Annotated in this window: 54 protein-coding genes (2 of these 54 running past the window's edge); 33 read left to right on the top strand and 21 right to left on the bottom strand. The window is 70.2% G+C overall.

From position 1 onward, the window contains the following. Both dapB and NZH93_RS16225 read left to right on the top strand, forming a co-directional pair. Window positions 1-548 carry the 3' portion of a 4-hydroxy-tetrahydrodipicolinate reductase gene (gene dapB / locus NZH93_RS16230; RefSeq protein WP_259623897.1) on the top strand. It extends 223 nt beyond the left edge of the window, so the window shows 548 of its 771 coding nt (coding positions 224-771); the start codon falls outside the window, past its left edge; its stop codon occupies window positions 546-548. Window positions 549-572: 24 nt separating this feature from the next. Then, window positions 573-1,010 carry a tetratricopeptide repeat protein gene (locus tag NZH93_RS16225; RefSeq protein WP_259623896.1) on the top strand — a complete coding sequence of 146 codons (438 nt, stop codon included), beginning with the start codon at window positions 573-575 and terminating at the stop codon, window positions 1,008-1,010. 413 nt (window positions 1,011-1,423) lie between these two features. Here NZH93_RS16225 and NZH93_RS16220 read toward each other — a convergent pair whose 3' ends face one another. From NZH93_RS16220 to NZH93_RS16200, 5 genes are all read right to left on the bottom strand, one after another. Then, a complete protein-coding gene (locus NZH93_RS16220; protein ID WP_259623895.1) occupies window positions 1,424-2,317 on the bottom strand; it encodes a helix-turn-helix domain-containing protein in 894 nt (297 codons plus the stop codon). A gap of 103 nt (window positions 2,318-2,420) precedes the next feature. After that, on the bottom strand, window positions 2,421-2,921 hold the full coding sequence (locus NZH93_RS16215) for a YqaA family protein (RefSeq protein ID WP_259623894.1): 501 nt from the start codon (window positions 2,919-2,921) through the stop codon (window positions 2,421-2,423). A 21-nt stretch (window positions 2,922-2,942) separates the two neighbouring features. Continuing rightward, window positions 2,943-3,497 (bottom strand): GNAT family N-acetyltransferase, encoded by a 555-nt coding sequence (locus NZH93_RS16210; protein WP_259623893.1) that lies wholly within the window; start codon window positions 3,495-3,497, stop codon window positions 2,943-2,945. A 77-nt stretch (window positions 3,498-3,574) separates the two neighbouring features. Beyond that, window positions 3,575-4,240, bottom strand: a complete 666-nt coding sequence (locus NZH93_RS16205; protein WP_259623892.1) for a response regulator — start codon at window positions 4,238-4,240, stop codon at window positions 3,575-3,577. Further along, a complete protein-coding gene (locus NZH93_RS16200; protein WP_259623891.1) occupies window positions 4,237-5,160 on the bottom strand; it encodes a sensor histidine kinase in 924 nt (307 codons plus the stop codon). The genes NZH93_RS16205 and NZH93_RS16200 overlap by 4 nt, the downstream gene beginning before the upstream one ends. A 148-nt stretch (window positions 5,161-5,308) precedes the next feature. Between NZH93_RS16200 and NZH93_RS16195 the strand changes: the two genes are divergently transcribed. Beyond that, window positions 5,309-6,511, top strand: a complete 1,203-nt coding sequence (locus tag NZH93_RS16195; protein ID WP_259623890.1) for a winged helix-turn-helix domain-containing protein — start codon at window positions 5,309-5,311, stop codon at window positions 6,509-6,511. A gap of 456 nt (window positions 6,512-6,967) precedes the next feature. Here NZH93_RS16195 and NZH93_RS16190 read toward each other — a convergent pair whose 3' ends face one another. Then, the gene (locus NZH93_RS16190) at window positions 6,968-7,858 is read right to left on the bottom strand and encodes a DUF4097 family beta strand repeat-containing protein (RefSeq protein WP_259623889.1); all 891 of its coding nucleotides are present in this window, start codon (window positions 7,856-7,858) and stop codon (window positions 6,968-6,970) included. Between the two features lie 17 nt (window positions 7,859-7,875). Continuing rightward, a complete protein-coding gene (locus NZH93_RS16185) occupies window positions 7,876-8,463 on the bottom strand; it encodes a toxin-antitoxin system HicB family antitoxin (protein WP_259623888.1) in 588 nt (195 codons plus the stop codon). 197 nt (window positions 8,464-8,660) lie between these two features. Here NZH93_RS16185 and thyX point away from each other — a divergent pair, with 197 nt between their 5' ends. From thyX to NZH93_RS16155, 6 genes are all read left to right on the top strand, one after another. Next, complete coding sequence (gene thyX / locus NZH93_RS16180; protein ID WP_259623887.1) at window positions 8,661-9,413, top strand: FAD-dependent thymidylate synthase; 753 nt, start codon at window positions 8,661-8,663, stop codon at window positions 9,411-9,413. 7 nt (window positions 9,414-9,420) lie between these two features. Continuing rightward, the gene (locus NZH93_RS16175; RefSeq protein ID WP_259623886.1) at window positions 9,421-9,810 is read left to right on the top strand and encodes an ACT domain-containing protein; all 390 of its coding nucleotides are present in this window, start codon (window positions 9,421-9,423) and stop codon (window positions 9,808-9,810) included. 120 nt (window positions 9,811-9,930) lie between these two features. Continuing rightward, window positions 9,931-11,382: a serine/threonine-protein kinase gene (locus NZH93_RS16170; RefSeq protein ID WP_259623885.1), complete on the top strand. Its 1,452-nt coding sequence runs from the start codon at window positions 9,931-9,933 to the stop codon at window positions 11,380-11,382. A 27-nt stretch (window positions 11,383-11,409) separates the two neighbouring features. Continuing rightward, window positions 11,410-12,030 (top strand): TIGR03085 family metal-binding protein, encoded by a 621-nt coding sequence (locus NZH93_RS16165; RefSeq protein ID WP_259623884.1) that lies wholly within the window; start codon window positions 11,410-11,412, stop codon window positions 12,028-12,030. Window positions 12,031-12,124: 94 nt separating this feature from the next. Then, entirely contained in the window at window positions 12,125-13,042 is a 918-nt protein-coding gene (gene dapA / locus NZH93_RS16160; RefSeq protein ID WP_372506645.1) for a 4-hydroxy-tetrahydrodipicolinate synthase, read from the top strand. Beyond that, window positions 13,039-14,718, top strand: a complete 1,680-nt coding sequence (locus NZH93_RS16155; protein WP_372506643.1) for a ribonuclease J — start codon at window positions 13,039-13,041, stop codon at window positions 14,716-14,718. Before dapA ends, NZH93_RS16155 begins: the two co-directional genes overlap by 4 nt. A gap of 298 nt (window positions 14,719-15,016) precedes the next feature. Here NZH93_RS16155 and NZH93_RS16150 read toward each other — a convergent pair whose 3' ends face one another. Then, the gene (locus NZH93_RS16150) at window positions 15,017-15,691 is read right to left on the bottom strand and encodes a hypothetical protein (protein WP_259623882.1); all 675 of its coding nucleotides are present in this window, start codon (window positions 15,689-15,691) and stop codon (window positions 15,017-15,019) included. 133 nt (window positions 15,692-15,824) lie between these two features. Further along, complete coding sequence (locus tag NZH93_RS16145; RefSeq protein ID WP_259623881.1) at window positions 15,825-16,277, bottom strand: MarR family winged helix-turn-helix transcriptional regulator; 453 nt, start codon at window positions 16,275-16,277, stop codon at window positions 15,825-15,827. Between the two features lie 92 nt (window positions 16,278-16,369). Between NZH93_RS16145 and NZH93_RS16140 the strand changes: the two genes are divergently transcribed. After that, window positions 16,370-19,435, top strand: a complete 3,066-nt coding sequence (locus NZH93_RS16140; protein WP_259623880.1) for an efflux RND transporter permease subunit — start codon at window positions 16,370-16,372, stop codon at window positions 19,433-19,435. 111 nt (window positions 19,436-19,546) lie between these two features. Here the strand turns inward: NZH93_RS16140 and NZH93_RS16135 are convergent, their stop codons facing one another. Next, entirely contained in the window at window positions 19,547-20,401 is an 855-nt protein-coding gene (locus NZH93_RS16135; RefSeq protein WP_276023450.1) for a lysophospholipid acyltransferase family protein, read from the bottom strand. A gap of 97 nt (window positions 20,402-20,498) precedes the next feature. Here NZH93_RS16135 and NZH93_RS16130 point away from each other — a divergent pair, with 97 nt between their 5' ends. Further along, on the top strand, window positions 20,499-22,925 hold the full coding sequence (locus NZH93_RS16130) for a DNA translocase FtsK (protein WP_259623878.1): 2,427 nt from the start codon (window positions 20,499-20,501) through the stop codon (window positions 22,923-22,925). A gap of 45 nt (window positions 22,926-22,970) precedes the next feature. Here the strand turns inward: NZH93_RS16130 and NZH93_RS16125 are convergent, their stop codons facing one another. The 3 genes from NZH93_RS16125 to NZH93_RS16115 all read right to left on the bottom strand — a co-directional run bounded on the left by NZH93_RS16125 (window position 22,971) and on the right by NZH93_RS16115 (window position 25,209). Beyond that, the gene (locus NZH93_RS16125) at window positions 22,971-23,351 is read right to left on the bottom strand and encodes a phospholipase (protein WP_259623927.1); all 381 of its coding nucleotides are present in this window, start codon (window positions 23,349-23,351) and stop codon (window positions 22,971-22,973) included. A gap of 424 nt (window positions 23,352-23,775) precedes the next feature. Continuing rightward, entirely contained in the window at window positions 23,776-24,645 is an 870-nt protein-coding gene (locus NZH93_RS16120; protein WP_259623877.1) for a MerR family transcriptional regulator, read from the bottom strand. Between the two features lie 63 nt (window positions 24,646-24,708). Next, window positions 24,709-25,209, bottom strand: coding sequence for an amino-acid N-acetyltransferase (locus tag NZH93_RS16115; protein ID WP_259623876.1), 501 nt, complete (start codon window positions 25,207-25,209; stop codon window positions 24,709-24,711). 140 nt (window positions 25,210-25,349) lie between these two features. Here NZH93_RS16115 and rimO point away from each other — a divergent pair, with 140 nt between their 5' ends. The 7 genes from rimO (at window position 25,350) to NZH93_RS16080 (ending at window position 32,422) form a co-directional block, all read left to right on the top strand. After that, window positions 25,350-26,765: a 30S ribosomal protein S12 methylthiotransferase RimO gene (gene rimO / locus NZH93_RS16110; protein WP_259623926.1), complete on the top strand. Its 1,416-nt coding sequence runs from the start codon at window positions 25,350-25,352 to the stop codon at window positions 26,763-26,765. Next, the gene (gene pgsA / locus NZH93_RS16105) at window positions 26,762-27,367 is read left to right on the top strand and encodes a CDP-diacylglycerol--glycerol-3-phosphate 3-phosphatidyltransferase (protein WP_259623875.1); all 606 of its coding nucleotides are present in this window, start codon (window positions 26,762-26,764) and stop codon (window positions 27,365-27,367) included. The genes rimO and pgsA overlap by 4 nt, the downstream gene beginning before the upstream one ends. Then, entirely contained in the window at window positions 27,364-27,840 is a 477-nt protein-coding gene (locus NZH93_RS16100; RefSeq protein WP_259623874.1) for a CinA family protein, read from the top strand. Before pgsA ends, NZH93_RS16100 begins: the two co-directional genes overlap by 4 nt. A gap of 155 nt (window positions 27,841-27,995) precedes the next feature. Further along, window positions 27,996-28,424, top strand: coding sequence for a helix-turn-helix domain-containing protein (locus NZH93_RS16095; protein WP_259623873.1), 429 nt, complete (start codon window positions 27,996-27,998; stop codon window positions 28,422-28,424). Window positions 28,425-28,713: 289 nt separating this feature from the next. Continuing rightward, a complete protein-coding gene (locus NZH93_RS16090; protein ID WP_259623872.1) occupies window positions 28,714-29,580 on the top strand; it encodes a PspA/IM30 family protein in 867 nt (288 codons plus the stop codon). A 13-nt stretch (window positions 29,581-29,593) separates the two neighbouring features. Next, on the top strand, window positions 29,594-30,391 hold the full coding sequence (gene pspM / locus NZH93_RS16085; RefSeq protein WP_259623871.1) for a phage shock envelope stress response protein PspM: 798 nt from the start codon (window positions 29,594-29,596) through the stop codon (window positions 30,389-30,391). 822 nt (window positions 30,392-31,213) lie between these two features. Then, entirely contained in the window at window positions 31,214-32,422 is a 1,209-nt protein-coding gene (locus NZH93_RS16080; protein ID WP_308214208.1) for a uracil-xanthine permease family protein, read from the top strand. A 3-nt stretch (window positions 32,423-32,425) separates the two neighbouring features. On the opposite strand, the gene NZH93_RS16075 is transcribed toward NZH93_RS16080, so the two are convergent. The 4 genes from NZH93_RS16075 to NZH93_RS16060 are packed head-to-tail and all read right to left on the bottom strand — an operon-like array spanning window position 32,426 to window position 35,731. Further along, on the bottom strand, window positions 32,426-33,451 hold the full coding sequence (locus NZH93_RS16075) for a quinone-dependent dihydroorotate dehydrogenase (RefSeq protein ID WP_259623869.1): 1,026 nt from the start codon (window positions 33,449-33,451) through the stop codon (window positions 32,426-32,428). A gap of 33 nt (window positions 33,452-33,484) precedes the next feature. Continuing rightward, window positions 33,485-34,270 (bottom strand): DNA-formamidopyrimidine glycosylase family protein, encoded by a 786-nt coding sequence (locus NZH93_RS16070; RefSeq protein WP_259623868.1) that lies wholly within the window; start codon window positions 34,268-34,270, stop codon window positions 33,485-33,487. Continuing rightward, a complete protein-coding gene (locus NZH93_RS16065) occupies window positions 34,257-34,892 on the bottom strand; it encodes a LysE family translocator (RefSeq protein ID WP_259623867.1) in 636 nt (211 codons plus the stop codon). Before NZH93_RS16065 ends, NZH93_RS16070 begins: the two co-directional genes overlap by 14 nt. Then, window positions 34,889-35,731, bottom strand: coding sequence for a ParA family protein (locus tag NZH93_RS16060; RefSeq protein WP_259623866.1), 843 nt, complete (start codon window positions 35,729-35,731; stop codon window positions 34,889-34,891). Before NZH93_RS16060 ends, NZH93_RS16065 begins: the two co-directional genes overlap by 4 nt. 99 nt (window positions 35,732-35,830) lie before the next feature. On the opposite strand from NZH93_RS16060, the gene NZH93_RS16055 reads away from it, so the two are divergent. The 5 genes from NZH93_RS16055 to NZH93_RS16035 all read left to right on the top strand — a co-directional run bounded on the left by NZH93_RS16055 (window position 35,831) and on the right by NZH93_RS16035 (window position 40,155). After that, window positions 35,831-36,562: a class I SAM-dependent methyltransferase gene (locus NZH93_RS16055; RefSeq protein ID WP_259623865.1), complete on the top strand. Its 732-nt coding sequence runs from the start codon at window positions 35,831-35,833 to the stop codon at window positions 36,560-36,562. A 96-nt stretch (window positions 36,563-36,658) separates the two neighbouring features. Beyond that, window positions 36,659-37,417, top strand: a complete 759-nt coding sequence (locus NZH93_RS16050; RefSeq protein WP_259623864.1) for an RNA polymerase sigma factor — start codon at window positions 36,659-36,661, stop codon at window positions 37,415-37,417. A gap of 200 nt (window positions 37,418-37,617) precedes the next feature. Then, window positions 37,618-38,199 (top strand): sigma-70 family RNA polymerase sigma factor, encoded by a 582-nt coding sequence (locus NZH93_RS16045; protein WP_259623925.1) that lies wholly within the window; start codon window positions 37,618-37,620, stop codon window positions 38,197-38,199. Between the two features lie 605 nt (window positions 38,200-38,804). Beyond that, window positions 38,805-39,413, top strand: a complete 609-nt coding sequence (locus NZH93_RS16040) for a sigma-70 family RNA polymerase sigma factor (protein WP_259623863.1) — start codon at window positions 38,805-38,807, stop codon at window positions 39,411-39,413. A 10-nt stretch (window positions 39,414-39,423) separates the two neighbouring features. Further along, window positions 39,424-40,155, top strand: coding sequence for a class I SAM-dependent methyltransferase (locus NZH93_RS16035; protein ID WP_259623862.1), 732 nt, complete (start codon window positions 39,424-39,426; stop codon window positions 40,153-40,155). Here NZH93_RS16035 and NZH93_RS16030 read toward each other — a convergent pair. Next, a complete protein-coding gene (locus tag NZH93_RS16030; RefSeq protein WP_259623861.1) occupies window positions 40,136-41,410 on the bottom strand; it encodes a glutamine synthetase family protein in 1,275 nt (424 codons plus the stop codon). The two genes, NZH93_RS16035 and NZH93_RS16030, sit on opposite strands and share 20 nt — an antisense overlap. A gap of 26 nt (window positions 41,411-41,436) precedes the next feature. Between NZH93_RS16030 and NZH93_RS16025 the strand changes: the two genes are divergently transcribed. The 6 genes from NZH93_RS16025 to NZH93_RS16000 all read left to right on the top strand — a co-directional run bounded on the left by NZH93_RS16025 (window position 41,437) and on the right by NZH93_RS16000 (window position 47,747). Continuing rightward, window positions 41,437-42,540 (top strand): amidohydrolase family protein, encoded by a 1,104-nt coding sequence (locus tag NZH93_RS16025; RefSeq protein ID WP_259623860.1) that lies wholly within the window; start codon window positions 41,437-41,439, stop codon window positions 42,538-42,540. Window positions 42,541-42,577: 37 nt separating this feature from the next. Further along, window positions 42,578-43,855, top strand: coding sequence for a DNA polymerase IV (locus tag NZH93_RS16020; RefSeq protein WP_259623859.1), 1,278 nt, complete (start codon window positions 42,578-42,580; stop codon window positions 43,853-43,855). A 600-nt stretch (window positions 43,856-44,455) separates the two neighbouring features. Then, window positions 44,456-45,109 (top strand): Crp/Fnr family transcriptional regulator, encoded by a 654-nt coding sequence (locus NZH93_RS16015; RefSeq protein WP_259623858.1) that lies wholly within the window; start codon window positions 44,456-44,458, stop codon window positions 45,107-45,109. An 87-nt stretch (window positions 45,110-45,196) separates the two neighbouring features. Then, the gene (locus NZH93_RS16010) at window positions 45,197-45,424 is read left to right on the top strand and encodes a hypothetical protein (RefSeq protein WP_259623857.1); all 228 of its coding nucleotides are present in this window, start codon (window positions 45,197-45,199) and stop codon (window positions 45,422-45,424) included. Window positions 45,425-45,511: 87 nt separating this feature from the next. After that, on the top strand, window positions 45,512-46,366 hold the full coding sequence (locus NZH93_RS16005) for a hypothetical protein (protein WP_259623856.1): 855 nt from the start codon (window positions 45,512-45,514) through the stop codon (window positions 46,364-46,366). Window positions 46,367-47,357: 991 nt separating this feature from the next. Beyond that, window positions 47,358-47,747 carry an SCO2097 family morphological protein gene (locus NZH93_RS16000; protein ID WP_259623855.1) on the top strand — a complete coding sequence of 130 codons (390 nt, stop codon included), beginning with the start codon at window positions 47,358-47,360 and terminating at the stop codon, window positions 47,745-47,747. A 527-nt stretch (window positions 47,748-48,274) separates the two neighbouring features. Here the strand turns inward: NZH93_RS16000 and NZH93_RS15995 are convergent. From NZH93_RS15995 to NZH93_RS15985, 3 genes are all read right to left on the bottom strand, one after another. Continuing rightward, window positions 48,275-50,755, bottom strand: coding sequence for a transglutaminase TgpA family protein (locus NZH93_RS15995; RefSeq protein ID WP_259623854.1), 2,481 nt, complete (start codon window positions 50,753-50,755; stop codon window positions 48,275-48,277). A 337-nt stretch (window positions 50,756-51,092) separates the two neighbouring features. Further along, on the bottom strand, window positions 51,093-52,358 hold the full coding sequence (locus tag NZH93_RS15990; RefSeq protein ID WP_259623853.1) for a DUF58 domain-containing protein: 1,266 nt from the start codon (window positions 52,356-52,358) through the stop codon (window positions 51,093-51,095). A 1-nt stretch (window position 52,359) separates the two neighbouring features. Next, window positions 52,360-53,466, bottom strand: a complete 1,107-nt coding sequence (locus tag NZH93_RS15985; RefSeq protein WP_372506640.1) for an AAA family ATPase — start codon at window positions 53,464-53,466, stop codon at window positions 52,360-52,362. 455 nt (window positions 53,467-53,921) lie between these two features. On the opposite strand from NZH93_RS15985, the gene mraZ reads away from it, so the two are divergent. The 4 genes from mraZ to NZH93_RS15965 form a co-directional block, all read left to right on the top strand. Next, window positions 53,922-54,353: a division/cell wall cluster transcriptional repressor MraZ gene (gene mraZ / locus NZH93_RS15980; protein ID WP_259623852.1), complete on the top strand. Its 432-nt coding sequence runs from the start codon at window positions 53,922-53,924 to the stop codon at window positions 54,351-54,353. 172 nt (window positions 54,354-54,525) lie between these two features. Next, complete coding sequence (rsmH, locus tag NZH93_RS15975) at window positions 54,526-55,482, top strand: 16S rRNA (cytosine(1402)-N(4))-methyltransferase RsmH (protein WP_259623851.1); 957 nt, start codon at window positions 54,526-54,528, stop codon at window positions 55,480-55,482. Further along, window positions 55,479-56,078: a cell division protein FtsL gene (gene ftsL, locus NZH93_RS15970; protein WP_259623850.1), complete on the top strand. Its 600-nt coding sequence runs from the start codon at window positions 55,479-55,481 to the stop codon at window positions 56,076-56,078. The genes rsmH and ftsL overlap by 4 nt, the downstream gene beginning before the upstream one ends. Before the next feature lie 63 nt (window positions 56,079-56,141). Then, window positions 56,142-56,436: the beginning of a peptidoglycan D,D-transpeptidase FtsI family protein gene (locus NZH93_RS15965; RefSeq protein ID WP_259623849.1), read on the top strand. It continues 1,604 nt past the right edge of the window; 295 of the gene's 1,899 nt are visible here — the first part of the coding sequence; it begins with the start codon at window positions 56,142-56,144; its stop codon lies beyond the right edge, outside the window.

Here is a 56,436-nt window from a genome sequence, read left to right as displayed (position 1 = left end):
GCGTGGACAACGACATCCAAGCCGTCGTCGGCACCTCCGGGTTCGACTCGGCGCGGTTGCAGACGCTGGCGGAGTGGCTGGAGGGCAAGCCGGAACTGGGCGTGCTCATCGCGCCGAACTTCGCCATCGGCGCCGTGCTGTCCATCCGCTTCGCCGAGATCGCCGCGAAGTACTACGACTCCGCCGAGGTGATCGAGCTGCACCACCCGCGCAAGGCGGACGCCCCGTCCGGCACCGCGGCGCACACGGCCCGGCTCATCACCCAGGCCCGCCAGGCCGCCGGGATGGCTCCGATGCTCGACGCCACCACCCAGGAGGCCGACGGAGCCCGTGGGAACCTCGTGGGGGACGTGCGGGTGCACTCGCTGCGCATCGCGGGCCTGATCGCCCACCAGGAGGTCGTGTTCGGCACCGAGGGCGAGACGCTGACGCTCCGGCACGACTCGCTGGACCGGAAGTCGTTCATGCCCGGCGTGCTGCTGGCCCTGCGGTCGATCCACGACCACCCCGGCCTGTCGGTGGGGCTCGACGAGTACATGGACCTGTGACCGGCTCGTGAGGACCTCGTCGCGATGAAGACCCGCACCGTCGCCCTGCTGCTGACCGCCGTGCTGGCGGTCTACTTCGCCATGCTGGGCGGCAAGGGCGTGTTGCTGATCGGCACCGGTGACCCGGTGGGCGTCGGGCTCGGCATCGGTGTGCTGATCCTGCCGCTGATCGGCGCGTGGATCGCCTGGACGAACCTGCGGTTCGGCCTGAAGACGGAGAAGATGGCCCGGCAGCTCGCCGACGAAGGCGGGCTGCCGGACACGAGTTCACTGCCCCGCAGGCCGTCCGGCCGCGTCGACCGCGACGCGGCCGACGCGTGGTTCGAGGACCGCCGCGTGGAGGCGGAGGCCGAGCCGGACGACTGGCGCTCGTGGTTCCGGCTCGCGCAGGCCTACGACCTCGCGGGAGATCGCGGCCGGGCCCGCGAAACGATGCGCAAGGCGATCACGCTGTACGGCTGATCGGATTTAGTTCCGTCTCAAGTCGAATTCCGCCACCGGCCTTTCCGGTGCTCGCCGGAGTCGGTGTGGACCAGTGGTCCCCACGCCCCCACCAGCCGGTCACGCAACGGGGGCGAGTCGTCACGTCGTGCTCCTGACCTGGCGGAAGAGGACCGGTCAGGTTCCGCACCGATATCGGGCAATCACGCTGCGTGTGGAATTCCGAAAGATCGCGCGGTGAAAAGCCAGGTGAATTCTTGTTCATCCGGCCTTCACTCGTTTGCGACTTGGATTGTCCGGTCGACAGTTCGTATCGTAACGGTGTTGGCTTTCGATGGAGGGGCACACCGTGGGTACCCGCGTGCGGCTGCTGGTCGCGTTCCTGGTCATCGCTGCGGCTTTCGGGGCGTCGATCGTGCTGACCTGACACCCCCTCAGCCCGAGGTCGCGCGCCCGCGGCCCTCCTCGTCGTCGTACACGTTCGCCCAGTGCGTGAAGACGTCGTGGGACTCCTCCTCGCTCAGCGCGAGCCCGTCCAGCACGGCGTGCTTGTCCCGGTAGAACGCGAGGGCTCCCTCCTCCTCCAGGAACACCGTCGTGAGGTCGGATTCCGCGTACGCCACCGGTTTCGCGTGGCGGGTGAACGTCATCAGCGCCGACGGGTAGCGCAGCGCCGGGTGGCCAGGCGCGGTGAACGGGACGACGCGCAGGGTCACGTGCGGCCACTTGCACATGAACGCCAGCCGCATCATCTGGTCGTGCATGGTCCGCGAACCGCCCACGACGAGCCGCAGGGCCGCCTCGTGGAGGTAGAACGTGGACCGGGCACCCTCCTGCGACCTCAGGTGCTCCTGGCGGTCCAGCCGCTCGCTCATCACGTCGTCGACGAAGTCGTGCGCGCCCGTCGTCTCCAGCAGCGCCCGCGCGTACCCCACGGACTGGAGCAGGCCGGGGATCACCATGGTGTCGTAGCTGGTGAGCGTCAGCGCCGACCGCTGGTGCATCACCATGCACAGCAGGCCGTCCGAGGTGATGCCGGTGTGCCGCCGGACGAAGTAGCCGATGTCCGGCTCCTGCGCGAGCCGCATGACGCGCTCGCGGGTCGCCTTGTCCGCGCCGCTCTTGCCGAGGAACGTGCCGATCTCCCAGTCGCTGGTGCCGCGCCAGCCCTTCTCCAGCTTGCTCAGCTTCGCCGTCGACCACTCCAGCTCGTCGCAGAACGCGGCGCCGCGCAAGCCACCGCGCTTGCGCGCTTGGCGCAGTTCCTGGCCGAGCTCCCGGCTCTGCGCGGTGGTGACGCGCGCGGGCGGCTTGTCTTCCGTCTCCATGACGCTCGACGGTAGTGCCCTCGGAGGGGTGGAACAGGCTGCCAGGCAAGGGATTCCGCCCCAAGGGAGTACCTCTGGGACCTTGTTGGCCGTGGGTCCGAGGTCAGTGCAGCCAGCCCGCCATCACCGCGGGGGACGCGGCCAGGACGGTGAACCGGGCGAAGCGACCCGCCGCCCCGGTCGCCACGAACAACGCCGTCGACATGCCCGCCAGGCCTGCGAGCACCGTGGTGAACATGAACGGCGGCAAGCCGACCACCGAGCTGACCGCGTGCGTGCCGAACATCCAGTGCGGGTGCCGGTGGCAGCGGACGCGGACGGTCTCCAGCCGCGCCCTCCACCTCAGCTTGAACTCCGAGGGCGGTTTCCCGATCTTCTCCTTGCGCCGCAAGAAGGCGGGCAGGTGCAGCGAGCCGCGCGCGGCGAAGAAGTACACCAGCTTGCCGAGCACCTGGCCGACCGCCACCGCGAGCCCGATCCACCAGCACGAGATGTGGGGTTGCTGGGTCACCAGGCCGATCACGAACAGCTCGATGCTGATCACCGGGAGGATCGCGGATCCCAGTGCTACACCGAACGTGAGGGACAACCAGGCGAGGACCACCCGGTCGAGGCTAGCAACAGTTCAGTGCCGCAGGAGTAGGGCCAGACCCCCGGTCACCCGGATTTCGCGCAATGGACGCCCGGCGGCGTCCAGCGTTCGCACGGTCCCGTCCGGGTCCCAGCCGACGCGCGCGTAGAACGACTTCGAGGCCGCGTCGGCCTCCGGGATCCACGCCACCGCACGGGTCGCGCCCTGCTCGCGCAACGCGTGCGCGGCCGTGGCGACGAGCCGTCCGCCGTGCCCGCGCCGACCCCAGCGCGGCTCCACGAGCAGGGTGCTGACCAGCGCGGTCGTCTCCGCGTCCGCGGGCAGCGAGCCGTCGGCGTTCTGGACCTCCTGGTCCGGGGCGGATCCCGCGACGACGAACCCGACGGTCCACTCGCCCTCGGTCGCGAGGAACACGTGCGCGTGCTCGACGGCGTCCGCCCACGCCCGTTCGGCCTCGGTGAAGTCGAACGCCTCGAACACCTCCGGCGGCAGCAGGCCGTCGTACGCCGTGCGCCAGGTGTCGAAGTGGATGCGGGTGATCACCGCGACGTCGTCGAACTGTGCGGGGCGCACCGCGGCATCGGCCATGGGGGAAATCTAGTGTGCCGATCCCGGCGCGTTCCGCTCGGTGCCCGGAGGGCCGGTGAGCGGCCTCGACGCCCGGCTCACCGGTCCGCCTCCCGGCTGATCAGGCCCGCCTCGTGCGCCAGGACGGCGGCCTGCACGCGGTTGCGCACGTCCAGGCGGTCCATCACCGACGTCATGTACGCCTTCACCGTGCCCTCCACCAGGTGCAGGCGGCGGCCGATCTCGGCGTTCGACAGGCCCGCGCCGACGAGCGCGAGGACGTCGCGCTCGCGGGCGGTGAGCGCGTCGACGCGGGCTCGGGCGGCGGTGGCACGGGTCAGGTGGCCGCCGTGGAGTTCGGCGATCACCCGCTGGGCGATGCGCGGCGACAGGTACGCGGCGCCGTCGGCGACGGCGTGGACGCCCGCCAGGAGTTCCCGCGGGTCGCCGGCCTTGAGCAGGAAGCCGCTGGCCCCGCCGCCCAGCGCGCGGGCGATGTACTCGTCCTCGCTGAACGTGGTGAGGATGACGACCCCGGTCTCCGGGACGAGCCGGTGGATCTCGTCGGCCGCGTCCAGGCCGTCGAGCACCGGCATCTGCACGTCCAGCAGCACCACGTCGGGGCGGTGCGCGACGGCCAGGTCGACCGCTTCACGGCCGTTCGCGGCCTCGGCGACGACCTCGACGTCCGCGTCGGTGCCCAGGATCGCCCGGATGCCCGCCCGCACCATGCCCTCGTCGTCGGCCAGCAGCACCCGGATCACTCGGCGTCCCTCCGCATCGTCGCCACCACGGCGAACCCGCCGTCCGGCCGGGGCGCCGCGTCCAGGGTGCCGTCCGCCGTCCGGACCCGTTCGGCCAGCCCGGTCAGGCCGTGGCCGCCCGTCGCCGCGCCGGGGGAGGACGACGGTCCGTTGACGACGCTCACGACCAGGGTCGTCGACGTGCGCCGGACGCGGACCTCGACCGGCGCGCCGGGTGCGTGCTTCGCGGCGTTCGTCAGCGACTCCTGCACGACCCGGTACGCGGTCCGCGAGTCCGTCGGCTCGCCCACGAGCCGGACGTCCATCCCGGACGCCACCGAGCGGCGCACCAGCGACGCCAGGTCCTCGGTGTCGTCGCGCAGCAGACCGATGATCTCGCGCAGCCGTTCCGTCGCGTCGGAGGTGCTGGCCCGCAGGTCGCCGATCGCCCGGCGGTGCGGTTCGGGGAGGTCCGGCGACAGTTCGAGGGCACCCGCGCGCAGGGCGATCAGCGTCAGCTCGTGGCCGAGCGAGTCGTGCATGTCCCTGGCGATGCGGGTGCGCTCCCGCTGCCGCGCCCGGCGGGCGTCCTGGCGGAGCCGTTCGGCCAGCGCGAGGTGCTGGCGGCGGTAGCGGCCGACGAACCACGGCAGCAGGACTGTGAACGCCAGCGCCACCGGTGCCTCGGCCCAGTTCCACGGGCTCCGCGCCAGCAGCGCCGTGGACACCGCGCCGACGACCGCCGCGCCGACGAGGAGCCGGGTGCCGTCGATCCAGCGGCCCACCAGGTAGCCCGGTGCGAGCAGGGCCAGGCCGAGCAGCGCCTGGCCGGGGGGAACGGCGCCGGACGACGTCATGGTGAGGGAGTTCCACACCGCCACCGGCACCGCGACCAGCAGCAGTACCACCGGGGCCGCGCGGCTCTTCACCAAGCCCGCCAAGTACTTCTCCGTCCTCGTGCGGGGGAGTCCCGTGCCCCCGAGGTTAGGGAGCGCGGGGCGGCGGCGCACCGGGCGAACGGGAAGGTCGGCTGCTGACCTTCGTCAGTTTTTGTCGGTGCTCGGTGGGAGTATCTGGATCGTGCAGACGATGAGAGCGGACGTGGCCCGTCGGATCGCGCTGGGGGCCCAGGGGTTCACCGATCCCCGGCCCGCCGCGCCGCCCGGACGCAGGCACCTCCAGCGCGCGTTGTCGCGGGTCCAGTTGCTCCAGCTCGACTCGGTGAACGTGGCCGTGCGCGCGCACTACATGCCGTTGTTCAGCAGGCTCGGGGCGTACGCGCCGGAGTTGGTGGACGACGCCGCGTGGTCGCACTCGGCCCGGAAACCCCGGCTGCTGGTGGAGAACTGGGCGCACGAGGCCAGCCTGATCCCGGTCGAGGACTGGCCGCTGCTGCACTCCGGGGCGAAGCGGGCCGGGTGGTGGAACAACTACCGGCCCATCGCCGAGCAGGCGCCCGAGCTGGTCGACGGGATCATGCGGGTGGTGAAGGAGCAGGGGCCGATCGGGGCCGGGGCCATCGAGCGGGAGCTGCTCGGGGAGGGGTCTCGGTCGACCGGGCCGTGGTGGGGGCGGTCGGAGGTCAAGCGGCTGTGCGAGTACCTGTTCGGGCTGGGGGAGTTGACGACCGGGTCCCGGAAGAGCTTCGAGCGGTTGTACGACCTGCCGGAGCGGGTCCTCCCGGCTTCGGTGCTGGCTCGGAGCGTGGATGCCGAGGAGGGGGCTCGGCTGTTGGTGGAGCGGTCTGCCGTGGCTTTGGGCGTGGCGACCGAGCCGGATTTGCGGGACTACTACCGGTTGGCGCCGCAGGCCAGTCAGCGGGCGGTGGCGGAGTTGGTGGAGGCCGGGGTGTTGGAGCCGGTGGCGGTGGAGGGGTGGGTGGCGCCCGCTTATCGGCACGTGTCGGCGAAGGTGCCGCGGAAGGTGGTGGGGAGGGCGCTGCTGTGCCCGTTCGACCCGTTGATCTGGGAGAGGGCTCGGACCGAGCGGATCTTCGGGTTCAGGTATCGGATCGAGATCTACGTGCCTGAGGAGAAGCGGGTGCACGGGTATTACGTGTTCCCGTTCTTGTTGGACGGGGAGTTGGTGGCTCGGGTGGATTTGAAGGCCGATCGGGGGGTGGGGGTGCTGCGGGTGCAGGGGGCGTTCGCGGAGCCTGGTCGGGATGGGGGGCGGGTGGCTGTGGAGTTGGCTGCCGAGTTGAGGGGGATGGCGGAGTGGTTGGGGTTGAGTGGGGTTGAGGTGATGCCTCGGGGGGATTTGGCTGGGGTGCTTCGGGCGGTGGTGGGGTAGGGGGTTGGGTTTGGGGCGGGTTGGGGGGCGGTTTTTGGGGAGGGTTTGAGGGTCCGGGTTTGAGGGGGCCGGGTCCGGGGGCTGGTGGGTTGAAGTGGGTGGGGTGGGGCTCCGCTTACCCCCGCTCGCGCAATTGTCTCCATCGTCGATCTTGGTTTGTCAAGGCGGGAAAGATGCCTTGACAAACCAAGATCGACGAGGAGGGCGCTTGGTATCGGGGGCGGGGAGGGTCTGTTCGGGAGCCCCTGGTTGCGTGCTTTCGTTGGGGGTGCGTGGTGGGGTGAGGTGCGTGCTTCCGCTGGGGGTGCGTGGTGGGTTTGGTTGGGTGCTTCCGCTGGGCGTGGTTGGTTGGTTGGTGGATTGGCGCTTTTGTTGAGTCGGTGCATTGCGTTCTGTGCATGAAGAAACGGCGTGCGCATCGGGGGTGCGCACGCCGTTGGTCATCTTTGTGTGTTGTCAGGTGGTGGCTGTGGTGACCAGTGCGTCGCCGCTGCCTGTCCTGCCGGTGATCACCAGGCTTGGTTCTTCTGCCGGCGGTTGGGTTGAGACGTCCAGTTCGCTCTTCGCCTTGCCGGAGCGGGAGGAGACGTCGATTTGGGCGTTGGTGCCCGCGCGGATGCCGATGCGGATTTCGCCTGATCCTGTGGCCAGGGTGATGCGTCCTGTTGCCGCGTCGGCGATGGTGACGTCGCCGCTGCCGGTGCGGATCTGCACGTCGTGTTGTACCGCGCCCAGCCAGACGTCGCCGGTGGCGGTGTAGAGGATCGTGTTGCCGCCGATGGAGGAGACCTCTACGTCGCCGCTGCCGGTCTTTGCCCTCAGGCCTGCCAGCATGGGGCCCAGGCGCAGGTCGCCGCTGCCGGAGTTGACCTCCGCTGCGGCGTCGGCGCGGTCGGCGGTGATGTCGCCGGTGCCGGTGGTGACGTCTAGCCTGCCTGCCGCGCCGGTGACGGACACGGTGGCGGAGCCGGTCTTGCTCGTGACGTGCGAGCCGGACGGGGCGCGGACGACGACTGCTAGCGGGATCGCGCGCAGTGGCAGTGCCTTTGAGGACTGGACCTTCAGGCGTTGGCCGACGAGGTCGATCCTGGCGTCGCGCACGGCTTCCGCCGGGCCCGCGGGTTGGGGCTTCTGGTTGTTGCCGAACTGGTCGTTCACCCAGCTCAGCAGGCCGCTGAGGCCCGCTGTCCACGACTCGCCCGCCGACGGGTCGTAGCGGAGTTCGACGTGCACGCCCGGCTCGTCGACCAGGTGCACCTGCACGCGGCCGGAGATCAGCGCGATGTCGATCTCCACGACGCCCTCGGCGTCGAAACTCTGTTGTCGGACCACATCTGACTCGGTCATGACCACTGCTCTCCCCTTCAGCCCTGTACCCAGCCGCGGACCTGCGACTTGCCGCCGCCGCCCTTGGTGTCGTCGCGGTCCTTGGTCGATTCCTGGTGGCCGCCCCACGGGCCGCCCTGGTGCCCCCACGGGCCCTTGCCGCGGCCGTGCCCGTGGCGCGACGAGTTCAGCGCGCCCGCGACGGCCTGCGAGACGAACGTGTTGAGCGAGACGCCCTGCGTCGACGCGGCCTGCTCGGCCTTCGTCTTCAGCTCGTCCAGCAGGCGCAGCGTGATGCGGCTGATGTCACCTGTGGCGTCACCGAAGGCGGTGCGCAGGGGAACTTCCTGCTGGCGCGGGTCGTCGTCGTGGTGTGAGTCGTCCGAGCCGCCGGTGACGACGACCTGCACGTCCCGACCGTCCAGCCGGACCTCGACCACGCGGTCGTCCAGCGAGGCCGTGACCTCGGCGGCGAGGTCGGACAGCGCGTTCATGATGGCCAGCCGAGCGGCGGGCTCCAGTGCGCCGGACAACGCGGCTGCCGTGCGTCGGGTGTTGTCGTCCCCGGCGGACGCGGCGGTCGCGAGGTCCTCGCGCAGCGATGCGATGTACGGCGAAAGATCCATGACACCACTATGACGTCACCGATGACGTCAGTCAAGGAATCCGTGACATCAAATTGGTGTCGGGTAGCTCTGGGTGAACGCATCTGGCGTTTTCGTACCCGGATGAGTGACAGCCCACGCTGTACGCTGTTGGGTTTGCCTCAGGTTGCGTAGATACTCTGCTCGGCGTAATCGAAGCTGGAGAGAGGCTCGTAGTTGTGACCGAGACGGTGTCGCCGAAAGTGCAGTTGATTGCTAAGACCGAGTTCATCCCGCCTGTGGATGTGCCGTGGTCGACCGACACCGACGGTGGTGAGGCGCTGGCCGAGTTCGCGGGTCGCGCGTGCTACCAGTCGTGGAAGAAGCCGAACCCGGCCACGGCCACGAACGAGGGCTACCTCCGGCACATCCTCGAGGTCGGCCACCTGTCCGTGCTGGAGCACGGGACGGTCACCTTCTACATCTCCGGCATCTCCCGGTCGCTCACCCACGAGCTGATCCGGCACCGGCACTTCTCCTACTCGCAGCTCTCGCAGCGGTACGTGCCCGAGCGCGACGCCGCGATGGTCGAGCCCGAGGTCATCGCCAACGACCCCGAGCTGCACGCCCGCTTCATGGCCGCCGCCGAGGCCAGCGTGTCCGCGTACAACGACCTGCTGAAGGGCCTGGAGGAGAAGTTCGCCGACGTGCCCAGCGCGACGCTGCGCCGCAAGCAGGCGCGGCAGGCGGCCCGGTCGGTGCTGCCCAACGCCACCGAGACCCGCATCGTCGTGACCGGCAACTACCGCGCGTGGCGCCACTTCGTCGCGATGCGGGCGTCCGAGCACGCCGACGTGGAGATCCGCGACCTGGCCGTCGAGTGCCTGCGCCAGTTGCAGAAGGCCGCGCCGAACGCGTTCGCCGACTTCGCCATCTCGTCCCTGCCCGACGGCAGCGAAGTGGCGTCCAGCCCGCTCGTCAGCGAAGGCTGAGGTCGCGGTGAGGCGGTTGGTCGTCGACGTCCGACCGGGTGACTACAGCGTCGTTCGGCTGGCGCCCGACGCACCCGTGCCCGCCGGCCTGCTGGACGCGCCCGGCCTGGTGTCGGTCACGCGGACGCCCGACGAGCTGTCGATCGTGTGCCCGACGGAGGTCGCGCCCGAGTCGGACACCGGCGAGCACGGCTGGCGGCTGCTCACGGTCCGCGGCCCGTTGGAGTTCACCCTGACGGGCATCATGGCGGCGCTGTCCGGCGAGCTGGCCGCGGCGGGCGTGAGCCTGTTCGCGCTGTCCACCTACGACACCGACCACCTGCTGGTGAAGGACGAGAACCTCGAACGGGCGGTGCGCGCGCTCAGCGAGGCGGGCCACGACGTGGTCCGCGACTGAGTCACACCGGACCCCCGGCCGCCGATAGAACCAACAAATCACGAATCCGTGAAACCCGGCGGCCTTCCGGACGGTCTCAGCTAGGGTCCGGCTGGTCCATTCGGTTGAGGAGTCGCGTCGGTGAACCCACAGCAAGGCGTGTCCGCGCAGCCCCGCGTGATCGCGGGCAGGTACACCCTGCTCGTGGAGCTCGGCCGCGGTGGCATGGGCGTCGTGTGGCGGGCGCAGGACAACGTCATCGGCAGGCACGTCGCCATCAAGGAGCTGCACCTCCCGGACGGCGTGCCCACCGAGGAGCGCCACGTCCTGGAGGAGCGCGTGCTCCGCGAGGCGCGCGCGGCCGGGCGGCTGAACGACCCGGCCGTGGTGACGGTGTTCGACGTGGTCGTCGAGAACCGGATGACCTACATCGTGATGGAGCTGGTCGAGGCGGCGACGCTGTCGACCCTCATCAACCGGCAGGGCCCGATGCCGCCCGAACGGGTGTCGTCCATGGCGCAGCAGTTGCTGTCCGCGCTGGAGGCCGCGCACGCGGCGGGCATCGTGCACCGCGACGTGAAGCCCGGCAACATCATGGTCCGCCCGGACGGCCGGGTGAAGCTGACGGACTTCGGCATCGCCCAGGCCGTGGACGACCCGCGCCTGACCACCAGCGGCAGCCTCATCGGCTCGCCCGCGTACATGGCGCCCGAGCGCATCCACGGCAACGAGGCCTCACCCGCGTCCGACCTGTGGGCCCTCGGCGCGACCCTCTGCTACGCCATCGAGGGATTCAGCCCGTACGAGCGCGCCTCCACGGCCTCCACGCTGCACGCCATCATGAACGAGACCCCCCGCCTGACCAGGGCGCACGGCGTGCTGGCCGCGGTCATCACGGGTCTGCTGATGGCCGACCCGAACGCCCGCCTCAACGGCCCCCAGGCGCGCGCCATGCTCGAACGGCACGCCGCCAACCCGACCCCGCCGCACGGCTTCACGCCCACCCAGGCGTCGACCGCGCAGTACCCGAACGCCCAGGCGAAGCCCAAGGCGAGCACCGCCCGCCGGGTCGCGTTCATCACGGCGGGTGTCGTCGCGGCCGCCGCGGTGTTCACCGGCGGCATCTACACCCACAAGTTCTTCGACACCGCGTCCGCGGGCGGGGCCGACGCGGCGCCGACGCTGACCTACGGCCTCACGGGCGACATCCCGGTGTTCGAGCTGTACGACAAGTACTGCTCGGACGGGAAGTTCGAGAAGGCCAACCAGTTCAAGAGCGGCAGCGCGGTGGAGTGCACGTCGTCGCACAACCTCCAGGTCTTCACGGACTCCGACACGCTCGGCTCCAAGAAGGACCTGGCCTACCCCGGCGTCGCGGCGCTGAGCGCGTACGCGGAGAACTACTGCTCGATGTTCTTCGCCTCGGGCCGGGTCTCCTACACCGACAAGTCCGAGCTGAAGTTCGGCGCGCTGGTGCCGACCGACAAGGCGTGGGACCCGGAGAAGGGCACCGGCGACCGCAAGGTCTTCTGCCTGGCCTGGCGGGCGGACGGCGGGAAGATCGACAAGTCGATCGTCGTCGAGGAGTCCTGAGCGGTACTCAGGAGTAGCGTTCACCCCATGGGTCTGGCACGCGATGAGCGCAAGCAGTTGAGCGATCTGTTCGAGCAGGTGGGGCCGGAAGCACCGACGCTGTGCTCGCCGTGGACGACCAAGGACCTGGCCGCCCACCTGGTCATCCGCGAACGGCGGCTGGACGCCGCGCCGGGCATCGCGCTGAAGCCCTTCTCGGGGTACACCCAGAAGGTGCAGGAGGGTTACGCCTCGAAGCCGTGGCCGGAGCTGGTCGACCTGGTCCGCAGTGGCCCGCCGTTCTTCTCGCCGTACAAGCTGGCCGACGAGCTGGTCAACGCGGGGGAGTACTTCATCCACCACGAGGACGTCCGGCGCGCCGGCGAGGGCTGGGAGCCTCGGTCGCCCGACCCGATCCGTGACGCGGCGTTGTGGAAGATGCTCAAGTTCACCGGGAAGTTCGCCTACCGGGGTAGCCCGGTCGGGCTCGTGTTCCGCCGCCCGAACGGCGACTCGGTCACCCTCAAGCAGGGCCCGACCCCCGTCGTGGTGACGGGTGAGCCCGGTGAGCTCGTGCTGCTCGCGTCCGGCCGCAAGGCCGTGCGGGTCGAGTTCGACGGCGACGAGTCGGCCGTGGCGGCCGTCCGGGGGCTCAACACCGGCCTGTGAGGCGGACGCCGCGGGTGAAGTCGATCACGCGGCGCGACCACCACGGTCTACCTCGGTGGTTACGGGCGGGCGCACTGGAGGTAGCGTTTGCCCCATGACCGGATGCCCGACCGCCTCACCCGGCCGCCCTTTCGGCCGCGTGCTCACCGCCATGGTGACCCCGTTCGACGCCCAGGGGGCAGTGGACCTGGCCAAGGCGCAGCAGCTCGCCGAGTACCTGGTCGAGCTGGGCAACGACGGTCTCGTGATCAACGGCACCACGGGCGAGAGCCCCACGACCAACGAGACCGAGAAGACGGACCTGATCCGCGCGGTCGTCGAGGCCGTGGGTGATCGCGCCACCGTCATCAGCGGCGCCGGGTCGTACGACACCGCGCACAGCGTCCAGGCCGCCAAGCGGGCCGAGGCGGCCGGTGCTCACGGTCTGCTCGTGGTCACGCCGTACTACTCGCGGCCCACGCAGCGCGGCCTCGTCGCGCACTTCTCCGCGGTCGCGGACGCCGTCGGCATCCCCGTGATGCTCTACGACATCCCGCCGCGCTCCATCGTGCCCATCGAGGTCGCCACCCTCCAGGAACTGGCGGAGCACCCGCGCATCGTCGCCGTGAAGGACGCCAAGGGCGACCTCCTCGCGGGGCAGCGCGTGCTGGCGACGACCGACCTGGCGTACTACTCCGGTGACGACCCGTTGAACCTGCCGTGGCTCTCGGTCGGTGCCGTCGGAGTGGTGAGCGTGATCGGCCACCTCGCCGCGGACCGCATTCGCACGATGATCGACGCTTTCGAAGCGGGCGACGTGGCGGGAGCGCGGGCGATCAGCCACGGCCTCCTGCCGTTGCTCCAGCCCTTCACCCGGATGCCCGGTGTCACCTACGCGAAGGCGGGGCTGCGGCTGCGCGGTGTCGACGTGGGCGACCCGAGGCTGCCGTTGGTGCCATCCACGCCGGACGAGACCAGCTCCATTTCCGCTGATCTCGCAGCGGCCGCCATTTCCCTTGGGGTTTCTGCATGAACGTGCCCACCACGACTCCGCCCGCGCTGCCCGAGGGCGGTCTTCGCATCGTCGCCCTCGGTGGCATCGGCGAGGTCGGCCGCAACATGACCGTGTTCGAGCACGCCGGACGGCTGCTCATCGTGGACTGCGGCGTGCTCTTCCCGGAAGACGACCAGCCCGGCGTCGACCTGATCCTCCCGGACTTCCGCGCCATCGAGGACCGGCTGGAGGACATCGACGCCCTCGTCCTCACCCACGGCCACGAGGACCACATCGGCGCCGTCCCGTTCCTCCTGAAGCTCCGCCCCGACCTCCCGGTCGTCGGCTCCCGCTTCACCCTCGCGCTGCTCACCGCGAAGTGCCGCGAACACCGCCAGGTCCCCAAGGTCGTCGAGGTCAAGGAGGGCGAACTCCGCTCGTACGGCCCGTTCGACCTGGAGTTCTTCGCGGTCAACCACTCCATCCCGGACGCGCTGGCAGTGGCCATCCGCACCCCCGCGGGCCTCGTCCTGCACACCGGTGACATCAAGCTGGACCAGCTCCCGCTGGACGGCAGGCTCACCGACCTCGCGGGCTTCTCCCGCCTGGGCGACGAGGGCGTCGACCTGTTCCTGGTCGACTCCACCAACGCCGAGGTCCCAGGCTTCGTCGTCCCGGAGCGCGAGATCGGCCCGGTGCTGGACAACGTCATCCGCAAGGCGAGCCAGCGGGTCATCGTCGCCTGCTTCGCCAGCCACGTGCACCGCGTCCAACAGGTGCTGGACGTCGCGGTGGCCCACGGCCGCCGAGTGGCGCTGGTGGGCCGCTCGATGGTCCGCAACATGGGCATCGCCGCCGAGTTGGGCCTGCTCAAGGTGCCCAACGGCCTGTTCGTGGACCTCGACGAGGCGATGCGCCTCCCGGAGAACCAGGTCCTCTTCGTCTCCACCGGCTCCCAGGGCGAGCCCCTGTCGGCGCTGTCCAGGATGGCCAGGGGCGAGCACCGCCAGATCTCCATCCAGGCGGGCGACACCATCGTCCTGGCCAGCTCCCTGATCCCCGGCAACGAGAACGCCGTCTTCGGCGTGGTCAACGGCCTGGCCAGGCTGGGCGCGACCGTCGTGCACCAGGGCAACGCCAAGGTCCACGTCTCCGGCCACTCCCCGGCTGGCGAACTGCTGTTCCTCTACAACGCGGTCCGCCCGAGCAACGTCATGCCGGTCCACGGCGAGTGGCGCCACCTCCGCGCCAACGCGGCACTGGCGGTCAGCACCGGCGTGGACGAGGAGCACGTGGTCATCGCCGAGGACGGCGTGGTCGTGGACCTGATCGACGGCAAGGCGGCGGTCTCCGGCCGCGTCGTGGTCGGCCACGTCTACGTGGACGGCCTCTCGGTGGGCGACGTGGGCGAATCGACCCTGTCGGACCGGCTCGTGCTGGGCGAGGGCGGCTTCATCTCGATCAGCGTCGCCATCGACACCAGCAACGGCCGCGCGGTCTCCCCGCCGACCGTCTCCGGCCGCGGCTTCTCCGACGACCCGAAGGCGCTCGACCAGGCCGTCGCGCTCGTCGAGATGGAGCTGTCGCGCACGGAGGCCGAGGGCATCACCGACACCCACCGCATCGCCCAGGCAGTCCGCAGGGTGGTCGGCCGCTGGGTCGCCGAGACCTACCGGCGCAGGCCGATGATCGTCCCCACGATCATCGCCATCTAGCCCGCTCGGGGCCGCCCCAGGGCGGCCCCGCCGCATTTCCGGCCCACCCCGTTTCACCCCGGACCGCCGCGTTTCCGGCCCGCCCCGCCTTCACCTCCGACCGCCGCATTTCCGGCCCTCCCTGCTCGCACCCCCGACCGTCGCATTTCCGGCCTGTCCTGCCGAGTTTCCGCCCCGCCCTGCCTCCATTTCCGGCCCACCCCGCTCGCACCCCCGAAAACTGTCGGACCCCCGGCGTACCGTTCTGTTCGGGGGGTCCTCACGACGGGGGGACCCTTCCCAGCCGTGGGTTCGTCCTTCAAGCCGTGCACGGCCGAGTGCCCACCAGGCACCAGCGGCCGGTGAGCGCCACGCCCGTCCCCGCGAGGGCCGCGGCCATGCCGGTGACGTTCCCGGAGTGCATGTCGGCGGTGGCCCACAGGTCGAAGGCCCCGGTCACCAGCATGGCGACCACCGTCAGCCCGACCTGCGCGGCCCGCAGCGAGATCCGCGACCGCGCCGCGTGGAGGGCGAGAGCGGTGGGGATCAGCACGATCGCGGCCACCGCGGCGGGCATCAGGCCGAAGAGGATGCCGTAGAGCGACGCCCCCAGCGTCCCCCTGAAGACGCCGTCGAGGTGGAAGCCGTCGATCTCCGCCCACGCCTGAGCCACCGCGATCAGCCCGACGGCGGCGTAGGCGGTCCACACGAGCACCTTGCCCGAGCGGGGCGCCCCGTCGTCGGTGACCGCGGCCAGCCGCCAGCCGATCATCGCCACCAGCACCAGCGGCAGGCCGAGCGCGAGGACCCGCGCCACGGGGGTGGCGGTCGCCGCCGCGAAGAGGACGGCCAGGTAGGCCGAGATCATCCCGCCGACGATCCCCACCGCCAGGGCAGCGGTGGCGATCCGCGACGCCAGCGGCCCCGGTCGCACCGCGGCCAGGCTCCAGTGGATTTCGGGTCGGGTCGGGGTTCCGCTGCTCGTGAGGTCCACGGCGTCTCTCCTTGACCAGTGCTTTTGAGCGGTCGCTCAAATCGAAGGTAGCGCGAGTTGAGCGACCGCTCAACGAGTTCTCGCCCACGCGGAAGAACGCCCCGATCGGGGCGTTGGTCAAAGAGGGGAGTGACTAGCCCGCGACCCCGTCGACGGCGGCCTGGGTCAGTCGGGTCACGATCCGTTCCAGCGCCACGAGGTCCTCGGCGTCCAGGGTGCCCAGCAGCCCGCGTAGGTGGTCGTTCCCCGCGGCTTCCAAACGGGCCACGAGGGCGCGACCGCTTTCGGTAGGCTCCACGAGTCGGACGCGGCGGTCCTGGGGGTCTTCCCGTCGTCCGACGAGCCCCTGCGCCGCCAAGCGGTCGACCAGTCCGGTGACGGTCGCGGGCCCGACGCCGAGCCCGCGGGTCAGTTCCTGGCTGGAGCGCGCCTCGCCCATCGACAGCATCAGCAGCACCTTGAGCTGCTGCATCGTCAGGTTGACCTGGAGCAGCGGGTTGGTGTGGGTGGACGCGAGGTGTCTCTGCAACTTCTTCTGGGCCTGTACCACCCGCTCGACCAGCCGTTCCGTTTCCGCGTCCCGCACCGGGTGAAGGTAACAGCCTCACCCGGATGCGTTAATCTTTCGCCTCACGCTGAATATCTGTCCCAGGCTAAACGTCTAGCTGGAGTCGCCGCATGACCTCGTTGGCCAGACTGAGCCTCGCCAACCGTGCGCTGGTCGCGCTGGTAGCGATCATCGCCACCGCGTTCGGGATCTACGCGATCCCGTCGCTGAAGCAGGAACTGCTGCCCTCCCTGGAGTTCCCGGCCGCCGTGGTCATCGCCCCCTTCCAGGGCGCGAACCCGGAGCTGGTCGAGGAGCAGGTCGCGAAGCCGATCGAGACCGCCGTGCGCGGCGTGGCGGGCGTCACCGACGTGACCTCCACGTCCCGCGACGGCGCCGCGACCGTCCAGGTGCAGTTCGACTTCGGCCTCCCCGTCGCGGACGTCGTCAACGACCTCCAGCAGGCGTTGACCCGCATCCGCGCCCAACTCCCCGAAGGCGTCGACCCGCAGGTCGTCGCGGGCAGCACCGACAACCTGCCCGCCGTCGTCCTCGCGGTCAGCGCCGACACCGACCAGCGTGAACTGGCCGACAAGGTGTCCAAGACCGTCCTCCCGGAACTCCAGGCGCTGACCGGTGTCCGCGAGGCCGCCGTGACCGGCGCCCGCAAGCAGAACCTGTCCATCACGCCCGACCCCACCAAGCTGGCCGCCGCCAAGGTCGCGCCGACGGCGATCCCGGAAGCGTTGCGCGCCAACGGTGTCTCCATCCCGGCGGGCACGCTGACCGAGGGCGACAAGAGCCTGAGCGTCCAGGTCGGCGGCAAGCTGTCCACTGTGGACGAGGTGCGCGAGCTGCGCGTTTCCGGCGCCCGGCTCGGCGACGTCGCGACGATCGAGCGGACGCCCGCGCCCGCGACGTCCATCACCCGCACCAACGGCAAGGACAGCCTCGGAATCTCGATGACGCTGGCGCCGGACGGCAACGCCGTCGCGCTCTCGCACGAGGTGCGCGACAAGCTGCCGCAGCTCGCCGCCGCCCTCGGTGACGGCGCGGCGCTGACGATCGTGTTCGACCAGGCCCCGTTCGTCGAGAAGTCCATCGAGGGCCTCACGTCCGAGGGCGCGCTGGGGCTGCTGTTCGCCGTCCTGGTGATCCTGATCTTCCTGTTCTCGGTCCGCTCCACCCTGGTGACGGCGGTCTCCATCCCGCTGTCCGTGCTCGTCGCGCTGATCGCGCTGTGGATCGGCGACTACTCGCTGAACGTCCTCACGCTCGGCGGCCTGACCATCGCCATCGGCCGGGTCGTGGACGACTCGATCGTGGTGCTGGAGAACATCAAACGACACCTGTCCTACGGCGAGGACAAGCGCCGGGCCGTGCTGGACGGCGTCCGCGAGGTCGCGGGCGCGGTGACCGCGTCGACGTTGACGACGGTCGCGGTGTTCCTGCCGATCGCCGTCGTGGGCGGCCTCATCGGCCAGTTGTTCTCCGCGTTCGCCATCACCGTCACGGTCGCGCTGGTCGCGTCGCTGCTGGTGTCGCTGACCGTGATCCCCGTGCTGGCGTTCTGGTTCCTCAAGCCGGGCAAGGACGACGGCCCCGAGGCGGTCGAGCGCGAGCGCAAGAACGTCCTCCAGCGGATCTACGTCCCGGTCCTCCGGTTCGCCACCCGCAGGCGCCTGACCACGGTGCTGATCGCCCTGGTCGTGTTCGTCGGCACGCTCGGCCTGGTTCCGCTGCTCCAGACCAACTTCATCGACTCGTCCGGCCAGAACACCCTGAGCCTCAAGCAGGAGCTGCCGGTCGGCACGAGCCTCGCGGCCACCGACGCCGCGGCCAAGAAGGTCGAGGACGTGCTCGGCGAGGTCGACGCCGTCGAGACCTACCAGGTCACCATCGGCTCCCAGCAGGGTTTCGCGGCCTTCGGCGGCGCCGGGAACTCGTCCACCGCGTCGTTCTCGATCACCCTCAAGGAGGGCACCGACACGCCCGCCGTCGAGGCGGACCTGCGTGAGCGCACCAAGTCCCTCGCCGACGCCGGTGACATCACCGTCGGCGCGGGCGGCGGTGGCGGCGGGTTCAACGCCAACACCGTGGCCGTGTCCGTCACGGCGTCCAACGCGGACGTGCTGCGCACGGCGTCCGACCAGGTCCGCGACGCGGTCCAGGGCACGTCCGGCCTCACCGACGTGACCAGCGACCTCGGCGACAGCGCGCCGCGCGTCCAGATCACGCTCAACCGCGAGGCTGCGGCCCCGACAGGCCTCACCGACGCGGCCGTCGGCCAACTCGTCGCGCAGGCGTTCCGCGGCGCGACGATCGCGCAGCTCACGCTCGACGGCGAGCAGCAGGACGTGGTGCTGCGCGGCGGCCCGGCCCCGACGGACCTGGAGCAGGTCAAGGCACTCCCGCTGGCGGGCGGCCTGAAGCTCGGTGACATCGCGACGGTGTCGCAGGTCGACGGCCCGGTGCAGATCAAGCGGGTCGACGGCGAGCGCAGCGTGACGGTGTCGGCCACCGCGACCGACCAGAACATCGGCGCGGTCACGGCGGAACTCCAGACGAAGCTCGACGGCCTCACCCTCCCCGCAGGCGCCGCGTTCTCCCTCGGCGGCGTCAGCGCGGACCAGCAGGCGGCGTTCGGCGACCTGGGCCTCGCGCTGCTGGTGGCCATCGCGATCGTATTCCTGATCATGGTGGTCACGTTCCGCAGCCTCATCCAGCCGCTGATCCTGCTGGTGTCCATCCCGTTCGCCGCCACCGGCGCCATCGTGCTGCTGCTGGCGACGAACACCGCGCTGGGCGTCCCCGCGCTGATCGGCGTGCTGATGCTCGTCGGCATCGTGGTGACCAACGCGATCGTCCTGATGGACCTGATCAACCAGTACCGGGCCGAGGGCATGGGCGTGCAGGAGGCGGTGATCGAGGGCGGCAGGCGCCGCTTGCGGCCCATCCTGATGACCGCCGCCGCGACCATCTTCGCCCTGGCCCCGATGGCACTGGGCATCACCGGCAGCGGCGGCTTCATCTCCCAGCCGCTCGCCGTCGTGGTCATCGGCGGCCTCGTCAGCTCGACGCTGCTGACCCTGGTCCTGGTGCCGACGCTCTACACGATGGTCGAGAACACCAAGGAACGCTTCCGCCGCAAGCCCGCCGCGGCGGACGAACCGGAACGCGAACTGGTGCACAGCTAGTCGCCGTCGGCGCGTGGAGCATCGAGGGGCTCCACGCGCCGACGTGCCCGTCTTCACGACGGGCCACGGGGGTCCGATGTGGACGGACGAGTCACGCGGTCGGGTCCCCGCTCAGGAGGACGTCCCGTCCTGGCGGTCGTCGGTCGGGCGCCACGGGCTGCTGCCCGTGGTCGGCCTGGTCGGGTCCTGGAACGTCGGCAGGTCCGGTTCGTCGGCTCGTAGTGGGACCAGGCCCGCGGTGATGGCGCGCATGATCCGTTCGTGCGCGCGCCTCGCGTCGCCCGCCCGGCCGTCCGACAGGTCGGACAGGTCGACCGGTGAGCCGAAGTGGACCTTCAGCGCGGGGCGGGTGCGGATCGAGTGCCACCACGACGTCGCGTACGGCAGCAGGTCACGCCAGCCCTCGGGGTGGAGGTTGCCCCAGTACATGGCCTCGTGGGCGCCCCACTGGCTGACCGGCACGACGACCGCGCCGCTCGTCAGCGCGATCCGCGCGACGCCGGTCTTGGCGCGTTCGGGCCACAGGCCGGGGTCGAGGCTGATCCTGCCCTCGGGGTAGACGGCGATCGGGTCGCCGCCGCGTCGGAGGGCGTCGACGCTCCGCTGCATGGCCTCGCCGACGTTCGCCGAGCGCCGGTCGACCCGCAGGTGCCCGGACCTCTTGAGCAGCGGACCGAGGACCGGGGCGTCCAGCAAGCCTCCCGCCAGCATGAACCGCGGGGCGACGCGGATGCGGCGGCAGGCGGCGACCAGCACGAGCGGGTCGACGTTGCCGATGTGGTTGGAGGCGAGCAGCAGCGGTCGGCCGCGCAGGGACGCCGGGATGTCGCCGGTGACCTCGAGCCGTCCGGTCACGCCGATGACGACTCGGTCGACCGCGATCAGCGCACGCCACAGAAGAGGGGTGGACACGGCGGGGAGATTACGGCGTGTCGGAGGTTCGCTCTGGGCGTTCCGGGCAACCATGAGGCTGGACCTTCTCATGCCCGCTCGGGTGTGCGGCCTTCTGGTGCCGGTGTGACTGGAATGACCAGTGTGACGAAAAGGAATACGGTAGGACGCTATGGCGGGCCGAACTGGGACCTCTGGCAAGGGCACGACACGGGGTAAGACCGGGTCTAAGCCCCGGTCGAGCACGTCCGGGACACGGGCGAAAGCCCCGGCGCGGAAGGCGCCTGCTCGCAGGTCCCCCGCCCGCAAGGCCCCCGCTCGCCGGGGGCCCGGTCTGGTGACCCGCGGCGTCGCTGCCCTGGGCCGCGCCATCGGCAACATCAAGCTCGACCCGGCCCTCCGTCGTGACGGGCTCGGGGTGTTGTTCATCGGCCTGGCCGTCATCACCGCTGCGGGTGTGTGGTGGCGGGCAGGCGGTCCGGTCGGTTCGTGGGTCGACGTGGCCGTGCGCAGTTCCATCGGCAACGCGGCCATCGTGCTGCCGATCGTGCTGGTGGTGGTCGGCGTGATCTTGATCCGCACCGAGCCGAAACCGGAGAGTCGGCCGCGGCTGGTGGTCGGCGGCCTGCTGATCGGCGTGGCCGTGCTGGGCCTGCTGCACGTGCTGGGCGGCCTACCTGGCGAGCCGATCGCGCGTCGCACCGCCGGTGGGGCGCTGGGCTACCTCTCCGGCGGGTTCCTCGCGCAGGGCCTCACGGAGTGGGTCGCGGCTCCGTTGCTGGTCCTGGTCGGCGTGTTCGGTGCGCAGTTGTTCACCGGCAAGTCCGTCCGCCAGGTCCTGGAGGCGATCAAGCCCGGCGCCGTCGACCACTTCGACGCCGACGAGGACCTCGACGACCTCCCCGAGGAGGGCAAGACGGTCAAGCTGCGCAGGCCGTCGCGCAGCCGCCGCCAGGTCGCCGCCAAGGACGACGCCCAGGCCGAACTGCCGCTGGACGACGAGGACGAGACGCCGGTCCCGCCGCCGCGCCGCCAGGTCAAGGAGAAGGCCCCCGCCGCCCCGGTCGAGAAGCCGAGCAAGGAACCGCTCGTCTCCCGCGCCGTCGAGGGCGACTACAAGCTGCCGCCGCCGACCGTCCTCAAGGACGGCGACGCGCCGAAGACCCGCAGCAAGGCCAACGACCTGATGATCGAGGCCATCTCCGGCGTGCTGGACCAGTTCTCGATCGACGCGCAGGTCACCGGGTTCACCCGCGGCCCGACGGTCACCCGCTACGAGGTGGAGCTCGGGCCGGGCGTGAAGGTCGAGAAGATCACCGCGCTGACCAAGAACATCGCGTACGCCGTCGCGACGGACAACGTGCGGCTGCTCGCGCCGATCCCCGGCAAGTCCGCCGTCGGCATCGAGGTGCCCAACAGCGACCGCGAGATGGTGCGGCTCGGCGACGTGCTGCGCGCGCCGACCACGATCAAGGACAACCACCCGATGCTCATCGGGCTGGGCAAGGACATCGAGGGCAACTTCGTCACGGCGAACCTGACCAAGATGCCGCACCTCCTGGTCGCGGGGTCGACCGGATCCGGCAAGTCCAGCTTCGTGAACTCGATGCTGGTGTCGCTGCTGGCGCGGGCCACGCCGGACGAGGTCCGGATGATCCTGATCGACCCGAAGATGGTCGAGCTGACGCCGTACGAGGGCATCCCGCACCTGATCACGCCCATCATCACCCAGCCGAAGAAGGCGGCGGCGGCGCTGTCGTGGCTGGTGGAGGAGATGGAGCAGCGCTACCAGGACATGCAGGTCAACCGGGTGCGGCACATCGACGACTTCAACCGGAAGGTGAAGTCCGGCGAGATCACCGCGCCGCCCGGCAGCGAGCGCGTCTACCGGCCGTACCCGTACATCATGGCGATCGTCGACGAGCTGGCCGACCTGATGATGACCGCGCCGCGCGACGTCGAGGACGCGATCGTCCGCATCACCCAGAAGGCCCGTGCCGCGGGCATCCACCTGGTGCTGGCGACGCAGCGGCCGTCGGTGGACGTCGTCACGGGTCTGATCAAGACGAACGTGCCGTCCCGGCTGGCGTTCGCGACGTCGTCGCTGACCGACTCGCGGGTCATCCTCGACCAGCCCGGCGCCGAGAAGCTGATCGGCATGGGCGACGCGCTGTACCTGCCCATGGGCGCCTCGAAGTCGGTGCGCGTGCAGGGCGCGTTCGTCGGCGACGAGGAGATCTCGGAGATCGTCGACTTCGTCAAGAACCAGGCGCAGCCGGAGTACACGGACGGCGTCACGGCCGCGAAGGCCGGGGAGAAGAAGGAGATCGACGCCGACATCGGCGACGACCTCGACGTGCTGATCGCGGCGACCGAGCTGATCGTCACGTCCCAGTTCGGCTCGACGTCGATGCTCCAGCGCAAGCTGCGCGTCGGCTTCGCGAAGGCGGGCCGGTTGATGGACCTGCTGGAGACGCGCGGCGTGGTCGGCCCGTCGGAGGGCTCGAAGGCCCGCGAGGTGTTGATCAAGCCGGACGAGCTGGACTCCGTGCTGTACCTGATGCGCGGTGGCGGCGGGCCGGAGCCCGACGACGACTGACCGGTGCGGGGCGGGCCGGGAACAGGCCCGCCCCGACAGCCGGGACTACTTCGCGAAAGCCGCGGCCTTCGCCTGCACGTTGAACTTCGAGACCGCGTCGGCGGTGCTCACGGAACTCGCGCCGAACTCGCGGACGGCCGCGTAGTACAGGTCGGCCGTGCGGTTGCACGCCCAGTTGCCCGCGCACTGGAAGTACATGTCGGACTTGAAGTTGTTGTCGATCCGCAGGCGGTTCGCCTCGGTGAACCGACCCTGCTTCTTGTAGTTGCGGTAGCCGAAGTCGTGGCGCTGGCACGCGGGCAGGAACTTGAACCCGAACGGGTTGTCCGGCGACCACGAACAGCCGTCGTCGGACCAGTCGAGCTGGTCGGCGTTCGGCCGCTGCGCCTTGATCGAGCTGAACTGCGCCAGCGTCTTGCTGAACAGGTAGTTGTCCGTCACCGCCGGGGCGTCGATGGCGGCTTGGGCCGTGCCGGTCCCGATGACCAGGGCGAACACGGCGATGACCGCGGCGATCGTGGTGTGCGACAGACGGCGCAGGGAATTGGCGAGCAAGGTGGTGCCCCCTAGTGAGTAGTTGTGGTGTGGTTCATACCTCTACCCGCGGCACCTATGTCACCCCTATACGGCGTAAATTCTTACAACAATGGGTGAATCGCCGCCCTGTTTGCGTGATCGGTAAAAGTCGTTGACGAGGAAGTGGATTGATCACGACGCGACGGCGTACCGAAAATGAAAAAGCATAGAGGTCGATCACGCGGTTCTCCGCCCGGCGGCCCGGCACGGGGACCGTGCGAGCCGGACCCCTCAACCGGCTCGACCGGCCCGCGCCGGGCCGTTCGGACGGGGATCAGGCGATCCCCTCGTCGTGGTCGTCGCCCCGGTCCAGGAAGCGGCGGATCGCCGGTTCGTCCGGGACCTCGGTGGCCAGGTCCGGGTCGACCAGCCGTTCGGCGATCGGGACGGCCTCGTCGACCCACGCGGGCTGGAAGTCCTCACTGGGCAGCAGGCCGTGGCGGCGGGCGAACTCCTCAGCCGAGTCGCGGACGGACTCGCGCAGCGTGCCGATGACGACGGTCTCGGCCGTGTACGTCAGCTCCACGAGCAGGGCGCGGACGCGGTCGAGCTGGTCCTCCTCACCGGTCGTGGCGGCCAGGTGCGGCCAGAGCCTGCGCTCGAAGATCTCGACGAACTCGGCGGCGATCTTGTCCGTCTCGGCGCGCAGGACGGTGAACTTGTCCAGCACGTCGTCGCTCGGCAGGCCGAGGCCCGTCAGCCGGTTGCCCGCGTCGAGCGCCCACCGGCGGCAGTGCGGCCAGCCGTGCCGCCACCGGACGAGGCCGAGCTGCACGGCCCGGCGCAGCAGCCTCGGGCGGAGGCTGCCGGTCGGGACGAGCCTGCTGATGTCCCGGACGCGGATCCGCACCCAGTCGTCCGGGCCCTCCGCGTCACCGACGCCGAGGACCGCGGCGACGCTGGCGCCCTTCTCCCGCGCCACCACGAGCTCCGCGATGGCGGGCAGCGAGAAGCCCCTGGACTGGAGGCGCTGGACCAGCGTGAGCCGTTCCAGGTGCGTCCTGTCGTAGTGCGCGATCCGGCCCTGCCTGCGCGGCGGGTGCAGCACGCCCTTGGTCTGGTACATGCGGATAGTGCTGCTGGGGAGCCCCGCGCGGGCGGCGAGTTCGTCGACGGTCAGGTGCTCGCCGCTGGGGGAGGACATGCGATCCATCCTGGTCGCGCCCCACTCGCACAGTCAAGACTATTCTAGTGTTCGCTCGAACGGTTAGAGGTGGAGCAGCATCCGGGAGTTCCCCAGCGTGTTCGGCTTCACGTAGGACAAGTCGAGGAACTCGGCGACGCCCTCGTCCACCGAGCGCCGGATCTCCTCGTACACCTCCGGCGACACCGGCGTCCCGTCGATCTCGACGAAACCGTGCCTGCCGAAGAACTCCGTCTCGAACGTCAGCACGAAGATCCGCGACAGCTCCAGCTCCCTGGCGACGGACACGAGTTGCGCCACGATCCGGTGACCCAGGCCTCGCCCGAGCGCCGCCGGGTCGACCGCGACCGTCCTGATCTCGGCCAGGTCCTCCCACAGCACGTGCAGCGCGCCACAGCCGAGCACGACGCCGTCGATCTCCGCGACCCAGAACTCCTGGACGTTCTCGTACAGGGTGACCAGGGGTTTCTCCAGCAGCACCTTGCCGACGTACTGGTCGACCAGTGCCTTCATCGCCCGCACGTCGCTGGTGCGGGCCCTTCGCACGACTACACCACTGCTCACGACCGCTGAATTTATCCCCGCGGCGGAACTCCGCCGGTGTCACGTGTCCCACTGGTGCAGCGGGAGTGAATTCCAACCAACGCCCCCTGGCCGGTTACCCTGGGCGCGTGTCCACTCCCACCACGTCCAAGCGCGTCGCCATGCTCACTCTCGGGTGCGCCCGCAACGAGGTCGACTCGGAAGAACTCGCCGGTCGGCTGACGAGCGGCGGGTGGGAACTGGTCGACACCGACGACGGCGGTGCGGACGTCGTGGTGGTCAACACCTGCGGTTTCGTCGAGTCCGCGAAGAAGGACTCCATCGACACGCTGCTCGCCGCGTCGGACAGCGGCGCGAAGGTCGTCGCGGTCGGCTGCATGGCCGAGAGGTACGGCGCGGAGCTGGCGTCGAGCCTGCCCGAGGCCGACGCGGTGCTCGGCTTCGACCACTACGCCGACCTGGCCGCCCGCCTGGACGACGTGGCCGCGGGTCGCTCGATCGAGTCGCACAAGCCGGTCGACCGCCGCACGCTGCTGCCGCTGACACCGGTGCAGCGGCCCGCCGCGGTCGCCAAGGACGACGTGCAGGTGCCCGGCCACGGCTGGGGCCCGACGAAGGTCATGCGCAAGCGCCTGGACACCGCTCCGGTGGCGCCGCTGAAGATCGCGTCCGGCTGCGACCGCCGCTGCTCGTTCTGCGCCATCCCGTCGTTCCGCGGCTCGTTCGTGTCGCGCCACCCCGACGAGGTCGTGGCCGAGGCGCGCTGGCTGGCCGAGCAGGGCGTGCGCGAGCTGTTCCTGGTCAGCGAGAACTCGACGTCCTACGGCAAGGACCTGCCGCGCGAGCTGGGCGGCGGCAGCGCGCTGGACGTGCTGCTGCCCCGGCTCGCCGAGATCGAGGGCATCGACCGGGTCCGCGTGTCCTACCTCCAGCCCGCCGAGACGAAGCCCGGCCTGGTCAAGGCCATCGCGACCACCCCCGGTGTCGCCCAGTACTTCGACATGTCGTTCCAGCACTCCAGCGAGTCGGTGCTGCGCCGCATGCGCCGCTTCGGCTCCACGGACTCGTTCCTCGGGCTGATCAAGCAGATCCGCGAGCTGGCGCCCGAGGCGGGCATCCGCAGCAACGTGATCGTCGGCTTCCCCGGTGAGACCGAGGAGGACGTGGCCGAGCTGGAGCGCTTCCTCACCGAGGGCATGCTCGACGCCGTCGGCGTCTTCGGCTACTCCGACGAGGACGGCACGGAGGCCGAGGACCTGCCGGACAAGCTCGACGCCGACACGATCACCGCCCGCGTCACCCGCCTGACCGCGCTGGTCGAGGAGTTGACCACCCAGCGCGCCGAGGACAGGGTCGGGCAGGAGGTGGTCGTCCTGGTCGAGCACGAGGAGGACGACGAGTCCGACTGCGTCGGCCGCGCCGCCCACCAGGCCCCCGAGGTCGACGGCGAGTGCGTGATCGTGGACGCCGAGGACCTCAAGGTCGGCGACCTGGTGCGCTGCGTCGTCGACTCGTCCGAGGGCGTCGACCTGGTGTGCACCCCGATCGAGGTCCTGCCAAGGGGCGGTCCCCGATGACGGACGTGGGCGGAGACCCGCCCACAGCGACACCGGTCCCGCTGCTCAACATCGCGAACATCCTGACGATGTCCCGGCTCGTGCTGGTCCCCGTGTTCCTGGCCGCCCTGTTCGCCGCAGACGGCCACCAGACCACGTGGCGGCTGGCCGCGTTCGCGGTGTTCGCCGTCGCGTCGTTCACCGACCACGTGGACGGCAACCTGGCCCGCAAGCACGGCCTCATCACGGACTTCGGCAAGATCGCGGACCCGATCGCGGACAAGGCGCTCACCGGCGCCGCGCTGGTCGGCCTGAGCCTGCTCGGCGAACTGCCGTGGTGGGTGACGGTGGTCATCGCCGTCCGCGAGATCGGCGTGACGCTGCTGCGGTTCTGGGTCATCCGGCACGGCGTGATCCCGGCCAGCCGGGGCGGCAAGCTGAAGACGCTCGTGCAGGTCTTCGCCATCGGCCTCTACGTGCTGCCGCTGCCCCCGCTGCTGGTCCCGGTCGCCGAGGTGCTCATGGGCGCCGCGGTGATCCTGACCGTCGTGACGGGCGTCGACTACGTCGTCCGCGCCGTGCGGCTCCGCGCCCGCGGCCGTCGCGCCGTGGCGGGCGCGTGACCGACCCGGCCGCCGTGGTCGCGCTCCTGCGCGAACGGGGCGAGACCGTGGCGACCGCCGAATCGTTGACCGCCGGTCTCGTGACGGCCGCGCTGACGTCCGTGCAGGGCTCCAGCGCCGTCGTGCGCGGCGGCCTGGTCGTCTACGCGACCGACCTCAAGCACGCGCTCGCGGGCGTGGACGAGGCCCTGCTGGCCGAGCACGGCGCGGTGCACCCGGAGGTGGCCCGCCAGTTGGCCGTCGGCGCTCGGACGCGCTGCGGGGCGACCTGGGGCCTCGGGCTGACCGGTGTGGCCGGTCCGGACCCGCAGGACGGCGTCGCGCCGGGCACCGTGCACGTCGCCGTGGCGGGCGCGGCGGGAACCTCGGTCGAGACGATGACTCTGGGTGGCGATCGTCACGAAGTTCGCGCGGCGTCCGTCGTCGGGGCCCTCACCCTCCTGGTGAACCGGCTGACCAGCACTTCCGGGTGACGTGCCCCGTGGATTCCGTGGCCGAACGGTGAACGGGCCGGGAACTCGACGGCCTCGCCACTCGTTCGCCCTTGGCGGACGTGTCCCGAAGTAACTGCCCGTTGTCCGGGTGTATCGGTAACGTGGGGGCACGGCCGGCCGGAAGGAGGCGCGCGATGACCGTGCTGCTACGCGAGGCGATCGGTGATCGGCTCCGCCATGCCCGCACCACCCAACGCCGCACGCTGCGCGAGGTCTCCAGGACCGCCCGTGTCAGCCTGGGGTACCTGTCCGAGGTGGAGCGTGGCCGCAAAGAAGCCTCCAGCGAGCTGCTGGCGGCTATTTGCGAGGCGTTGGACCTGCCCCTGTCCGAACTACTCAACCGGGTCGCCAGTGACATGAGCGCCCTGGAGCCGGTCACCAGCCCGGCGGCGCTCACCAAGCGCGAGCCCGCCAAGGCAGGGCTGGAACCGAGTCTGGACGCGGGCACCCTGGTGCCCGCGGTGATCGGCAACGACCTGTCCGACCTGCGGCTACAGCCAGTACTCAGCCACAGGCTGTCCACTTCGATCAGTCCACCACGCGGTGCCGTGGTGGCGGCCTGATCCACACACGCGATCACAGCGCCGAGCGGGGGACACCCCGTCTCGGCGCTGTCGCATACAACGAGTTGGCCACGCCGGGTGGGGGTTGCCGACCATCCCCGCACGCGACGGGGCAGGATTGACCACGCCGACGACGAAAGTCGCGGGGCGGTCTCAGGGTGATCCCGGATATCTCCCCCGGTCGGTGGAAGCAGCGCGGCACAACTGACACGATGGAACCAACACCGGCACCGGGTCGTTGCCAATCACGAGCGCGAGCCAGGAAGTACGGAGAAGGCAGGCGTAGGAGATGGCCAACCCTTTCGTGAAGGCGTGGAAGTACTTCATGGCGGCGTTCTCGTCGAAGATCGATGAGCACGCCGACCCCAAGGTGCAGATCCAGCAGGCCATCGAGGAGGCGCAGCGGCAGCACCAGGCGCTGTCCCAGCAGGCGGCCGCGGTCATCGGCAACCAGCGCCAGCTCGAAATGAAGCTCAACCGCCAGCTCGGCGAGGTCGAGAAGCTCCAGTCCTCCGCCCGCCAGGCACTCGTCCTCGCGGACGAGGCCAGGGCGAAGGGCGACGAGAAGAAGGCCGGGGAGTTCGAGAACGCGGCCACCTCGTTCGCCACCCAGCTCGTCACGGCGGAGCAGGGCATCGAGGACCTGAAGACCCTGCACGACCAGTCGCTCCAGGCGGCGGGCCAGGCGAAGCAGGCCGTCGAGCGCAACGCGATGGTCCTCCAGTCCAAGCTCGCGGAGCGCACGAAGCTCCTCAGCCAGCTTGAACAGGCCAAGATGCAGGAGCAGGTCTCCTCGTCGCTGCGCCAGATGACCGAACTGGCCGCACCGGGCAACACCCCGTCCTTGGAAGAGGTCCGCGACAAGATCGAGAAGCGGTACACCACCGCCCTCGGCTCCGCGGAACTGGCGCAGAACTCGGTGCAGGGCCGGATGCTGGAGGTCCAGCAGTCGACCACGCAGATGGCGGGCTCGTCCCGCCTGGAGCAGATCCGCGCCTCCATGGGCGGCGGCAAGGTCGCGGGCGAGGTCACCAGCGGTTCGTCGACCAGCGCCGCGGCGAGCATCCAGCAGGAGATCGCGGCCCGCGTGCAGCAGTCGCAGTCGCAGCAGACCCAGCAGATGCCGCAGCAGAACCCCCCTGCCGGCCAGGGCTGACCGGAGACGTCGGATGAGCTACGGGATGGGGCCCCGCAAGAAGACCGCGGGCGAGATCGCGCAGATGGTCGGCGGTCAGTTGCAGGGCCCCGTCGCGGATCAGGTACGCAGGCGTCTGGACGCCTGGAACAACCCGGTGGCGAAGCTGGACCGCAGGCATCGGCGGGCCGGGCGGGCGATGACCGTGTGGTTCAGCCTGCTCGCCGTGCTGAGCGTGATCGGGTTGTTCGCGTTCCTGGGTGTGTTCGCCGTTGAGGTCGGGGTCGGGGCGGCCGTTGGTGGTGCGCTCGTCGGCGTGCTGGCGTTTCGGACCGGTTCGAAGATGCGGCAGATCAGTGCTGCTCGGGAGAAGTTGGCGTTGACCGCGCCGCCGGCTCGGGTGCCGCTGCCTTCGCACTCGTCTGCTGCTCGGCAGCCGATGCAGCGGTTGGAGGATGCTGAGGAGACGTTGCTCGAGTTGCTGCGGCAGCTTGACTCGACGTCGTTGACGTCGGTGCCTTCGGAGTCTGTGGATCAGGCTCGGGTTACCAGTGTTGAGGCTGCTGCGGCTATTCGGGCTGTGTCCGGGCAGTTGCAGGCCGTGGAGAGGGCTCGGGATACGGCTCCTCCGTTGGATCGTGGGCCCCTGGTGGAGGGGGTTCGGCGGTTGCGGGGGCAGTTGGATGAAGGGGTGGACGGGTACTGCGTGTTGGTGGCGGCTGCTGGGCGGGCGTTGGCCGCCAGTACGGCTGTGGACAACCGGCACGCGTTGAACGACGCCACGGATCATCTGGCTGGGTTGGCGTCGGCCCTGCGGGATTTGTCTCGTTGATCGTGGGTTTTGGGTGGCTGTGGGTTCCAGCGTGGTCGGCGGGTGGCGGCTGTGGGTTCCAGCGTGGTCGGCGGGTGGATGGCTGCGGTTCCGGCGTGGTCACCTGGGGGAGGCTGCGGGTTCCAGGGGGGTCACCGGCTGCGGGTCGCGTTCCGGCGTGGTGTGGCCGATTTGACTTGGGGCCCCTAGATTCGACCCTTCGCCGGGCACTTAGGGCGGAGGGTGAAGCTGCCGCCCGGCGAAAGTTTAAGGGTCGAATCCCCCAAGTAAAATCGGCCACGGTTTTAGGGCTGTGGCTTCGTTTTTGCTGGTCAATCGGCCTATGGGTGGGCGCTATAGGGGAGCGCTATGGGTAGGTCGGGGTGGGTCGGCTTTGGTGGGTTGATGATGAGTTTCACCTGTCGCCCGGTGCTTTGTGTCTTCGTTGTTGTTGATTGTTGTCGTTGTCTTGGTGGTGTCTGCTTGCTGTTGGGCTGTTACTGACGGTCACCTTGGTGGTGTGGTGTGTTGGTGGTGCCCCCATCTGGGTGGGAGATTTACGCGCAGTAAGCTCAGTCAAGCGTGCAACCCGTATATCGGCTCGGGGCCATCTGCTCGTATGGCGTTACGTCACCAAGCGTAGTTGAGTTGGCCCGAACCTGTGGTTCAGCCGAAGAATCTTAGTGCCTTCGTGTGATTATCAGACCGTTATATAGCCTTATTGGCTACGTGGCGTGGCAGGATTCCTTGGTCGGACAGGGGCGTCCGGCGTAGCTGCCGGGAGGGCATTGAGTGGCGTTGTGGACCGTGCACGGTGATGGTCGGGTTACCGACGGTGAAGCCGTGGGCGCGCAGGAGCGGTTGAGTTGGCCGCTCACGATGGGCTTCGGTGTTCAGCACCTGGTGGCGATGATCAGTGCCACCGCGGTGGTACCCGCTGTTACCGGTTTGCCCGTCAGCACCACGTTGCTCTTCTCCGGTCTTGGCACGTTGTTGTTCCTGCTGCTCACGCGGAACAGGGTGCCCAGCTATCTCGGTGCGTCGTTCGCGTTCATCGCGCCCCTGGCGGCGTCCAGGGAGGACGGGGTCGCGGCTCAGCTCGGTGGTGTGCTGGTCGTGGGGTTGCTGGTCATCGTCGTCGGCATCGCGGTCAAGGCGCTCGGTGTTCGGTTGATCGACTCGGTGATGCCCCCGGTGGTGACTGGGGCCGTGGTCATCCTGATCGGGCTCAACCTGTCGCACTCCGCTACCGACTCGTTCTCCAAGCAGCCGCTGCTGGCGGCTGTGACGATGGGGATCATCCTGCTCGCCGGGGTGCTGGGGAGGCGGATGGTGTTCCGGCTGTCCGTGCTGTTCGGCGTCGTGGCTGGCTGGGTGTTGGGTGGGGTGCTCGGGGAGATCGCCGATGAGCGCGTGCGTGCGCTGCGTGATGCGGCGTGGGTGGGGTTGCCGGATTTCCAGACGCCCGAGGTGCGGCCGTCGGTGACGTTGCTCTTCCTGCCGGTGGTGATCGTCCTGGTGGCGGAGAACGTGGGGCACGTGAAGGCCGTGGCCGCGTTGACCGGGCGGAACCTGGACGGGAGCGTGGGGGACTCGATCATCGCGAACGGGCTCTCGACGTTGCTCGGAGGACTGGGCGGGGCGTCCGGGACGACCACGTACTCCGAGAACATCGGGGTGATGGCGGTGACCAAGGTGTACTCGACGGCGGCGTACGCGGTGGCCGCGTGCGGGGCCGTGCTGCTGGCGTTCTCGCCGAAGTTCACGGCCGCCATGGCGACCATCCCGCCCGGCGTGCTCGGTGGCGCGACGCTCGTGCTCTACGGGTTGATCGGCCTCATCGGCGTGCGCGTCTGGATGGACAACCGGGTCGACCTGACGAACCCGGCCAACGCCATGGTCGGCGGGGCCGCGCTGGTCGCGGGTGTCGGTGACCTGACGATGAAGCTGGGCACGATGGAGCTGGGCGGCCTGGTCTGGGGTTCGCTGCTGATCGTGATCCTGCACCCGGTGATGCGCTGGTTGAGGGCGGCTCAGCCCGCTCAGCGGTGACGGCTACCCGGCCCGCAGCGCGTTGTTGATCCGCCGCACCAACCCCGGCCCCTCGTAGATGAACCCGCTGTAGACCTGCACGAGGTCGGCGCCCGCGTCGACCATGCGCAGGGCGTCGTCCGGGCCGAAGATGCCGCCGACGCCGATGATCGGCAGCTTGCCGTCGGTCTCCTTGCTGACGAACCGGACCACCTCGAGGGCCCGCGCGGCCAACGGGCGTCCGCTCAGGCCGCCCGCCTCGCTGGCGAGGCCCTGGTCGGACGGGGCGAGCCCGTCGCGGCCGAGCGTGGTGTTGGTGGCGATCAGCCCGCTGACGCCGTGCTGGTCGCAGACCTCCAGCAGTTCCGCGACGGCGTCGTCGGTCAGGTCCGGCGCGATCTTCACCAGGATCGGCTTGCGGGGCGCGCCGTGGGCCAGTTCGTCCGCCGTCGACGTCAGCTCGCCCAGCAGCTCCGTCAACGCCGTCCGGTCCTGGAGGCTCCGCAGGCCCGGTGTGTTCGGCGAGCTGATGTTGACGGCGAAGTAGTCGCCCCGGCGGTACAGGGCGCGCAGCGAGGCGCAGTAGTCCTCCACGGCCTCCTCGACCGGGGTCACCTTGGACTTGCCGAGGCTGATCCCCAGCGGCACCCTGAGCGGCCCCAGCCGGTCCAGCCTGGCGGCCAGCGCCTGCGCCCCGGCGTTGTTGAACCCCATCCGGTTGATGATCGCTTCGCTCTCGCGCAGCCGGAACAGCCGCGGCCGGGGGTTGCCCGGCTGCGGGTGGCGGGTGACGGTGCCGACCTCGACGAACCCGAACCCCATCGCCGCCCACGCGGGCAGGGCGCGGCCGTCCTTGTCCATCCCGGCCGCGAGCCCGACCGGGTTCGGGAACCGGACGCCGAACACCGTGCGCTCGTTGCGGGCCCCCGTGCCGAACCGCAGCGCCGGGCTCAGCCGCGACAGGGCGGCGAGGGTGGTCTCGTGGACCCGCTCCGCGTCCCCGCCGTGCAAGCGGAACAACGCCTTGCGGATCACGCGCTTGTAGACCACCGAACGACCTCCTGGAAGTAGACCCAGGTCAGCCTACTGTTGGCAGGTCGGGCACCAGTACGAGATCCGCGCCATGTAGTCGTCGCCCTGCGTCTCCACCCTGATCCGGTCACCGCACTTGCGGCACGGCTTGCCGCCGCGCTCGAACACCCAGTGCTGGTGTCCACGCCCGCGCTGCCCGGTGGTGCTCTGCTCCGGCGCCCACGCGTTCGCCAGCAGCAGCTTGCGCGACAGCTTCACCGCCTCGACCGCGTTGACGGCCGACACGGGTGCCCACGGCGACGCGCCGAGCAGGAAGCACACCTCGGTCTTGTAGAGGTTGCCCACGCCCGCCATCACCCGCTGGTCGAGCAGCGCGGGGCCGAGTTGCCGGGTCGGATCCGCCGAGAGCCGCTTGACGGCCTCGTGGAGGTCGGCGTCGGACCAGTTCTCGCCGAGCAGGTCGGGGCCGAGGTGGCCGACGAGCGTGCTCTCCGCGGAGGTGGGCACGAGTTCCATGTCGTGCAGGGCGAACCCGATCGCGATCCGGTTCTCCACCTCGATGATGGCCCGCACCTGGTGGGCGGGCCGCTGCCACTTCTGGCCCGGCCGGTACAGGTGCCAGGCGCCGTCCATCCGGAAGTGGCTGTGCAGGCTCAGCTCGCCGGAGAACCGCATGAGTATGTGCTTGCCGACCGTGCGCACCCCGAGCACCGAACGCCCGCTCAGCGCCCCGGAGGGCAGTCGTGGATGGCGCAGCTCCGCACGGAGCAGCGCTTTGCCCGCCAGCGCCTCGTCGAGGCGGTGGCCTGCCAGGAAAACCGTGTCACCCTCTGGCACTGCTGTCGAACGCCACCTTCAGGCCGAAGCCGATCAGGACGGACGCCGTCAAGCGCTCCGTCCACTCCTTGACGCGCGGCCTGGTGAGCACGACGGCCGCCCGTCCCGCCAACCCGACCACGACGAGCTGCCACACCTGCCCGATGCCCACGTGGATGCCCACCAGCAGCGCCGCCCAACCCGTCGCGCTCGCGTCGGTGGGCAGGAACTGGGGGAGCAGGCTCAGGTAGAACACCCCGATCTTGGGGTTGAGCACGTTCGTGGTGAACCCGATCCGCAACGCCTGCCCAGGTGTCACCCGAACGAGTGGATTCTCTCCCACGACCGTGCGGCCGCGCCATGACCTCCACAGCGCCGACCCGCCGAGCCACAGCAGGTACAGCGCGCCCGCCCAGCGCACCACGTCGTAGGCGAACCGCGAGGCCACCAGCAGCGCCGTCAGGCCGGCGACGCTCGCCGCGCCCCACGCCAGGCAGCCGAGCGTCGTGCCGAACCCGCCGACGACACCCGCCCGCGCACCCCCGCCGAGCACCATGCGCAGCAGCATCATGGTGTCCAGGCCGGGGGTGATCGTCAGCAGGAGCGCGGCGGTGCAGAAGGCGAGCAGGGCGGCACCGCTCACGCGTCGACCGCTTCCTGGATCTCCTCGTCGTCGAAGTCGCGGTGCACGGCCCGGCGGCGGCTGCGGCTGACCCGCAGCACCCGCGCGAGCAGCAGGTTGAACGCCAGCGCGACCTCGCGGGCGCCGGGCGTGCCCCACTCGTGGATCGGCATGCACGCGCCCTGGGCCTGCTGGACGGCGAGGCGGTCCGGGAGCGCGACCGGCATCACCAGCGGGCCGAAGATGTCGCGCAGCTCCTCGATGCGGAACTGGTGCTCGTGCGAGCGCGGGCGGACCCGGTTCACCACGACGCCCAGCGGCTGGAGGTCGGCGTTGTTCTCCCGCTCGTTCTGCACGGCCTCGAACGCCCGCTGCACGCCCGCGACCGCGAACATGGTCGGCTCGGTGATCAGCAGGGCCCGGTCGGCGGCGACGAGCGCGGAGCGGGTGAGCTGGCCGAGCGAGGGCGGGCAGTCGAGCAGCACGAGCTGGTACGGCTGGTCGTCGTCCCGGTCCTTGATCAGCCCGAGTGCTTCGCGCAGCCTGCTCAAGCGGGTCTGACCGGGGTCGGGGTGGTTCAGCGACTCCGCGTCCTCGGAGCCGGACAGCACGTCGACGCCCTCGCCCCACGTGCTCGGCGCGATGGCTCTTTCCAGCACCTCGAGCGTCGGTTCTCGCAGGACGTCGTAGATGGACGCCTCGGTCTCGGCGGGTTCCAGGGTGGAGGTGGCGTTGCACTGCGGATCCAGATCGATCACCAGCGTCCGCACACCCCGGCGGAGCGCGGCCGAGGCGAGACCGAGCGCCACCGTCGTCTTGCCCACGCCACCCTTGAGGCTCAGCACTGCGACCGTATGCACGGGGTGCAGCCTACGGTCTTTACCAGATAGGGGAAGAACATCGGTCGGGCCCCGACAGCCGGCGCGGACGACCGGGAGCACGCTCTACGCTCTACGACCATGCGACCGGACGCCGTACACAGGGTGCTCGACGCCGAGTTGATCGCCGCGCGGGAGCGCCGGGGCGGGGAACCGCCCAGGGTGCTCGACGTCGGCGGCGGCACGGGCGTGTGGGCCGTGCCCCTCGCCGTGGCGGGCTGCTCCGTCACGGTCATCGAGCCCAGCCCGAACGCGCTCGCGGCGCTGCACCGCCGTGCCCGCGAGGCGGGCGTGCCCGATCGCATCACCGCTGTCCAGGGCGACACCGACGCGCTCGGCGACCTCGCGCCCGAGGGCGAGGCGGACCTGGTGCTCGGCCACGGGCTGCTGGAGGTCGTGGACGACGCGGCCGCCGCCGCGTCCGCGCTGGCCGCTGCCGCCGCACCCGGTGGCGCGGTGTCGGTGCTGGTGGCGAACCGGTTCGCGGCCGTGCTGCACCGGGCCATCGCGGGCCGACTGGTCGACGCCCGCCGCCTGCTCGACGACGCCGCGGGCCAGCTCGCGGGCACGAAGGACCCGCTGCTGCGCCGGTTCGACATCGACGGCCTGGAAGCGCTGGTCATCGCCACCGGGTTGAAGGTCGAACTGCTCCAGGGCTACGGCGTGGTGTCGGACCTGGTGCCCGGTTCCGTGCTGGAGTCGAGCCCCGGCGCCGCGGAGGCGCTCGCCGAGCTGGAGCTGGCGGCCGCCACCCGATCGCCCCTTCGGGACGTCGCCGCGCGCCTGCACGTGCTGGCCCGTCGCCCGGCGTGACCTGAAATTTTCTTTCGTAAATCTTGTGAGGAAGGCGTTATTCAGCGACATTAGGACCAGTGAAGGCCGCTGACGTGTCGACGTAGGGATCGGTGGATGGGTTTTGTCGAGGGCCCTCGGGAGCCGGACGACCCGGTCTTAGGGGAACTCTCCAGCCACGACGTCGACCACTACTTCCGGTCAGGCGTGGACGAAGCGCACCGCGTCCGGGTCGACATGCTGCTGCACCAGCACTTCCGCGAACGCGGACTCGCCGACGGGGTGTCCAAGATGGTCCTGAACCAGCTCCTGGGCTACGGCCTGGAGTACGTCAAGGGCCTGGTCCGCTCCGGGGGGATCTTCGCGAGTTCCACCAGGCAGGGGCGCGGGGTCCTGCGGCAGGACGTGCCGCCGCACGACGTCGAGGACCTGTCCAGCGAGGTCGTGTGGGACGGGTACGTCATGTTCTGCGAGCGCGGGCTGCTCGGCGGCAAGTGGTCGCCGTACGACGGCCTGTCGCTCAAGCAGTACTACTCGAACGCCTGCGTCCTGGCCTTCCCGAACACCTACCGCAGGTGGCAGCGGGGCAGGCGGGACTGGGTGGACGTGGAGCTGCTGGACGCCTGGTCGACCGTGGACCAGCTCCAGGCGGACCGGTCGCCGGAGGACACGGTGGTGACCCAGGCGGTGGTGGACTCGCTGTTCAAGCACATCGGGCACAGCGACAGCGCGCTGCTGGCGCTCGTGCGCGGCGGGTACAACCCCGCCGAGATCGGAGAGTTGATGCGGCTCAAGCCCCACACCGTGGAGGTTCGCATCTCGCGGGCCCGCGCGGTCGCCCGCAGGTACCTCAGCCGAGAAGGCGGGCTGTCATGACCCCCTCGTCCTCGATCGACGTCAGCACCGAGCGGCACCGCCGGATCGTCGACACCGAGGGGACGCTCGACGGGTCCTCGCTCGGAGAGGTCGGGGCCGCGAGCCTCGCGAAGCGCGCCAAGGGCACCAAGCTCGACGAACTGCTCGCCCGCGCGGCGACCGTCAAGACCGCTCCGGCCGTCGAGCCGTCGGTTGCGGTGCTGTCCGCCCGGCCGGACGACTTGGCCGTCGAGGTCGCGCTGGCCATCAGCGGCGACCGCCCGGCCGTGGAACGCCTGCTCGGCTCGATCCGCCCGCTCGTGGTCCGCTACTGCCGCGCCCGCATCGGCCGCCAGGAGCGCTCGTTCGCCTCGGCGGACGACGTCGCCCAGGAGGTCTGCCTCGGCGTGCTGACGGCCCTGCCGTCCTACCGGGACCAGGGGCGCCCGTTCCTGGCATTCGTGTACGGCATCGCGGCGCACAAGGTGGCGGACTCGCACCGCGCGTCGGCCCGCAACCGCTCGGAACCGGTCCCGGACGTGCCGGACGGTCCCGAGACCGAGGCCGGTCCGGAGCAGAGGGCGATGCGCGGGGAGCTGTCCCGCGAGATGGCGGCCCTGTTGAAGGTGCTGCCGGACAAGCAGCGGGAGATCCTGCTGCTGCGGATCGTGGTCGGCCTGTCGGCCGAGGAGACCGCCGACGCCGTCGGGTCCACGCCCGGCGCCGTGCGCGTCGCGCAGCACCGCGCGCTCGCGCGCCTGCGCAAGGTGGTCGACCCGGCGGCGGCGCAGGACCGCGTCTGATCCGACCTCCTTGACCAGGCGTTCTCCTGGTCGTGGTCGATTGTGCCGTGGTTCCCGGCCGCAGAAGTGCGGATAATAACCGTGTCATTTATTGAATTCGGCCAATGGTGATGTGCTGCTCGCCGAGTTTCGATACCGGGACGGGTCGCTAGTGCGATATACGTATTTCCTATGGATTGGATTTGCTTAAGAAAATCTCGTGAGTTTCGTCTTGATTGGCGACATGTCTATGGGTGAACGTGGAAATGTCGTCGACGTAGGGATGAGCCGATGGGTGGTCTCCTGGGAAGGTCCAGGAGTCGGGGGTGGGTGGAGGCGTCACCGGTGGGTGCGCGACCCCGTCCGCGAATCGGTGAGCTGCACGCAGGGGATGAATTGGTGAGTGATGCGATTCTCGTGGGTTTCCCGGCGTTTCGCGACGCCGGCCCGCTGAAATGCGGCGAAACCTCGCTGAAGAGCGCACACGCTGTACGCCTGCGCATTTTCAGGGCCCGAACGACCGCTCGTGCGCACATGAACAACAAAGGGGGCCTGTGATGGCGGGTAGTGGAAACGCTGTTATCGGGGCTGATCGTCCGTCCCGCAACGACCTCCGTTTCGGATCGGTGGCCGGAACTCCGGAGGCCGCGGTCGAACGCGAACCGGAAACCCGCCAGGACGACATCGCCGCGGACGTCGCGGCGGCGATGAAGGGCGACCGGAAGGCGCTGGAAGTCCTGCTGGGCGTGGTCCGCCCATTGGCGATCCGCTACTGCCGCGCCCGCATCGGCCGCCAGGAGCGCTCGTTCGCCTCGGCGGACGACGCGGCGCAGGAGGTCTGCCTCGCCGTGCTGAAGTCCCTGCCGTCGTACCGCGACCAGGGGCGTCCGTTCCTGGCGTTCGTGTACGGGATCGCGGCGCACAAGGTCGCCGACGCGCACCGGGCGTCCTCGCGCAACCGCTCGGAGCCCGTCGCGGACGTGCCGGACGTGCCCGAGACCGACGCGGGCCCCGAGCAGCAGGCCCTGCGCGGGGAGCTGTCGCGGGAGATGGTCGAGCTGCTGAAGGTCCTGCCGGACAAGCAGCGGGAGATCCTGCTGCTGCGGATCGTCGTCGGCCTGTCCGCCGAGGAGACCGCCACCGCGCTCGGGTCGACCCCCGGAGCCGTCCGCGTGGCCCAGCACCGGGCGCTGACCAAGCTGCGCAAGACGATGCCGCCGGACCGGATGCGGTAAGACAAGGGGCATGAGCGGTTCCCGTCGGTTCTACGACGACCTGGCGGCCACCTACCACCTGATCTTCGGCGACTGGGACGCGAGCATCGCCCGGCAGGCCTCCGCGCTGTCACCGCTGCTCGCGCCGGGCTCGCGGGTGCTGGACTGCGCCTGCGGCATCGGCACGCAAGCGCTTGGCCTCGCCGCGCTCGGCCACCCCGTGACGGGCTCGGACCTGAGCCCGGTCGCCGTGGCGAGAGCGGCGAGGGAAGCCGCCGCCCGGTCGTTGGCGCTGCCGGTCGTCGCGGCGGACATGCGGGCGCTGCCGTTCGCGGCGGGGAGCTTCGACGTCGTGCTGGCGGCCGACAACGCCGTGCCGCACCTGCTGACCGCCGCCGACGTCGGGGCGGCGGCGCGGGAGATGCGGCGGGTGCTGCGGCCCGGCGGCAGGCTGGTGCTCTCCACCCGCGACTACGACGCCCTCCGCCGCGACCGGCCGCTGTCCACACCGCCGCAGCGCAACGCCGACGGCACCGTCACGTTCCAGTTGTGGACCTGGAACGCCGACGGCACCCACTACGACCTGGAGCACTTCCAGGTCGAGCCGCGCGGCGGCGGGTGGACCACGTCGGTCCGGCGGGCGAGCTACTGGGCGATCACCCGCGCCGAACTGGGTGGGCTGCTGGTCGACGCGGGCTTCACCGACGTGCGCTGGCCGGACACGGACTTCTTCCAGCCCGTGATCAGTGCTGCCAGCGGGTGACGGCGACCACCTCCTCCGGCGTCGAGTCGGCGAACAGTTCGACCTCGCCGCGCCGCACGTCCACGATCGTCGCCACCAACTCCCGACCCAGGGCGTCGTTCAGCACCTGGTCCGACTCCAGCGCGTCCGCCGACTCCTTCAGCGACGACGGCAGCCGCGGCACGTCAGGCAGCCTGGCCGGGTCGACGTCGAGCGGGTCGGGCAGCTCGCCGCCGCCCGCCAGCCCGGCGGACAGCACCGAGGCGATCACCAGGTACGGGTTCGCGGACAGGTCGAACGACTTGACCTCCAGGTTGGCGTTCGCGCCGCTGACCAGCCGCAACGCCGTCTCGCGGTTCTCGAGGCCCCATGCGGCGTACGGCGCCGACCAGTGCGACGGCACGAGCCGCAGGTAGCTCGCCACCGACGGCGACCCGATCGCCGTGAGCGCGGGCAGGTGCTCCAGGACGCCCGCGGTGAACCGCTCGGCCTCGCGGGACAGCCCGAACCGGCCCTCGCCGCCGGTGAACAGGTTCCGGCCGTCGCGCCACAGGCTCAGGTGCAGGTGGCCGCCGTTGCCGACGCCGTCGGCCATGACCTTCGGCGAGAACGACGCCCGCATCCCGTGCCGCACCGTCACGGCCCGGATCGTCTCGCGCACCAGCACCGCCGTGTCGGCCGCCGCGACCGGGTCGGACGGGGCCGTGGACACCTCGAACTGGCTCGCCGCGTACTCCGGGTGGAACTGGACGACCCGGACGTCCTGCGCGACCAGCGCGCGGATCACCTCGGCGCAGTAGTCGGACAGCTCGACCTGCCGGGCGTGGCCGTAGGCGGGGCCGGTCGTCGCGGGCACGAAGTCGTCCGTGCCGCCCTTGCCGACGACCCACTCGAGCTCGAACCCGGCCTCGGCGGCGAACCCCGCGTCGGCCAGCCGCTCGACCGCCGCCTTCGCCGCTAATCGCTGGTCGAGCGCGTAGGGCCGTCCGTCCTGGTGGTAGCGGTCGGCGGGCGCCCACGCCCAGCCGGGCTGCGCGGCCAGCGCGGTCAACCGGCTCAGGTCCGGGTGCAGCCGCAAGTCGCCCACCGGGCCGCCGACGAACCGGCCGTCGATGATCGAGTCCTGGAGCAGGAACACGTCGAACGACGGCGAGGCGCCGACCGCGCCGCCCAGCTCCTTCAGCGGCACCGACTTCACCCTGGTGACGCCGCTGTTGTCGACCCAGGTGACTGCCACGGCCACGACGCCGAGTTCTTCGAGATGTGCGGTGTCCATGACACACATGCTGCTACAACGGGAGGATGCTGTCCTTCGTATCGGACTTGAGGCTGGTGGACCACCACTGCCACGGCGTGCTGCGCGACGACGTGGACCGCGCGGGCTTCGAGGGGATGCTGACCGAGGCCGACCGGACCAGTCCGCTGGGCACCAGCCTGTTCGACTCCTCGATCGGCCTCGCGGTGCGCCGCTGGTGCTCGCCGGTGCTGGACCTGCCCCCGCACGCCCCCGCCGACGAGTACCTCGCCAGGCGCAGGTCGCTCGGCGCGGCGGACGTGAACAGGGCGTTCCTGATGGCGGCGGACGTCGACACCTACCTGGTCGACGGTGGTCTGTCGCCTGACCTGCTGCTGGACCACCGCGAACTGGCGGCCGTCACGGGAGCGGTCTCGTTCGAGGTCGTCCGGCTGGAGTACCTGGCCGAGCAGGTCGTCTCGGCAGGCTGCACTGCGTCCGGGTTCGCCGACGCCGTTCGAGCCCGACTGGACAGCTCGACCGCCGTGGGCGCCAAGTCCATCGCCGCCTACCGCGTCGGCCTGGCCCTGCGCCCGGAGCGGCCCACCGCCAAGGAGGTCGCCGACGCCGCGGGCCGCTGGCTGGCGTCCGGCGGCCGGTGCGCTGACGAGGTCCTGACGCGCTTCCTGGTGTGGGAGGCACTGGACCGACGGCTGCCCGTCCAGTTCCACGTCGGTTACGGCGACTCCGACGCCGACCTGCACCGCTGCGACCCGTTGCTGCTGACCGACCTCCTCCGCGCCACCGCGGGCCTCGGCGTGCCGATCATGCTGCTGCACAACTACCCGTTCCACCGGAACGCGGGCTACCTGGCCCAGGTGTTCCCGCACGTGTTCGTCGACCTCGGCCTGACCACGCACAACGTCGGCCACCAGGCGAGCAGGCTGCTGGCCGAGGCGCTGGAGATCGTGCCGTTCGGCAAGTTCCTGTTCTCCACCGACGCCTACGGCCTGGCCGAGCTGTACCACCTAGGCGTGCTGCTGTTCCGCCGCGCGCTGTCCGACTTCCTGACCGCCGCCATGGCGTCCGGCGACGTGGTGGAGGCTGACGCCATCCGGATCGCTCACCTGATCGGGTACGAGAACGCGCGCCGCGCCTATCGTTTGGACTAGAGTATCGAACGGGCGTTCGAACGATGGAGGTTGAGCTGTGGGGCGGAGCGCGAACCTGCCGCGCGGCTTGGTCGACCGCTTCATCGCGCGCGACGGCCGCTGGCCCGACGACACCGGCTGCCCGATGCTGCACGTCGACATGGATGCGTTCTACGCGGCCGTGGAGATCCGCGAACGCCCGGAGCTGCGCCACAAACCCGTCATCGTCGGCGGTGTAGGCAACCGCGGCGTCGTCTCCTCGGCGAACTACATCGCCCGCGAGTTCGGCGTCCGCTCAGCCATGCCAACGGCCCACGCCAGACGCCTGGCCCCGCACGCCGTCTTCCTCCCACCCAGCTTCGGCCTCTACCAGGAGACCTCACGCGGCGTCATGGCGATCTTCCGCGACATCTCACCGCTGGTGGAGCCGCTGAGCCTGGACGAGGCGTTCATCGACGTCAGCGGCGCCCTGCGCCGGATGAACGCCACCTCGGGCACCATCGCCGCCCTCATCAGGACCCAGGTGCAGGCCGCCTACGGCATCACCTGCTCCGTGGGCGTGGCACCGACCAAGTTCCTGGCCAAGCTGGCGTCGGGCATGTGCAAACCGGACGGCTTCATGGTCGTCCCGAAAACCTCGATCCTCGACTTCCTGCACCCGCTGCCAGTCTCCGCACTGTGGGGCGTAGGCAAGAAAACCGCCGAACAACTGGACCGCGTGGGCCTGGAAACCGTAGGCGCAATCGCCGCCACCCCACTTCCCCGCCTACGCAAACTCCTGGGCGTGGCCCTGGCCGAACACCTCCACGCCCTCTCCCAGGGCCACGACGACCGCGCGGTGGAACCGGAGTCCAAGGAAAAGTCCATCGGAGCCGAGGAAACCTTCGAGGTAGACCACTTCGACCGCACCCTCCTCAAACGCGAACTCCTACGCCTGGCAGAACGATCAGCCAGCCAACTACGCGCCAAGGGCCTACGCAGCCGCACAGTCTCCATCAAGGTCCGCTTCTCGGACTTCTCCACCATCACCCGCTCCCGCACCCTCCAGGTACCAACAGACCTCACCCACGAGGTCTACGCCACCACCTGCACCCTCCTGGACGACCACGTCCCAGACGGCGCCGTCCGCCTGATCGGCGTCAGGCTGGAACAGTTGGTGGAAGGCGACACCGGCGAACAGTTGATGTTCGACGCCCCAGAACGAGGCTGGCGAGAAGCAGAACAAGCAGCAGACCAGGCCCGCACCAAATTCGGCAAAACCGCAATAGGCCCAGCCTCCCTACTAGGAACCCAACCCCGCCGCTCAGGCCAAACAAAACCAAAACCAGACAGCTAACACCCCAGAACCAATACCCACCACATCGCACCACGCTGAGACAAAACGGGCTCAAACCCTAGGGCGTCGACTCAGGACCCAGCCCTAGCCCCGCCCCCGGACCAGGCGCTGCCCTCACCCCTCCCGACCCCAACCTGGCCCTAGACCTGGACCTTCGGGCTGAACCAGCGCTCACCGGACCACAAACCAGACCTCACAACCAGGACCCACCAACCTGACCAACAGGAACCCAGCCGCAGCCCAAACCTTCCCAACCACCCACCCACAGAACGGGCCCAATCCAACCGTGGCCGATTTTACTTGGGGGATTTGCCCCTTAAACTAGCGCCGGGCGGCAGCTTCACCCTCCGCCCTTTCTTGCCCGGCGAAGGGGCAAATCTAGGGGCCCCAAGTCAAATCGGCCACCCCACCACCAAACCCGCCCCCCACGCCGGAACCGCAGCCCCCACCGAAAACCGCCCCCACCCGCCCCCCACGGAAACCCAAGCCCCCACCAGACTGGACCGTTCAGCCCCCCACCCCACCCACCACAACCCGCTAATCGGGTACCACCCACCCAACTTCCACCCACAACCCAACCCTCTGCTGCACCCTGACCTGATGGAATCCGAGGTGCTGCGGTTCTGGGGGCTGCTAGACCCCGTCGGCCAAGCCCTGCTGGACGCGGTAGGCACCACCCGCGACTACGACCCAGGCGCGATCGTCTGCCACGAAGGCGAGCCCTCCCAACACGTCCTGGTGGTCCGCCGCGGCCTCATGCGAGTAACAGCCATCTCCCCAGGCGGCCACGAAAAGGTCCTCGCCATCCGCGGCCCAGGCGACATAGTCGGCGAACGCTCCGCCGTGGACGGCCTCCCCAGATCCGCCAGCGTCCGCGTCCTCGGCGAGGCCTCCGCACTCGTGATCGCCCAAGCCCGCTTCACCGACCTCTGCCGCCAACAGCCCAGAATCGCCTGGGCCGTCCTCACCGTCGTCGTTTCCCGCCAACGGGACGCCGACCGCCAACGCATCCAGTTCAGCGGCACCTCCACCCAACGCGTGGCCGCCGTCCTCTTGGACGTAGCGCTCCACCGAGGCGTCGGCTCAGCAGGCGCGGTCGCACTCAGCCAGGAAGAACTGGCGAGCGCCGCGGGCACATCCCGAGAATCCCTCGTCCGCGTCCTCCGCCTGCTGCGCCAACAGGGCATCGTCCGCACCGGCAGGCGCCGAATCGACATCCTCGCCCCAGACCGCCTCTACGACCTGGTCGGCTGATCCCACGTTCTGCGGCATCTGACGCGGAACCTCCGCCGATTCGAGCCTAGAAACAAGGGAGTCACCGAACCCAGGGGGTCTCCCGACATGACCAGGCAGCAGATCGAACGACTGGCCACCACGATCATCTTCACCATCCTGCAAGTGGGCGCGACCGTCGTGCTCCTCGTGCAGTTGAACGCGTCCGGCATCCTCGCCGCAGCAGCGGCCCTGGTGATGGCGGGCGGGCTGGTGGCCGTGCACGACGCGTGGCGCGAGTTCCGCAACACCACCTCGAAGGACATGACCGAGGAACGCGATCTCGTCAACTCATGAAGGCCGAGTTGTCCACAGCCCCACCACTTATCCACAGTTCGCCAAGACCCAGTGGACGGCAGAACAACCCCGGCCGAAAGTAGACCCATGCCCCCCACGAACCGAACACTGATCGACCTGGACGCACTGGCCACGCTGTTCCGCCACGGCGTGGCCACCGTCGTGGAACTCCTCCACCTCGGCCTGTCCTCCACCCTCCTGCACCTGCGCTGCGGTCGCGGCGGCCCGTGGCAGTACCTCCTACCGGGCATCCTGCTGCTCAGCGGCTCACCACCGACCAGAACGCAACGAGTCCAAGCGGCCCTCCGCTACACGGGCCCGCACACCCTCCTCACCGGCTTGGACGCCTTGCACCTGCACGGCATCCGAGCCGTCCCAGCCACAGGCCCCGTCCACGTCCTGATCCACCACCGCCGCCGAATCCAAGCACCACCGGAACTCCGCGTCACCCGCACCCGCGGCCTACCGAACCCGATGCTGCGCAACAACTTCCTCACCGCCCCACCAGCCAGAGCAGCCTTGGACGCGGCCCGCCACCTCACACCAGCAGCCCAACGGGCAGTACTGGCCGAAACCATCCGAGCAGGCACAGACCCCACCACCCTGCACCCCAGAGCCAGCCCCACCGTTCGAGCAGCACTGACCGCCCTACCCCCAGGCCCAACGGAAGCCATCACCAGATCCGGCCTACCCCTACCGCGATGGCACATCCCACTGCACACCTCAGACGGCCGCCCACTGGGCACAGCAGACGCGTGGTGGAACACCCTCGGCCTCGCCTGGCAGTTCCGCACCCCCACCAGACCGGACCACCTCACAGCAGCAGGAGTACTGGTGGTCCGCACCACCCCAAACCAACCACCGGCCTCAGTAGCCGCCCAACTACACCGAGCAGCAACCCAAGCCACCACCCGCCCCCGCCCAGACGTCATCGCAGGCTGAGCGCCCCCAACGCCCACCGCCACCAACCGCTTCCCACAACGTCCGCGATGCCCGCGCCCGCCGACCTACCCCACCAACCGCAGAGAGGCGCCCACCCACCAACCCACTTGGGCTGACCAGCTACCAACCCACTTGGGCTGACCAGCTACCAACCCACCTGGGCTGAGCACCCACCGACCCACCTGGCTGACCAGCCACCGACCCACCTGGGCTGATTGCCTTCACCGCCAACCTGGCCGCGACAGCTCCCGGCCAGCCCACTGACCGTCGCCGCGCTGCCGTCACCCAACCTGGCCGCTACAAGCCATGGCCGACCCACTGACTGCCGCCGTGACCCGACCTCGCCACCGTCGATCATGTCTGCCCCACTGGCCGCCACCCGTGATGCCGCCACCCGCCCAGGCCACTGCGGATCATGGCTCACCCACCGGCCACCACCTCGACCCTGCCAATCGCCTCGGGCCACCACGAAGACGTCGACACCGACACCGACACCGACCCACCTACCGCCCCGAACCTGGCCTGCCGACCAACACCCCAAACCAACCGGAGGTGATCTCCCCAAGCTTTCCCGCAGCCGCGATTCGACCTCGCAGACCCGACCCGCTGGCCACTCACGGCAAGATCGCGCCGACCTGCGATCAATTTTTCGGCGGAAGTTGTCGCCGTTACGCCATCGGGGTGACCTGCCGACGTGGGCTCAGTAGTCGACCCGGTTCACCGGTTCCAGATGCGAAGAAGGGGCTACACCTGCACAAATGCGGTTACGCGCGGTTTCGATACAGGTCCTGCGAGTCACCTCACGGCGGTCTGACCATTGACCCGTGAGGATGATGGTGACAGAACCAACCGCTTGGGACCCCGGACTGGGTAGTCGGCGGGCTCTGCGGATCGTATCCTGGGGGATGACGCCCCCAGGGGGGGCGTCCGCCGGGACCGGCGGCAACCGTGAACACCCGGCGCCCGCGACCGCTGTGCCGGAGGAGGAGCCATGCCACTCTCCGAGCACGAGCAGCGACTGCTCGACCAGATCGAGCGCGCGCTCTACGCCGAGGACCCGAAGTTCGCATCTACCGTGCGCGGCGCCAAGCTGCGCAAGCCGTCCCGACGGCGTCGCATCCAGGGCATCGCTTTGTTCGCCGTGGGTGTGGCACTGCTCGTAACGGGTGTGATGTTGCCGAAGCTCGCTGGTATCCCGGTGGTGAGCGTGGTCGGCTTCCTGTTGATGTTCTTCGGCGTGCTGATCACACTGACGACACTTCGTCGAGGTGATCAGGGTGCCGAAGAAGTGGATCAGGAAGGCAGCCGGCCCAGCCGCAGCCGCAGCTCGTTCTCACAAAAGATGGAAGAACGTTTCCGTCGCCGCTTCGAGGACGAGTAGAACTCCGAACCGAAGAACCACACCGCGCGCCCGCCCCACCAGGGGCGGGCCGCGGTGTCTTCACGCGCCCAAACCGACCCACCAGCACCACCGCCGCCACCCGACGCTGGCCGCCACCCGCCACCCGCCACCTGATGCCGACTGTCACGTGATGCTGGCTGCCACTTCGATCCAGGCCGCCGCGCGATGCCAACCGCCACCCGACCCCGGCCGCCGCGCGATGGTGGTTGCCGCGCGATGCCAACCGCCACCCGATCCCAGCCGCCACGGGATGCTGATTGCCGCGTGATTCCGGCTGCCGGGCACGTTGCTGGCAGTCGCCGCGATCCGCTCGACTGATCTGCTCGCGACCAACCTGCTCGACGCCCGGCCCACCTACTGGCGGCCCACCCACCAACCCATGGCCCAACTCCCCACCTTGAGATCCACCTCCCCAAGCCGAGCCTCACTCCACCTGAGGCCCACCCCCCCCCACGCAAAATGCCGGGCCTCCAACGGAGAACCGGCACCTCGCGGTCGGCGTCGGGTCAGTCGTCTGACTCGTCCGGCACGGTCGGTTGGAGCACCGACCGCGGCAGGACCTTCGCCCGCAGGGCCAGCGGGGCGTTGCGGCTGAGGCTTCGGCGGACGTCCTCAACCGCCTTCGGCAGTTGCGGGTCCGCCTCGGCTCGATCGCTGTACCAGGAGCGTTCGATGGCGCCGACCACGGAACGCAGGCCGTCGCGACCTTGTTCGTCCAGGTTGTGGGCGCGGGCCATGCGGCGGGCGGCCACGCGGACCGTTTCGGTCGGTGGGATGCGGGTGCCGCGGTCCACGGACTCGGCGATGAGTTCTTCCCACGCGGCGTTCGCGGCCTGGGCGCCGAGGCCCGCGATGGACTGCAAGCGGTTGTGCCGTCGGACGGCGCGGACGACTGCGGGAGACGCCGCCACCGCCAGCAGGAACAGGGGCACGGCCAGCCACCAGGAGAACAGGGCTATCAGCAGGGTGGCGGTGAGGGCCCAGCAGACGGCTGCCGCCGCTGCCACACCCGGTCTGGCGAGGGGCAGGCGGTTGAACGTGGCCAGCGCGCCTACGCGGGGCATCAGGAGGAGCAGGGCGGTGAGGAGTGCCGCCAAGCCGCCGGACACGACGAGTGCGATCCAGTGCCAGCCGGGGGTCACCTCGACCGGGGCGGTGCCCGCCAGGTCCTGGGTGTCGGTGACCGGGGCGGCGGAACTGGAGGTGACGGCCGACGAGGCGGCCGCGGACGACGACTCGTCGCCCGCGTCGGGGGCCTGGGCTTGGCCGTCGTCGCCGGTGCCGCCGATGTAGGACGGGATGACGCCGCGGCCGTCGGTGAGCGGGGTCGGGTCGAAGGTCATCCAGCCGTGGCCCGCGAAGTAGACCTCCACCCACGCGTGGGCGTCCAGGCTGGTGATGGTCTTGTAGTCCTCGGTCGGGTAGCCGCCGGTGAAGCCGATGGCTACCCGCGCTGGCAGGCCGATGGAGCGGGCCATCACGGCCATGGCGGCCGAGTACTGCTGGCAGAAGCCGGTCTTGCTGTTGACGACGAAGTCGACCAGCGCGTCGGCGTTCGAGTCGCCCTCGGTCTTCGTCGAGTACTTGAAGCCGTTCGTGCCGTCGGTGAAGTACTTGTACAGCGCCGTGGCCTTGTCGAACTTCGTGCCCTCGTTCTGGGTGATGGACCTGGCCAGCGTCGTGATCGACGGGTCGATGCCGTCGATCTTGAAGTACACCGGGTCGACGCCCTCGGCGCTGCCGTTGGCCCGCCGCAGCTCGTCGGCCGACGGGTTCTCCAGCACGGTTTCCAGCGTGTACGGGCCGACCTTGTGCTTCTTGAGGCTGTAGATCATGCCGCGGGCGTTGTCGAACCGCCACGTGCCGTCGGTGTTCTCGATCTTGCGGGGCTTGCCGTAGACGGGCAGCCACACGTCGTTCCAGCCGACCGGGTCGATCTCGACCTTGGTGGTCTTGCCGTCGCCGGGGTCGCCGGGCTGCGGGGGCAGGTCGCCGTTCGCCGGGCTGCCCTCGGACAGTGCGCCGCCGACGGACCACTCGCCGCTGGCGGGGTCGTACTGCTGGAGCGTCATCGCGCGCAGGTACGCCGAGTCCGGCAGGCCGCGGACGTGGAACATCTCCCTGGTCTCACCCTGGCTGAGCATGCCGCGCAGCTCGGTCAACGGCTTGAGGCCGAGCCCGTCCGCGCCGCCGCCCGCGGCGGTACCCGTGCCGGGCAGCCTGCCGACGGTGCCGATCAGGGTGAACGTGGCCCCGGCGAACAGGGCGATCACCACGGCCATGCCCGCCACGGCGGTCGCGGCGCCGCCGGAGCTGCTGCCCCCGGTGCCGCTCATCCGCCCGCGCCACGCTTCGTGGCGGTGCTGGCCGTCGACCACCAGGAGCAGCGCGAACGCCGCCGCGCCCAGCACGAACGTCCACAGCGGCAGCATCTCGTCGGCCAGCGAAGCGGGCACGGCGAACACGCACAGCAGCACCAGTCCGGACGCCGCCGGTGCCGCGGCGCCGACCGCGAGGGTGTCCACGAGGACCGCGACGAGTCCCATCGCGAGCATGATCAGGCAGCGCATCGCGGGGCTCTCCGCCACCGGCGGCACCCCGGTCTGGACCTCGCTGATCGAGTTGCCGAGCACCGTCCACAGGTCGTTCAGCGAGTCCGGGCCGGGCAGCACGACCAGGAACCCGGTCCTGGTGAACAGCGTGACCAGCAGGCAGAGCAGCGCGAAGATCTGGCCGATGCCCACCAGCGGCGCGGGCAGCTTGACCGCGCGGAGCAGCAGGCCGGTCCCGGTGACCACGGCGACCGCGATCAGCACGTAGAAGATCCACAGCCCGCCGGTGACGACGCCGGACAGCGCCGTCGCGGAGCACACCACCGCCAACGCGGCGACAGCGGGCGTCACCGACCCCGTCCAGTCCCCGCCGACGGCCGCGGGACGACCGGGCGGCGCCGCGACGGGCGGTCTCTGCTGGAAAGCTCCGGCCATCAGCCAACCTCCGTGCACACCGCGGGGCCGCGGGCGTGACCCGCGCGGCTCAAGGGCTTGGTGATCGAGACGACCGGGGTCGAGGCTGGTCGTGCCGCGGACATCGGTCGGCCTCCGCGTGCGCGGCGGGCTTGGTTGCTACGACTTGGGAGCGAGGCGTCCGGGGCTGGTCGTGCCAAGGACGTCAGCCGGCCTCCGTGCGCACCGCGAGCCTGGTCCGCGCGACTTGGGAGCGAGGCGTCCGCGGCCATCGGCCAGCCTCCGTGCGCGCCGCGAGCCTGGTAGGTGCCGCCCAGAAGCGAGGCGTCCGGGGCTGGCAGGTGGCGTGCTCCGGCCATCAGCCAACCTCCGTGCGCACCACAGGGCCGCGGTTGCCCGCGCTGTGGCACAGCTCTTGCCAGACCTGGTTCATCGGGCTCGACGGCTTGGCGATCGAGACGCCCCAGCCCGCGATGTGCAGCAGGCGCTGCGCTTCGGTCACGTCGGGGGCCGGGTCCTCGGTCGGGCTCGCCCACTCGGCGACGTCGAGGAGCACGGCGAGGCTGCGCATGCCGCGCGGGCGGTAGCGGACGAGGCCGTCGACGACGGCCGGGGTGCACGCGCCGAGGATGGCGATGACCTCCTGGCCCGCGCCGGGGTCGAGGCCCGCGGCTAGTTCCTTGCGGTGCGAGGGCTGGAGCGCGGCCAGCGAGTCGAGGACCACGGCGTCGCTGTGGCCGCCGTCGCCGGAGCCGCCCGCGAGGACGCGGCCGTCCTCGGCGACGAGCTTGACCTGGTGGCCGAAGCGGTGCAGGTGCAGGCAGATGCTGGCGGTCATCGACACGGCCCACTCCAGGCTCGCGCCGGGGCCGCTGCCGCGGTGCGCGGTCAGCCGGTGGTCGAGCAGCACGGTCGTGCCGCCGCGCCACGGGCGTTCCTCCACGCGCACCATGAGCTGGTCGCGGCGGGCGGTCGAGCGCCAGTGCACCTTGCGCAGGTCGTCGCCGTGCCGGTACTCGCGGACGATCGCGTCGTCCTCGCCCTGGCCGCTGCGCAGCCGGATCGAACCGTCGTCGCCCGCGCCCATGCCGGAGCCGCTGGGCAGACCGTTGAGCCCGGTGATCCGGGGTACCACGACCAGCCTGCTGCGGCCCGCGAGTTCGCGGTCGTACTCCACCAGCCCGAACGGGTCGGTGATCCGGGCCATCAGCGGCCCCACCTGCTGGATGCCCCGCATCACCGGCTTGAGCGGGTACCGCAGCGCGGTGGCGGTGCTGCGCGGTAGCCGCTCCACCACGAACCGGGGCCTGCTGCCGAGCGCGTACGGGACGTTGTCCTCCAGGAGCAGGCCGCCGGTCGGGAGGCGGCCGGTGCTGCGCAGCTCGACGCGCACCTCGGTGGCGGAGCCGACGGGCACCCGGCTGGGGTGCAGGAAGCGGGACGCGTGCAGCCCGACGCGGGCACGGGTGGCCAGCCAGGCGGCGAGCAGCGGCAGTGCGACCACGAAGGCCGCCACCCGGAGCAGGTCGCGCTCGTTGAGGACGAGCGCGCACAGGCCTGCCGCGAAACCTGCGGCGAGCAGGCAGCGACCGCGGGTCGTCAGGCCGGAGAGGGCTCCGCGCATCTCAGCGGTTCGTCCCTGCGTTCTGGGTGTACTGGCCGTTCGGCGACGGGGTCGCCTGCGGCACGGGCACCCGCTGGATCAGCGAGCGGACCAGGTCGGCGGGGGAGCGGCGGGCGGCCTGCGCCTCGGCGGTCAGCACCAGCCGGTGCGCCAGCACGGGGACCGCGACGGCGTGGATGTCGTCCGGGACGACGAAGTCGCGACCCGCCAGCGCGGCCTGCGCGCGAGCCGCGCGGACCAGGTGCAGCGTGGACCGCGGGGACGCGCCGAGCCGCAGCTCGGGCAGCCTGCGGGTGGCCGACACGAGTTCCACGGCGTACCGGCGGATCTCCTGCGACAGGTGCACGCGGCGGACCGTCTGCACCAGTTTCAGGATCTGGGCGGCGTCCGACACCGGGCGCAGCTCGTCCATCGGGTTGGTGCCCGCGTGCTCGTCGACCATGGCCAGTTCGGCGGCCGGGTCCGGGTAGCCGATGGAGACGCGCGCGGTGAACCGGTCGCGCTGGGCTTCCGGCAGCGCGTACGTGCCCTCCATCTCGATCGGGTTCTGGGTCGCGATCACCATGAACGGCGCGCCGAGCGGGTAGGTCTTCCCGTCGACGGTGACCTGGTGCTCCTCCATGCACTCCAGCAGCGCGGACTGCGTCTTGGGGGAGGCGCGGTTGATCTCGTCGCCGACCACGATGTTCGCGAACACCGGACCGGGCCGGAACTCGAACTCGTTGCCCTGCCGGTTGTAGATCGACGACCCGGTGATGTCGCTCGGCAGCAGGTCGGGGGTGAACTGGATGCGGCTGACCGTGCAGTCGATCGACCGGGCCAACGCCTTCGCCAGCGACGTCTTGCCGACGCCGGGGACGTCCTCGACCAGCAGGTGGCCCTCGGCGAGCAGGGCGACGAGCGAGATCCGGACCACGTCGGGTTTGCCGACGAGGACCTTCTCCACGTTGGCGGCGATCCGCTGGACTGCGGTGTGCAGTTCTCCGAGCACGTCGTCAGGTCGCGTCTGCGGGGAGTGGGCAGCGCCGGTCACCGTGGGCTTCACGGCTGGCGCGCCCTGCCCGAACGCGTGGTCCGGGAGTGCTGCTGGCTGGGTACTCGGGGTCACTCGACCTCCTGGAGCGGGGCTCGCCCGCGACCGGTGCACGGAAGCGGTGAGCGTTTCACGCAGTGTGTCAAACCAGGGCGAAGTGCCCTACCCCCGATTCGACAGGATCCTGACGGTAACTACGACGTGCGGGGTTGCACGGCGGTTCATTTTCCCCCCATCTCCACGATCCCCCACCACCGGCGTACGTGAAGCTGTTTTCGGCGGTTTTGCTGGTCCATCCGGGTGGCAAAACGGGCATCCTGGCTCACTCGGGGAGGTGGGTGTCGTCCGCTTCCCCCACCGCGCTCCACGCCGCCTGAAAGTCTTCTACCTGCGGAAATAGGAAACGGCACGCTGCGGAAACACCTGTTTCAGCGTTGACTGTGGTGAAAAGTGGGGTACTGTGGCGCCCGGTGGGGCTGACGGGGGCTCCACTGCCGCTCGGAGTCCGGTCGGCAGGAGGTGGAGGTGCCATGTTCCTCGGCACGCACCTCCCCAGGCTGGACGACAAGGGTCGGCTGACGCTGCCCGCGAAGTTCCGGGATGCGCTAGCGGGGGGTGTCATGGTCACCAAGGGCCAGGACCACTGCCTCTTCGTGTTCCCACGGGCGGAGTTCGAGCAGATGGCCACCAAGGTCGCGGCCGCTTCGTTCACCAACGAGTCGGTCCGCGCCTACCAGCGCTACCTGTTCGCCAGCACGGACGAGCAGCGACCGGACGGCCAGGGTCGCATCTCCATCGTCCAGGAGCTGCGCAACTACGCCGGGTTGACCAAGGAGTGCGCGGTCATCGGCGCGGTCAACCGGTTGGAGATCTGGGACTCCCAGGCCTGGCAGCGCTACCTCGAAGCCCATGAGGGCAGCTACGCCGAAGTGCGGGAGGAGGTCCTCCCTGGCGTCTTCTGATCGGCCGTGACTAGAGCACGACGTGGTTCGGGTGCCGTGAGGCCTCGGTCCGCTCGGCTTTCGGCCCTGGCGCACCTTCCCCGGCGCCAGGTTCGACGGGCGGGCGGGGACCTGACGACACCCGATCTCCACGTTGTGGCGGTCGATCACGAAGCAGAGGGAGGGGCTTGAGATGGCGGAGCGACCACAGCACGTACCGGTCCTGCTGAACCGCGTCCTCGAGCTGTTCGCCCCCGCGATCACCGACCGCCCCGCCGTGGTGGTGGACACGACCCTCGGGCTCGGCGGCCACGCCGAGGCCCTGCTGCGGGCGCACCCGCGGCTGACGCTGATCGGCCTGGACCGCGACCCGCAGGCCATCGAGCTGTCGAGCGCGCGGCTCGCGGGCTTCGGCGACCGCGTCAAGTTCGTCAACGTCACCTACGACCGCATCGCGGAAGCCGTCGAGGACCTCGGCCTGTCCCACGTGGACGGCGTCCTGATGGACCTCGGGGTGTCCTCGTTGCAGCTCGACGCGCAGGAGCGCGGGTTCGCGTACTCCAGGGACGCGCCGTTGGACATGAGGATGAGCGCGGGCACCGGCCAGACCGCGGCGGACGTGCTGAACACGTACCCGCCCGGTGACCTGGTGCGGATCCTGCGCGACTACGGCGAGGAGCGGTTCGCCAAGAAGATCGTCAGCTCGGTGGTCAGGGAGCGCGAGCGCGAGCCCTTCACGAACAGCGGACGGCTGGTGGAGCTGCTGTACGCGGCCGTGCCCGCGGCGACCAGGCGCACCGGCGGCCACCCCGCCAAGCGGACCTTCCAGGCGCTGCGCATCGAGGTGAACGAGGAGCTGGAGTCGTTGCGGCTCGCGCTCCCGGCGGCGCTGTCGGTGCTCGGCATGGGTGGTCGGCTCGTCGTCGAGGCCTACCAGTCGCTGGAGGACCGGATGGTGAAACGGGCCATCGCCGCGGTGTCGGTGTCGCGCAGCCCGCAGGGGCTGCCGGTGGAACTGCCCGGCTACGGGCCCGAGTTCAAGCTCGTCACCAAGGGTGCCGAGCTGGCGAACGAGCAGGAGATCGAGGAGAACCCGAGGGCCGCCCCGGTGCGCCTGCGGGCCGCGGAACGGATCAAGGAGGCGTCATGACCGCACCGGCAAGAGCGGGTGGCACCTCACCGAACCCCCGGCCCCGCTCGGACAAGCCGCGCGAGCGCGCCCTCAAGTCCGTTCCCGCGCCCGCCGGTTCGCCGCGCTCCCGCTCGGCCGCGACCGAGCGCGCGTACGCCCGGCGCGCGCAGCGCAACCAGAACCTCAGGGGTGGCGCCACCGCCGCGCCGCAGCGCCAGCCGAGCACAGTGTCCAAGGCGCCGTTCGTGATCATGGTGATGGCGATGCTGATCGTCGGCCTGGCCACGATCATGTGGCTGTCGACGCAGGCCGCCGCCGACTCGTACAAGCTCCAGGAAGCGCACAACCAGGCCACGCAGCTCTCCCTGCGGGTCGAGCAGCTCCGCCAGGAGGTCGCGCTCGCCGAGTCGCCGACCAAGCTGGCCGAGGCCGCGGCGAAGCTCGGACTGGTGCTGGCGGGCGACCCGGCGAAGCTCAAGCAGCTCCCCGACGGCTCGGTCGAGGTCTACGGCAAGCCGTCCGCGGTGGAGGCGCCCACGTCGGCGTCGGCCGGGCCCAGCTCGTCCCCGACCACCACGACCGCCCAGCCCACGGCGACCTCGCCCGCGGGTTAGTCGCAACGATCCCCTGACGGCAGGCGGAAGCCACGAGTCGTCAGCGGTGCCAGGAGGTTAGTCATGCCGGGGCCCAGCAGCGGCAGGCCAGCTCGACGTCCGCTGTCGGTGCGGGCGACCCGACCGGCCAAGCGGCGCGGGGCCAACGCCCGCGTCCGGCTCACCGTCGGCAGGCTGCTGCTGGTCAGCGCGCTGCTGCTGGCGGGGATCAAGCTCGTGCAGGTGCAGGGCTTCGACTCGGCCGAGCTGTCGCTCAAGGCCCAGCAGCAGCGCGCCACCCCGCAGGACATCCCCGCCGAGCGCGGGGCGATCCTGGACCGCAACGGCAACCAGCTCGCGTTCAGCATCGAGGCGCGGG

Source organism: Umezawaea endophytica (genome assembly GCF_025061645.1).
Classification (GTDB): Bacteria; Actinomycetota; Actinomycetes; order Mycobacteriales; family Pseudonocardiaceae; genus Umezawaea; species Umezawaea endophytica.
Note: the sequence above shows the minus strand (reverse complement) of the source record. Positions and strands in the feature narration are given on the sequence as shown.

Excerpts from the sequence above, each read along its gene's own strand:
- NZH93_RS16225 (WP_259623896.1), top strand. The coding sequence starts at position 573 with ATGAAGACCCGCACCGTCGCCCTGCTGCTGACCGCCGTGCTGGCGGTC.
- NZH93_RS16220 (WP_259623895.1), bottom strand. The coding sequence starts at position 2,317 with ATGGAGACGGAAGACAAGCCGCCCGCGCGCGTCACCACCGCGCAGAGC.
- NZH93_RS16210 (WP_259623893.1), bottom strand. The coding sequence starts at position 3,497 with ATGGCCGATGCCGCGGTGCGCCCCGCACAGTTCGACGACGTCGCGGTG.
- NZH93_RS16195 (WP_259623890.1), top strand. The coding sequence starts at position 5,309 with ATGAGAGCGGACGTGGCCCGTCGGATCGCGCTGGGGGCCCAGGGGTTC.
- NZH93_RS16190 (WP_259623889.1), bottom strand. The coding sequence starts at position 7,858 with ATGACCGAGTCAGATGTGGTCCGACAACAGAGTTTCGACGCCGAGGGC.
- NZH93_RS16185 (WP_259623888.1), bottom strand. The coding sequence starts at position 8,463 with ATGGATCTTTCGCCGTACATCGCATCGCTGCGCGAGGACCTCGCGACC.
- NZH93_RS16165 (WP_259623884.1), top strand. The coding sequence starts at position 11,410 with ATGGGTCTGGCACGCGATGAGCGCAAGCAGTTGAGCGATCTGTTCGAG.
- dapA (WP_372506645.1), top strand. The coding sequence starts at position 12,125 with ATGACCGGATGCCCGACCGCCTCACCCGGCCGCCCTTTCGGCCGCGTG.
- NZH93_RS16155 (WP_372506643.1), top strand. The coding sequence starts at position 13,039 with ATGAACGTGCCCACCACGACTCCGCCCGCGCTGCCCGAGGGCGGTCTT.
- NZH93_RS16140 (WP_259623880.1), top strand. The coding sequence starts at position 16,370 with ATGACCTCGTTGGCCAGACTGAGCCTCGCCAACCGTGCGCTGGTCGCG.
- NZH93_RS16135 (WP_276023450.1), bottom strand. The coding sequence starts at position 20,401 with ATGGTTGCCCGGAACGCCCAGAGCGAACCTCCGACACGCCGTAATCTC.
- NZH93_RS16130 (WP_259623878.1), top strand. The coding sequence starts at position 20,499 with ATGGCGGGCCGAACTGGGACCTCTGGCAAGGGCACGACACGGGGTAAG.
- NZH93_RS16120 (WP_259623877.1), bottom strand. The coding sequence starts at position 24,645 with ATGTCCTCCCCCAGCGGCGAGCACCTGACCGTCGACGAACTCGCCGCC.
- rimO (WP_259623926.1), top strand. The coding sequence starts at position 25,350 with ATGCTCACTCTCGGGTGCGCCCGCAACGAGGTCGACTCGGAAGAACTC.
- pgsA (WP_259623875.1), top strand. The coding sequence starts at position 26,762 with ATGACGGACGTGGGCGGAGACCCGCCCACAGCGACACCGGTCCCGCTG.
- NZH93_RS16095 (WP_259623873.1), top strand. The coding sequence starts at position 27,996 with ATGACCGTGCTGCTACGCGAGGCGATCGGTGATCGGCTCCGCCATGCC.
- NZH93_RS16090 (WP_259623872.1), top strand. The coding sequence starts at position 28,714 with ATGGCCAACCCTTTCGTGAAGGCGTGGAAGTACTTCATGGCGGCGTTC.
- pspM (WP_259623871.1), top strand. The coding sequence starts at position 29,594 with ATGAGCTACGGGATGGGGCCCCGCAAGAAGACCGCGGGCGAGATCGCG.
- NZH93_RS16055 (WP_259623865.1), top strand. The coding sequence starts at position 35,831 with ATGCGACCGGACGCCGTACACAGGGTGCTCGACGCCGAGTTGATCGCC.
- NZH93_RS16050 (WP_259623864.1), top strand. The coding sequence starts at position 36,659 with ATGGGTTTTGTCGAGGGCCCTCGGGAGCCGGACGACCCGGTCTTAGGG.
- NZH93_RS16035 (WP_259623862.1), top strand. The coding sequence starts at position 39,424 with ATGAGCGGTTCCCGTCGGTTCTACGACGACCTGGCGGCCACCTACCAC.
- NZH93_RS16030 (WP_259623861.1), bottom strand. The coding sequence starts at position 41,410 with ATGGACACCGCACATCTCGAAGAACTCGGCGTCGTGGCCGTGGCAGTC.
- NZH93_RS16025 (WP_259623860.1), top strand. The coding sequence starts at position 41,437 with ATGCTGTCCTTCGTATCGGACTTGAGGCTGGTGGACCACCACTGCCAC.
- NZH93_RS16015 (WP_259623858.1), top strand. The coding sequence starts at position 44,456 with ATGGAATCCGAGGTGCTGCGGTTCTGGGGGCTGCTAGACCCCGTCGGC.
- NZH93_RS16010 (WP_259623857.1), top strand. The coding sequence starts at position 45,197 with ATGACCAGGCAGCAGATCGAACGACTGGCCACCACGATCATCTTCACC.
- NZH93_RS16005 (WP_259623856.1), top strand. The coding sequence starts at position 45,512 with ATGCCCCCCACGAACCGAACACTGATCGACCTGGACGCACTGGCCACG.
- NZH93_RS16000 (WP_259623855.1), top strand. The coding sequence starts at position 47,358 with ATGCCACTCTCCGAGCACGAGCAGCGACTGCTCGACCAGATCGAGCGC.
- NZH93_RS15995 (WP_259623854.1), bottom strand. The coding sequence starts at position 50,755 with ATGGCCGGAGCTTTCCAGCAGAGACCGCCCGTCGCGGCGCCGCCCGGT.
- NZH93_RS15990 (WP_259623853.1), bottom strand. The coding sequence starts at position 52,358 with ATGCGCGGAGCCCTCTCCGGCCTGACGACCCGCGGTCGCTGCCTGCTC.
- mraZ (WP_259623852.1), top strand. The coding sequence starts at position 53,922 with ATGTTCCTCGGCACGCACCTCCCCAGGCTGGACGACAAGGGTCGGCTG.
- rsmH (WP_259623851.1), top strand. The coding sequence starts at position 54,526 with ATGGCGGAGCGACCACAGCACGTACCGGTCCTGCTGAACCGCGTCCTC.
- ftsL (WP_259623850.1), top strand. The coding sequence starts at position 55,479 with ATGACCGCACCGGCAAGAGCGGGTGGCACCTCACCGAACCCCCGGCCC.